The 57,671-nt window shown below is 35.9% G+C and carries 44 protein-coding genes and 1 riboswitch (1 of these 45 only partly in view); of the genes, 28 read left to right on the forward strand and 16 right to left on the reverse strand.

Annotated features, from left to right (window positions below; translation table 11 throughout):
• Positions 1 to 9: 9 nt before the first annotated feature.
• The 6 genes from sov to AC07N0_RS15005 form a co-directional block, all read right to left on the reverse strand.
• The gene (sov, locus tag AC07N0_RS14980; RefSeq protein WP_494589803.1) at positions 10 to 7,293 is read right to left on the reverse strand and encodes a T9SS outer membrane translocon Sov/SprA; all 7,284 of its coding nucleotides are present in this window, start codon (positions 7,291 to 7,293) and stop codon (positions 10 to 12) included.
• 246 nt (positions 7,294 to 7,539) lie between these two features.
• The gene (gene ruvA, locus AC07N0_RS14985; RefSeq protein WP_323249965.1) at positions 7,540 to 8,133 is read right to left on the reverse strand and encodes a Holliday junction branch migration protein RuvA; all 594 of its coding nucleotides are present in this window, start codon (positions 8,131 to 8,133) and stop codon (positions 7,540 to 7,542) included.
• 156 nt (positions 8,134 to 8,289) lie between these two features.
• Positions 8,290 to 9,837, reverse strand: coding sequence for a lytic transglycosylase domain-containing protein (locus AC07N0_RS14990; protein WP_494589804.1), 1,548 nt, complete (start codon positions 9,835 to 9,837; stop codon positions 8,290 to 8,292).
• Positions 9,838 to 10,124: 287 nt separating this feature from the next.
• Positions 10,125 to 11,543, reverse strand: a complete 1,419-nt coding sequence (gatA, locus tag AC07N0_RS14995; RefSeq protein ID WP_494589805.1) for an Asp-tRNA(Asn)/Glu-tRNA(Gln) amidotransferase subunit GatA — start codon at positions 11,541 to 11,543, stop codon at positions 10,125 to 10,127.
• 284 nt (positions 11,544 to 11,827) lie between these two features.
• A complete protein-coding gene (locus AC07N0_RS15000; RefSeq protein WP_492799061.1) occupies positions 11,828 to 12,031 on the reverse strand; it encodes a Sec-independent protein translocase subunit TatA/TatB in 204 nt (67 codons plus the stop codon).
• A 106-nt stretch (positions 12,032 to 12,137) separates the two neighbouring features.
• Positions 12,138 to 12,575, reverse strand: a complete 438-nt coding sequence (locus tag AC07N0_RS15005; protein ID WP_492799062.1) for a YkvA family protein — start codon at positions 12,573 to 12,575, stop codon at positions 12,138 to 12,140.
• A 192-nt stretch (positions 12,576 to 12,767) separates the two neighbouring features.
• Between AC07N0_RS15005 and mdh the strand changes: the two genes are divergently transcribed.
• On the forward strand, positions 12,768 to 13,706 hold the full coding sequence (mdh, locus tag AC07N0_RS15010; protein WP_492799063.1) for a malate dehydrogenase: 939 nt from the start codon (positions 12,768 to 12,770) through the stop codon (positions 13,704 to 13,706).
• 40 nt (positions 13,707 to 13,746) lie between these two features.
• On the opposite strand, the gene AC07N0_RS15015 is transcribed toward mdh, so the two are convergent.
• On the reverse strand, positions 13,747 to 14,172 hold the full coding sequence (locus tag AC07N0_RS15015) for a DUF8785 domain-containing protein (protein WP_492799064.1): 426 nt from the start codon (positions 14,170 to 14,172) through the stop codon (positions 13,747 to 13,749).
• 84 nt (positions 14,173 to 14,256) lie between these two features.
• Positions 14,257 to 15,498: an ABC transporter permease gene (locus AC07N0_RS15020; RefSeq protein ID WP_492799065.1), complete on the reverse strand. Its 1,242-nt coding sequence runs from the start codon at positions 15,496 to 15,498 to the stop codon at positions 14,257 to 14,259.
• 189 nt (positions 15,499 to 15,687) lie between these two features.
• Between AC07N0_RS15020 and AC07N0_RS15025 the strand changes: the two genes are divergently transcribed.
• A complete protein-coding gene (locus AC07N0_RS15025) occupies positions 15,688 to 18,639 on the forward strand; it encodes an FAD-binding and (Fe-S)-binding domain-containing protein (RefSeq protein ID WP_494589806.1) in 2,952 nt (983 codons plus the stop codon).
• 119 nt (positions 18,640 to 18,758) lie between these two features.
• Here AC07N0_RS15025 and AC07N0_RS15030 read toward each other — a convergent pair whose 3' ends face one another.
• Positions 18,759 to 20,279 carry a DUF1593 domain-containing protein gene (locus AC07N0_RS15030; protein ID WP_494589807.1) on the reverse strand — a complete coding sequence of 507 codons (1,521 nt, stop codon included), beginning with the start codon at positions 20,277 to 20,279 and terminating at the stop codon, positions 18,759 to 18,761.
• A gap of 161 nt (positions 20,280 to 20,440) precedes the next feature.
• Between AC07N0_RS15030 and AC07N0_RS15035 the strand changes: the two genes are divergently transcribed.
• The 17 genes from AC07N0_RS15035 (at position 20,441) to AC07N0_RS15115 (ending at position 39,933) form a co-directional block, all read left to right on the forward strand.
• Positions 20,441 to 21,208, forward strand: coding sequence for a DeoR/GlpR family DNA-binding transcription regulator (locus tag AC07N0_RS15035; RefSeq protein WP_492799068.1), 768 nt, complete (start codon positions 20,441 to 20,443; stop codon positions 21,206 to 21,208).
• A 98-nt stretch (positions 21,209 to 21,306) separates the two neighbouring features.
• On the forward strand, positions 21,307 to 22,716 hold the full coding sequence (locus AC07N0_RS15040) for an L-fucose/L-arabinose isomerase family protein (RefSeq protein WP_494589808.1): 1,410 nt from the start codon (positions 21,307 to 21,309) through the stop codon (positions 22,714 to 22,716).
• A gap of 128 nt (positions 22,717 to 22,844) precedes the next feature.
• A complete protein-coding gene (locus AC07N0_RS15045; protein ID WP_494589809.1) occupies positions 22,845 to 23,681 on the forward strand; it encodes a transketolase in 837 nt (278 codons plus the stop codon).
• Positions 23,682 to 23,702: 21 nt separating this feature from the next.
• Positions 23,703 to 24,668, forward strand: a complete 966-nt coding sequence (locus tag AC07N0_RS15050; RefSeq protein WP_494589810.1) for a transketolase family protein — start codon at positions 23,703 to 23,705, stop codon at positions 24,666 to 24,668.
• 28 nt (positions 24,669 to 24,696) lie between these two features.
• A complete protein-coding gene (locus AC07N0_RS15055) occupies positions 24,697 to 26,319 on the forward strand; it encodes a DUF5060 domain-containing protein (protein WP_494589811.1) in 1,623 nt (540 codons plus the stop codon).
• Positions 26,316 to 27,245 carry a D-ribose ABC transporter substrate-binding protein gene (locus AC07N0_RS15060; RefSeq protein ID WP_494589812.1) on the forward strand — a complete coding sequence of 310 codons (930 nt, stop codon included), beginning with the start codon at positions 26,316 to 26,318 and terminating at the stop codon, positions 27,243 to 27,245. The genes AC07N0_RS15055 and AC07N0_RS15060 overlap by 4 nt, the downstream gene beginning before the upstream one ends.
• Before the next feature lie 65 nt (positions 27,246 to 27,310).
• Positions 27,311 to 27,934, forward strand: coding sequence for a DUF2291 domain-containing protein (locus AC07N0_RS15065; protein ID WP_494589813.1), 624 nt, complete (start codon positions 27,311 to 27,313; stop codon positions 27,932 to 27,934).
• Positions 27,935 to 27,940: 6 nt separating this feature from the next.
• Complete coding sequence (locus AC07N0_RS15070; protein ID WP_494589814.1) at positions 27,941 to 29,440, forward strand: sugar ABC transporter ATP-binding protein; 1,500 nt, start codon at positions 27,941 to 27,943, stop codon at positions 29,438 to 29,440.
• 68 nt (positions 29,441 to 29,508) lie between these two features.
• Entirely contained in the window at positions 29,509 to 30,483 is a 975-nt protein-coding gene (locus tag AC07N0_RS15075) for an ABC transporter permease (protein ID WP_494589815.1), read from the forward strand.
• Positions 30,484 to 30,488: 5 nt separating this feature from the next.
• Positions 30,489 to 31,967, forward strand: coding sequence for an FGGY family carbohydrate kinase (locus tag AC07N0_RS15080; RefSeq protein WP_494589816.1), 1,479 nt, complete (start codon positions 30,489 to 30,491; stop codon positions 31,965 to 31,967).
• Positions 31,968 to 32,239: 272 nt separating this feature from the next.
• A complete protein-coding gene (locus tag AC07N0_RS15085) occupies positions 32,240 to 34,165 on the forward strand; it encodes a glycoside hydrolase family 127 protein (RefSeq protein ID WP_494589817.1) in 1,926 nt (641 codons plus the stop codon).
• 292 nt (positions 34,166 to 34,457) lie between these two features.
• Positions 34,458 to 34,688 (forward strand): hypothetical protein, encoded by a 231-nt coding sequence (locus tag AC07N0_RS15090; protein WP_492799081.1) that lies wholly within the window; start codon positions 34,458 to 34,460, stop codon positions 34,686 to 34,688.
• A gap of 27 nt (positions 34,689 to 34,715) precedes the next feature.
• Positions 34,716 to 34,925 (forward strand): hypothetical protein, encoded by a 210-nt coding sequence (locus AC07N0_RS15095; protein ID WP_492799082.1) that lies wholly within the window; start codon positions 34,716 to 34,718, stop codon positions 34,923 to 34,925.
• A 109-nt stretch (positions 34,926 to 35,034) separates the two neighbouring features.
• Positions 35,035 to 35,538, forward strand: a complete 504-nt coding sequence (locus AC07N0_RS15100) for a ferritin-like domain-containing protein (protein ID WP_492799083.1) — start codon at positions 35,035 to 35,037, stop codon at positions 35,536 to 35,538.
• A gap of 103 nt (positions 35,539 to 35,641) precedes the next feature.
• Entirely contained in the window at positions 35,642 to 36,358 is a 717-nt protein-coding gene (locus AC07N0_RS15105; RefSeq protein WP_494589818.1) for a YiaD family glycine zipper/OmpA-like lipoprotein, read from the forward strand.
• A gap of 443 nt (positions 36,359 to 36,801) precedes the next feature.
• Positions 36,802 to 37,668, forward strand: coding sequence for a sensor histidine kinase (locus tag AC07N0_RS15110; RefSeq protein WP_494589819.1), 867 nt, complete (start codon positions 36,802 to 36,804; stop codon positions 37,666 to 37,668).
• A gap of 297 nt (positions 37,669 to 37,965) precedes the next feature.
• The gene (locus AC07N0_RS15115; RefSeq protein WP_494589820.1) at positions 37,966 to 39,933 is read left to right on the forward strand and encodes a tetratricopeptide repeat-containing sensor histidine kinase; all 1,968 of its coding nucleotides are present in this window, start codon (positions 37,966 to 37,968) and stop codon (positions 39,931 to 39,933) included.
• 63 nt (positions 39,934 to 39,996) lie between these two features.
• Here the strand turns inward: AC07N0_RS15115 and AC07N0_RS15120 are convergent, their stop codons facing one another.
• On the reverse strand, positions 39,997 to 41,172 hold the full coding sequence (locus AC07N0_RS15120) for a class I SAM-dependent rRNA methyltransferase (RefSeq protein WP_494589821.1): 1,176 nt from the start codon (positions 41,170 to 41,172) through the stop codon (positions 39,997 to 39,999).
• A 60-nt stretch (positions 41,173 to 41,232) separates the two neighbouring features.
• Positions 41,233 to 42,258, reverse strand: coding sequence for a zinc dependent phospholipase C family protein (locus tag AC07N0_RS15125; RefSeq protein ID WP_494589822.1), 1,026 nt, complete (start codon positions 42,256 to 42,258; stop codon positions 41,233 to 41,235).
• Positions 42,259 to 42,401: 143 nt separating this feature from the next.
• Between AC07N0_RS15125 and rpsT the strand changes: the two genes are divergently transcribed.
• Both rpsT and radC read left to right on the forward strand, forming a co-directional pair.
• On the forward strand, positions 42,402 to 42,656 hold the full coding sequence (gene rpsT, locus AC07N0_RS15130) for a 30S ribosomal protein S20 (RefSeq protein ID WP_309919933.1): 255 nt from the start codon (positions 42,402 to 42,404) through the stop codon (positions 42,654 to 42,656).
• A 201-nt stretch (positions 42,657 to 42,857) separates the two neighbouring features.
• Entirely contained in the window at positions 42,858 to 43,559 is a 702-nt protein-coding gene (radC, locus tag AC07N0_RS15135; protein ID WP_494589823.1) for a RadC family protein, read from the forward strand.
• Between the two features lie 6 nt (positions 43,560 to 43,565).
• Here the strand turns inward: radC and AC07N0_RS15140 are convergent, their stop codons facing one another.
• Entirely contained in the window at positions 43,566 to 45,122 is a 1,557-nt protein-coding gene (locus tag AC07N0_RS15140) for a DUF5723 family protein (RefSeq protein WP_494589824.1), read from the reverse strand.
• A gap of 356 nt (positions 45,123 to 45,478) precedes the next feature.
• Here AC07N0_RS15140 and pfkA point away from each other — a divergent pair, with 356 nt between their 5' ends.
• Together pfkA and bla are read left to right on the forward strand one after the other, a co-directional pair.
• On the forward strand, positions 45,479 to 46,453 hold the full coding sequence (gene pfkA, locus AC07N0_RS15145) for a 6-phosphofructokinase (protein ID WP_492799091.1): 975 nt from the start codon (positions 45,479 to 45,481) through the stop codon (positions 46,451 to 46,453).
• Positions 46,454 to 46,635: 182 nt separating this feature from the next.
• Positions 46,636 to 47,391 (forward strand): subclass B1 metallo-beta-lactamase, encoded by a 756-nt coding sequence (bla, locus tag AC07N0_RS15150; protein WP_494589825.1) that lies wholly within the window; start codon positions 46,636 to 46,638, stop codon positions 47,389 to 47,391.
• On the opposite strand, the gene AC07N0_RS15155 is transcribed toward bla, so the two are convergent.
• Positions 47,388 to 48,170, reverse strand: coding sequence for a YdcF family protein (locus AC07N0_RS15155; RefSeq protein WP_494589826.1), 783 nt, complete (start codon positions 48,168 to 48,170; stop codon positions 47,388 to 47,390). The two genes, bla and AC07N0_RS15155, sit on opposite strands and share 4 nt — an antisense overlap.
• Before the next feature lie 209 nt (positions 48,171 to 48,379).
• On the opposite strand from AC07N0_RS15155, the gene AC07N0_RS15160 reads away from it, so the two are divergent.
• A complete protein-coding gene (locus AC07N0_RS15160; RefSeq protein ID WP_494589827.1) occupies positions 48,380 to 49,831 on the forward strand; it encodes a DUF4369 domain-containing protein in 1,452 nt (483 codons plus the stop codon).
• A gap of 317 nt (positions 49,832 to 50,148) precedes the next feature.
• Here AC07N0_RS15160 and AC07N0_RS15165 read toward each other — a convergent pair whose 3' ends face one another.
• The 3 genes from AC07N0_RS15165 to AC07N0_RS15175 all read right to left on the reverse strand — a co-directional run bounded on the left by AC07N0_RS15165 (position 50,149) and on the right by AC07N0_RS15175 (position 53,389).
• The gene (locus AC07N0_RS15165) at positions 50,149 to 51,342 is read right to left on the reverse strand and encodes a hypothetical protein (protein WP_494589828.1); all 1,194 of its coding nucleotides are present in this window, start codon (positions 51,340 to 51,342) and stop codon (positions 50,149 to 50,151) included.
• Positions 51,343 to 51,457: 115 nt separating this feature from the next.
• Positions 51,458 to 52,309: a pirin family protein gene (locus tag AC07N0_RS15170; protein ID WP_494589829.1), complete on the reverse strand. Its 852-nt coding sequence runs from the start codon at positions 52,307 to 52,309 to the stop codon at positions 51,458 to 51,460.
• Between the two features lie 207 nt (positions 52,310 to 52,516).
• Positions 52,517 to 53,389, reverse strand: coding sequence for an AraC family transcriptional regulator (locus AC07N0_RS15175; RefSeq protein ID WP_492799097.1), 873 nt, complete (start codon positions 53,387 to 53,389; stop codon positions 52,517 to 52,519).
• A 296-nt stretch (positions 53,390 to 53,685) separates the two neighbouring features.
• Positions 53,686 to 53,783: riboswitch (TPP riboswitch) on the forward strand.
• 246 nt (positions 53,784 to 54,029) lie between these two features.
• Between AC07N0_RS15175 and thiS the strand changes: the two genes are divergently transcribed.
• The 4 genes from thiS to AC07N0_RS15195 all read left to right on the forward strand — a co-directional run.
• Positions 54,030 to 54,233 (forward strand): sulfur carrier protein ThiS, encoded by a 204-nt coding sequence (gene thiS / locus AC07N0_RS15180; protein WP_494589830.1) that lies wholly within the window; start codon positions 54,030 to 54,032, stop codon positions 54,231 to 54,233.
• 36 nt (positions 54,234 to 54,269) lie between these two features.
• Entirely contained in the window at positions 54,270 to 56,126 is a 1,857-nt protein-coding gene (gene thiC, locus AC07N0_RS15185) for a phosphomethylpyrimidine synthase ThiC (protein ID WP_494589831.1), read from the forward strand.
• Between the two features lie 226 nt (positions 56,127 to 56,352).
• Entirely contained in the window at positions 56,353 to 56,943 is a 591-nt protein-coding gene (locus tag AC07N0_RS15190) for a thiamine phosphate synthase (protein WP_494589832.1), read from the forward strand.
• On the forward strand, positions 56,944 to 57,671 hold the 5' portion of the coding sequence (locus AC07N0_RS15195) for a hydroxymethylpyrimidine/phosphomethylpyrimidine kinase (RefSeq protein WP_494589833.1). 28 nt of this gene lie beyond the right edge of the window; only the first 728 of its 756 coding nucleotides appear in the window; it begins with the start codon at positions 56,944 to 56,946; its stop codon lies off the right edge, out of view. It abuts the gene before it with no gap.

Genomic DNA, 57,671 nt, shown 5'->3' on the forward strand with positions numbered 1-57,671 from the left:
ATTGATGATTTATTCTGATAAACTAAATCTTACTTGGAAACCTGCCGCTATCGTTGAACGATAATACGAGTTTGAAACAAAAGGATTATTAAACATTTTATCAAAATAAACATTCACACTAAGCCTTTTATTGACATTATAACTTGCTTGTGGACGGAATTGAAAATTCATAAATCCTTGAGTTACTACTGTTTCAGCATCCAATTTTCTTTGTATCGTTCTTGTATCACGAATAGTTAAGTTGGCACTAAACTTTAAATCATTAGGCAAGCGAACTCTTCTGCCTTGCACCCTGAAAGGAATAAGCATATTGGCTTTTGTAAAGCCCATTCCAACCGTTAAATCTTTGTTCGTTAATTCATTTACTTGTGAATTAGCAAGGTTCAAGCCTACATTTCTATCTTGATTATACTCAATTTTTAAGGAAATCTTACTTTTTGTAATGGCATTAAAGCCTACAAATGGCGCAAATCTTTCTTCAAATTTTATCGTACTCATTACAAATACAGGAATCAACGTACCATCTTGATTTACTTTTGATGAAAGTGGATACATTAAATTATTCAAGTTCAACTGGAATGGGTCTGTATATTCTAATGATGACACAAAATTACCTACGCTATAAGTGGAGGTATAGGCATGTGTAATAGAAATATTAGAAAACATTCTTTTGAACCAACCAATATTGGCTAAACCATTGTAGTCAACTCGCCAATTTGGAAGAGGCAAATTCACAAAAGGAGAAAAGCTCACCTTGTTTGGTGAAACACCGCTATATGCTGCAAAAAATGCTGGAATCAATACATCTTGCGAATTGATATTGTATTCTCCTGTGCCTAGTTTTTGTCCATTGAGGCGATCCAAGATAGTCTGACGATAACTTCTAAATCGGTTAAAAATGACAGAATTATTATCAGGTGAATTACTATCAAAGGTGGTCAGGAACGATAAAAACGACATACTGTAATTTCCTGAACGCACTGGACTTTGACTTTGAAATTCTCCACCAGCAGTGGCAGGTCTAAAGAACTCTTGATAATTATCTGACCTACTCCATTTCCCTTCAACCTGTATTTTGAAATCTCTGAAAGGTTCTAGGGCACTTCTGTAAGTGAAATTCTGTGTCCTCGTTTGTAAAAAAGGCACATTTTGAACAGTACTTTTTGTAAGCCAACCATTTTCGGCAGCTCTAAAACGAATATCACCATCTTGGCTACCAGTAATAAAGCCTATTCCCGGAGCTGAACTCTGATTGTTCATTCCTAATAAACCCGGATTTGGCATAAAACCAGCAAGCGTAGTAGATTCATCAATGTTGTAATTGATGTTAATACCACGGATAGTCATCAATAAACGTGTAATGCTTTTCAATACATTTGCCTGTGGCTTGATGATATCTTCATCGTCACCAGGGCTTCGGGCAATATTTTTACGTTCTACCCTTGGCTGATTCGCTATTCTTAATGCTCTAATTCTGTTATACAGTGCCACCAAGTCTATCTTACCAGTAATACCTCGGTTTCTGGTGTTTTTAATAATATTACCAAAAGGTACATCCAGAGAATCTTTAATATTATACGAATTGGCAGCATAAGTATAACCAAAGCGATGGTTATAGTCGGCAGTCATCCAATCAGTTAATGGCGATTTATTCAAAGGTAATCTCCAAACAGTATTGAGTTGTTGGTCATAATTTTTGGTTCTACCAAATCGTCTTAAATTTGCCGCTACTGAATCTCTATCTTTCTGCGTCTCCAAGCCACCATACGGCTCGTCAATGATAGCATTGGCTGTAGCATTGTAATTGACAGTAACGTTTTTAGTTAAATTCCAACCCAAGTTATAATAGCGGTTGAATAACCAATATTTCTCAAAAAGTGGTGCAACTCCATCTGTCGTCAGTGTCGGTATGCCGCTACTTCCTGTCTGTGTTATTTCGGCATTCCGCAATTGTGTTTTGATAAAACTTCTATCCATATCTGCTCTGATTGTAACAGAGTTTGGTAAAGGAGAGAGGTTGAAATCTTTTACCCAACGCAATAGAGGATGATTACTTTTCATTCCCTTAAATGGCTCAATCGACTTCGGATTACCCGTAAAAGTGTAAGTAACACCACCACGATGTGATGTTTGTCTATATTCATCAATCGTCGTATTACTTCTTTTTAATTCTGCAAAAGCATAGGTAAATGTAAGGTTCTCAACATCCCAAGCATGCGACTTGGCAGTCGGATTCGTTTTTATCTTTCTAATGTTGGTAAGGTTTAATCCTTTTCGCTCAGAATTATCCTGTACCATCCTACGATACCGCTCTCGTTCTACTGGGTCAGTGATACTAGCAAGCGTACTGTCCAGTAAAATATCTGGGTCTAATGGATTAAAGGTTGGGCTGATATTTCTTTTATCGTAACTTACATATAATGGAATTTTTAAACCCCATTTTTCAGGTAAAAGCTTGTCAACATTAATGTTTGCGGCAATACCATATTCAATAGTAGTTTCTCTGGCACGTTCAGAAATTTTAGATTGTACGCCACCAAAGCCATAATTTTTGAACGAACCGCTCATCGTTACATTGGCAAAATCTGCCAATTTCAATCCTAACTTCCCAATAGCTGCTTGTCCCGAGGTTTGGTCAAAACCAGAAGCCCTTAATTCATCTACCCAGATACAAAAAGTTTTAGCCTGTTCATCTGCCGATTTCGGGTTTCTCACACCAATCATCGTAGTCAGGATGGCACTTTGGTCAGGTCTACCCACAACGGTTACAAAATAAGTATGACCATTATTCCCCAATACTTCTTTACGGTACGGAGTATTCAAACTAATACCAAGTCTATCTCTTTCTATTTTTACACTTTTGATAATAGCAAAAGGAATATCAATTTCATTTTCTTCTCGCCATACTTCTTCAGACGTAACCGAAGTAGCATAATGTGTTTGTTTTAATCCTTTCGTTTCAACTTCATAATAATTGTCTGTCAAGTCTGTACCAATTCTGATGAAAGCAGATACATTATTTTCAACATCATTATTTGGGCTGTCCATGTGGACAAACATCTTCAAATTTTTGTAATTGATAAAATCAAATAAAGTATTTTTGAAACCTGCTCTTGAATCACCGTCTCTCAAACCATCAACACACATGCTCAATGACTGTTCGTTTAATTGAGCATTACTAATCGTAGTAATGTCTCTGTCACGAACAAACCCTGGAGGAACTACATACGGAACCGTATTCGTGCCTTTGTTGGCAGGGCCGTTTTCTTCAATGTTGACGGTCGTAATTCTAAAGTTAGCATCATAAGGCTCTGGAACATCCTGTAAACCTCTAGGCGTAAGTTCACCTGTATATTTACGGTATTGAAAACCAGAAAGCTGGAAGGCCGCAAAACGAAAAACCACTGGCTGTTCCCAGCCTGTCAGGAAAGTACGGATAAATCTCATTGATTTAAAACCATTCACATTTCCTACTTTACTCGTATAGTCTTTGATAGGGATTCTGAATAGAAACCAATCAACGCCATTTTCAGTAATTTTGTCAACGATATAATTCTGTCCTACTACCATTTTCTCTTGTTTAATATCAAGTTCGTATTGGTAATAAGCTTGGTTATCGTTTACTGTATTATCATTGTTCAAATCCTCACGATCAGGCTGTTGATTACTTGACTCTGTATAGCCAGAATTTGTATTAGCTGTTGCCGCTGTAGTAGGAGAGTTGTTCTCTAATCCCATATAATTCTTATAGCGAACAATGAGACTTGACGTGTTATTGTATTTTTCATTTAAATAATGCACAAAGTCATCACCTGCAGGGTCATTCTCAAATTCTAATAAGGCAGTTTGGTCAGTTACTTTTCCACGAACGTCATTCAAATAAGTACTAAAAAAACGTTGTTCATCAAATTCATCTGTTGAAGCAGAAGCCTTGTTCGGAAGACCGTCTAACCCAATATCTTGTAAACTTCTATCGCTATTATTGGAGAAAGCATTGGTTACAAACTGTTGTTTAGGTGCTAAACCCCAAATGGTTCTTTCAACATTTGATGAAGTACCCGTCACAATCTTTTCACCTGCTGGAATGCCATTTTCAAAGTTTGAGAATCCATCTGGAATAAAATCTTCTGAAATATCCCCTAAGTTGAAAATTAATTTTCCTCCTGTTTGATTACGTCTTTGGCTATTCTGACGGTCAGTATCTGCATCACCCGTAGCCCTTACTACGCCCGTTTCGCCTTCTACTAATGGATTCATCATCCAAAATTCAAGGGTTTCAATATTGGCATTATCAAAGTCTGTGTCTGATGTAATTGCACGAGTAATCGCTCCAAAATTTTGTGTTGGATTGTTTAATAAACCTCTGTCGTTCAGATTAGTTGAGAAGTTATAAACCCCTCTTTCAGCAGGGAAATAAGAAACATCTAATACGCTTAATGGAATACCTGTGATGTTGTTCGCTAACTGACGATTTGGGAATAAACTTGTAATAGATACAGCTCTTTCATAGGCATATTTATTAGATTCCTCTGAGTTTACCCCCGGTACATTGATATTTGAACCATTGTTTCCATATAAACTAAAGTCGGCAATATAAGTTGAAATTTTGGCTCTTCTAAAGCCACTCTCTAAGCTGTTGGGCGAGCCTTGAGGAAACATCAGAGGGGTAGCACCTGGTTTCCAAGCCGTTGCTTGGTTACTTAGGCTAAATACATTTCTAGCTACCTCAAAATCATCAATAAAAGCATTGCCTTGAACATCTTTGTTAACAGACGGAATAAGTTGTGCAAATTCACCTTGGAAGTCAATACCAGATGTTTCTTTGGTCGAAATTAAAGGCAAGGCATCAATCAGTTTCGTTAAGAATTTTGAAGGACGTTGAATTGCTGCATCAAAACCAAAAATGGTATTATTAACTGGTTCGTTCCCGATTTGTACCCTTGTTAAGAAGTTAGGAGGACTCTCTTTCATGTGCTGAACAGTAGCTCCCAAGTGGAAGTTTTGTCCAACGGTATAATCTAAGTGTGCACCTAGCAATGTTCTAATTTGATTATTAAACAAATCAGGTTTTTCATAGCAGATTTTGATTTCTCGCCCTGAATTCGAAACGCCTACATTTAATATCCTTACTCTACCAGATTGTGGTTCAACAATATAGTCTGTGCCAGCCGCTAACGGTACGCCACCCGCTGATACTTGTACCGATTTGGCATCTACACCAATGGGTAAAGAGACATCCCCTCCACCAGCAGATTGATAACTTCCTTTTAAGAAAAACTTATCCTTACTGGTCAATTGTGCTGCATCGGTTTGAGTGCTTCTATATAAACGATCAAAAACGTATTTATCGACCAACTGAACCTCATCTACATCAAATTGTTTTTGTAAAGTTGACCCGAAAGGTTCCAATACTGGAAATATTACTTTAGCATTTTTACTGTCAATGGTTACCCCTTCTACAAAGTCAAAATTTCCATCCACTTGCGCATCACCATTTTGGTTTAGCTTATCTAGTCCCAAAACCCTGATTAATGGAATATCCTTTAGTTTTCTACCTTCTTGTAAATTCGGATTATCAACGCCTGTTTGGTCATCTTTATAAACCACTCTTAGTTGAAACGCCTGTTTTGCCAATTGCTGAGTATTCAATGAATAAATGTTTTTCATCATCAAATCCCACATCGGATGCTCCAGATTGTTACGCACAGTAGATGATTTTAACATTTTTAAAATCAATACTTTATCGTCTGCTTGGTCTTGGTAATCCTCAGTAAGTTCTCCCACTTGGTGTCTTTGACCATTCAACGTATATTCGTATGAAACTGCCAATACTTCGTCATTACGAAGAGGCGTAATCAATGAGATATAACCAAGCTCTGGACTAAACTTGAATTCTCTGTCCGATAAACGTTTCGCTCCACGAAGTAAGTCAAAATCAGGGCCTTTGGTCAATCCAAATTCACTTTGTAACCGAAAAGTTGCTTGGTCTGCCTTTCTTACTTCCGCATCTGCTCTGGCTGCTGCATAAAGTCCATTGTTGGCATTGTCTACAGGCGTTTGTGTACTTCCATTAAAAGGCTGAATATGTTTACTTGTTTTATTATAAGGAGTAGCTTCTCCCAAATCTGAAAATGCTACTAAATTTCGGAGTGTTTCAGGGCTTTGAGTTCTGTTGGTTACGTATACTTCTACCCGTGTAATAGTAACCCCCGACGTAATAATTGGGAGGTTTTTAAGTGAACGTTCATAATTATTCCTAAAGAAAGTAGATAAGAAAAAGTGCCTGTTTTCATCATAAGCACTCGCTTTGATTTCAAAGTTTTTTCCTTGACTTCCTCCTCTTAGGGTGATACAATCTTGTTTTGAACGCTGTTGCGCTAATACGGTAGTAACATCCAAATTACCAAAACGCATTAACGTTTTTAATCCGAATAGGTTTTGAACCCCTGGAATGAGTTGACTATTTAATTGCCACGATGTATTACCTACTTCAATGTTTTGTAAAATGTCTTCTTCATTTGTTCTCCAATTTAACTTTAGTTGATTTTGAAAATTGAAACTTGCCTTTGTATCAAAATTGGTATTAATATTTAATTTATCACCTATCTTTCCCTGAAAGTTTACTTGTGCTTGTTCTGTAAAATTTAAGTTGCCAATGTATCGTTGCTGGACAGGTATAGCTGGATTATCGATAAATTGACCAATGTAACCTATATCTAATAAAACATTTCCGTTTGGCTTGAAATCCACTTGGGCTCCTCCAAAAATACGGTCGATAGCAGGAGGGAGTTCTATTTTTGGTAATAAGCCTCGGCCTTTGGTGTCATCCTTCCCATCTTGCGAAGCGGCATACTTTCGCCAGTAGTCTCGCATAAATCTATCCTCTTGTAATCTAGAATAATCCTTTATGCTAATCTGCTCGGCAGGGCGATATTGGGTATTATCAGGAAGACTTTTTAGCTTTTCATACACAGAAATTTTACCTGATGAATCTAGCCTAAATTCAGTATTTAAATCTTTGGAGTCTTTCGGAATAAAGGGTGAGCTTGCTGTTTTTCCTGTAAAGCGATTTGCGTAACGGTCTTTTAATTTGAAACGAGGGCGCCTCCCAGATTTTTTTAGGGTATCAGCTAGGTAAGAAGAAAGAATGCCTTTTGGATTTTTTTTGGTCAGATAATAGGCGGTACCATGCATTGGTGAAACCCATGCAAGAGAAGCAAAAACTGACAAAATTAACCCTCCAGAAAGTAAGTAAAACTTTTTTCGTTGCACAGTTAGTAGCTTGATGTTCAAAAAATAAGGTATTTTAATTGACGTGGCATTTTTAAGAATAATTCGTGAAAAACAGGTTAGTAAAGCCAGGTTTTTACGAAATGAACTTAAAATAGTATTAATTTTTTAATAGGTAAGTTTAGCAAGTATTTTTATGGTAAAGAAATAAAAGCATCTTGCTGAACTTCAAACGAGAAATAGCCCCTCAATATTTCTTAATGTGATTAATTTTTGAAGTATTGAGTGTTTGTAGCGAATCTTTAATGACTATCGTAAAGCCATTTTGATTAATTGCTCTACCGTAATATCTGTTCCTTCTTTTTTCAAGATGACATCGATACTCTTTTCAGCAACATTTTTAGGAATCCCTAAGGTAACCAAAGCAGCCAAAGCTTCGTTCCTTACTTTGTTGTTTTGTGTTGGGAAAATAGAAGGCGAAGCAGTTCCTAACATTTGCTCTTTTCTGAGTTTATCCTTTAATTCGATAATGGCTCTTTGAGCTGTTTTTGCACCAATTCCTTTAATACTTTGAATGGTCTTAACGTCTTCGTTGATTAACGCATGGCGAATTTCTGCTGACGACATCGAAGAAAGCATGACCAAAGCAGTATTTGGGCCAATACCTGATACACTTAGTAAATCAAGGAAAAGTATTTTTTCTTCAGGGTCTTTAAAGCCATATAGAATGTGGGCATCTTCTCGGATATTTAAATAGGTGAATAGTTTACAACGCTCTGTGCCATCTTGTAAGGCACCATAGGTTTGAAGCGAAATTTTAATTTCATAGCCAACTCCGTTTACATCAATTATAACGTAAGCAGGGTCTTTGTATGTTAATTTACCGTCAATGTAGGCGATCATCTAATATATTGAATTATTGTAAAAAGCCAAAGCAAGCAATTTTGCTATACTTCAATCAATTCATAAATGAAGGAATTGATAACTTCAAAAATACGCAAAAGTCCGCATAACTCAAATGTCATGCGGACTTTTAAATATCTTGGTATTTTTAAATTACTAAGAAACTCTTAGTTTCATGCCTGCTTTTACAACATTACTTTTGATTCCATTCAATTTTTTCAATTTATCAATTGAAATTCCTCCGTAACGTTGTGATATATTCCAAAGGGTGTCGCCGTCTTGTACATTATGAAAACGCACTTTGCCTTTGTTTACACTCTCTTTCTCTTTTGTACTTGTACGAGCATACTTTACCGTACTCGAAACCGCAGACTCTTTGAAGATAGTCAATTTCTGCCCTGGCTGAATCGTTGAGTTGTCAAGATGGTTCCAGTGCTTAAGGTCATAGACATCTACGTTAAAATGATCTGCTATTTGGGTTAGATTATCTTTTTTCTTAACAGTATAAGTAACTTTCTTTGGCTTTTTATTAATTACCACATCTTCCATGTCATCCTCTACGATTTCCTGTCTGGTAAATACCGTTCTGTTTTCAGTAGGAATAGATGCCAAAGTTTGTTGGAAAGCACTGGTAGTATCTTCGGTTTTAGTGGTACTAGCCAATACCACCCCAGGGTTTTGCATTGCTTTCTCAATAAGTGATGAAGGCATTTTCGTAGCAGAATCAAGAATTGATTTACGGTTTTCTCTGAAAAATGCCATTTCTTCTTTAGGCAATCGTAGCTGGAAATTACGGGTGCGAGCAGGCAAAATATGCGTCAAAATCTGAGGGTTCATTTTTTGAATTTGCTCTAAAGAAATGTTACTAAGTGTTGCTAATTTATCTAAATCGATATATGAATTAACAAGGATAGTATCATGAGGAGTAGCCGTTTCAATATTTTCAGCATAAATGTCATGCGAATCTGCATGGTGCATCATATAAAGAATACCAATGTATTGGGGAACATACGCCCTAGTTTCACGCGGTAAGCAATTGTAAATAGCCCAAAATGTTTGTCCACCACCACATTTACGAATAGCTCTACGCACATTGCCTGGGCCAGTATTGTAGGCAGCTAATACCAAATGCCAATCGCCAAAGATATTATAAAGCTGACGCATATACTTACAAGCAGCCTCAGTAGCTTTTTCTGGGTCAAAACGCTCGTCAACATACTCATCCATTTTTAAACCAAAGTCCAATCGAGCTGTTTTAGGCATAAATTGCCAAAGACCACCAGCACCTGCTCTGGAAATAACCTTAGGGTTTAAGCCTGATTCAATCAATGAAAGATATTTTAACTCATCTGGAAGACCATACTTTTTCAAGTATTTCTCATAAAGAGGAAAAAATACCCCATTTCTTTCAAGCATGGTTTTTGTGAATGAAGGTTTGCGGTAGGCAAAGTATTCGACAAATTGGTGGGTTACAGAATTATATGTAAGAGGAATTTCTTTTTCTAAAGCTTTTAGCCTAGGTTCAACCATTTTAGGGTCGATAAGCCACGTAGGCTCTGGGGCTGTAATTTGTTGGATTGTTACCGTAGCGGTATCAGTTGTAACAGTTTGCTGGTCTGGACCTGCTGTTATTTGGGCATTTGTAAATGTGCTTACTGAAAGTAAACAACCGATACATAATGTTCTAAAAGTGGCGAGTGTCATACAGTAAGGATTGGTCTATCTTTAATTAAGGGTTAACACAAAAAAATACAATTACAAAGCTAAATGTTTTAAACTAAAAAAACGAATGATTTATTGTGTTTATGAAAGAAGGTGTTGACATATTATAAGAATTGAGCAATGTTCTTTGTTCTGAGAAAAACATTCTTATCACTACAAAGCTACTTAGAGGACTCAATTTTAGCAAAAAAAAATGTACCGCCTATCCTTATTTGTAAAGGTTTGTAAGCGATACTTTTTTTGTGATAATATTAAAAAGAATAAATATCTTATGCTATTTCCTTGGCAAAAGCTAATAATTCAGCTTCTTCAAAAGCCCCAGCCATAATCTGAAACCCTATTGGCATTCCCTCGTTATCTACTCCGTTAGGAATAGAAATAGCAGGTAAACCAACCACATTTGCTTGTACTGTAAACAAATCACCCAAATACATTTGGATAGGGTCGGCTGTTTTTTCTCCTAATTTATAGGCCGTTGTTGGCGTAGTAGGGCAAATTAAAAAGTCATATTCAGTCAATAAAGTATCTGTATATTCTTTAATTAATCTTCTTATTTTTTGTGCTTTCGTGTAATATGCATCATAATAACTTGCACTCAATACAAAAGTACCCAGCATAATTCTTTTACGAACCTCTTTACCAAAACCTTCAAATCTTGATTTTTTGTAAAGTGATATTAAGTCTACTGCTTCTGGACTTCTATGTCCGTAACGAACGCCGTCAAATCTTGATAGGTTTGAGCTAGCTTCTGCAGTCGTTAATGTGTAATAAGTTGGTAAAAAATATTTAATCAACGGGAATTCTACGGCCTCCACCTGATATCCCTTTGCTTTTAAATAATCTAATTTGGCTAACGTCGCTGCTTTTACTTCTGGCTGTAAGCCCTCGCTTTCTACTGCTTCTTTCAAATAGCCAACTTTATACGTTTTTTTCTCAGTTTGAAAGGTAGAATAAGGTACAACATCTTCGTTTGAAACTGTACTATCTTGTTCATCTTTCCCCGCTATTACTTCTAATAAGATGGCAGCATCTTGCACTGATTTTGTAATCGGACCAATACAATCGAATGAAGAAGCATAGGCAATTAATCCCCAACGAGAAACCCTTGTATAAGTAGGTTTTAAACCTACTAAACCACAAAATCCTGCGGGCATTCTAACCGAGCCACCCGTATCTGTTCCTAACGAAGCCAAACACATATCTGCTTGCACAGCGACAGCCGATCCCCCTGATGAACCACCTGCTACTCGGTTTTCACCAACTGCATTTAAACATGGACCAAAAGCAGAGTTTTCGTTAGTAGAACCCATCCCAAACTCATCACAATTCTGTCTTCCTATGATAATGGCATCTTCATCTATCACTCTTTGAACAGCAGTAGCTGTAAACTGGGATTCAAATCCATCTAAAATCTTACTGCCTGCTTGTGACGTATGGTCTTTATAGCAAAGTAAATCTTTGATACCCAAAACCATTCCTGCTAATTTCTTGGCTGTTCCTGCTTTAATTTTGGCATCAATTTGGTCTGCTTTTTCCAAGGCTTCTTGGTCAAAAACAGATAAAAAAGCATTTAATGTGTTGTTCTTCTCCTCAATATTTTTCAAATAGAACTCTACTAACTGTCTACAGGTAATACTACCTGCGTAAAGGTCTGCTTGGATATCTTTTAAGGTTGAATATACTTTCATGAATGGTTTAATTTAGTGTAATTACAATAGCGTGGTTAAGAGTTGTGAATGTTGAGTAATGAATTATTTACTACCGTGTTTGTGGTTAAAAAGCTGTTTTTCAGTGATTTAATCGGAATGATAACGTCAGTTGTTTATACTTTACTACTTGTTTGAAACCCTTGTTACTTGCTATTGAACTTAATTAGATAGTTTTATGATTGAAACCTATCTATTAACAAAACAAAAGCATAGCTGAGATAATAAAATCACCTCAACTATGCTTTTGCTAAAATCCTTTAATACTATTTTGTATCGTCTTCTAAGCCTTTTGTAATTTGGTCAGTTACGTCCTTTTGTGCTTCTTTGAATTCTTTGATGCCTTTTCCCAAGCCTTTCATTAATTCTGGTAATTTTTTACCGCCGAAAAATAACAACACTGCTAAACCCACCAAAATTAATTCTGGACCGCCCATGTTGAAAATTAGATAAATTGAAGTAAGTTCCATGTCCTTAGTTATTAAATATTTGCGTAAAGATAAGCAATGATTTTAGATTTTAGTTTTTACCATTTAGTTTTTCTTTCTCTACAAAAGCATACAGAGCCTTGCAAACCTATTTTTGTGGTAATAATTCTCCTTTTTCCCATGCAATAAAATTATCTACATCTTCTTTCAAAGAGTTAAATAACCACATCACTAAAGCCAAATCATCAGATAACCCTATAAAAGGTAGGAAGTCTGGGATTAAGTCGAACGGAGAGATAAAATAAATTAAGCTAGCAATAATTTTTAGGATACTAGCCCACGGGATGATTCTGTATTGGCCCGTAGCATAAGCTTTTACCATTCTACTTAACGTTGTGATGCGCTCTGCAAGTACTTGTCCTACGCCTTTATTTTCTTTACTAGCAATATCTCTGGCTTTGATGAGTGCTTCTCTTAATAATTCTAGGACAGCCAAACCAGTCCCAGCGTATTTCCCAGCCTTTTTCGTAGCAGCTCTAAAGAATGTCGATTTCAAAACTCTGCCTACTAAGTCTTCATTATTCATATTTTATGATATTAAATTTTGATGATTCGATGAATGAACATATCTATATAACGTAGCAAATATACAATTTACCAAACTTTTACTAAGAATTCTACAAAAAATACTTAATAAACCGTTAGTGAATAAGCAAATGGGTTACATTTGCGTTAGATTATAAACGTATTTACTAAAACAATTAATTTACAATCGATTATGTCAAAAATAACTGTCGTAGGTGCAGGAGCGGTGGGAGCAACCACTGCTGATAACATTGCCCGTAAAGAATTAGCATCGGAAGTAGTATTGCTTGACATTAAGGAAGGCTTTGCTGAAGGTAAAGCCCTAGATATGTTTCAAACTGCTGCAATCTTAGGGTGGGATACTAAACTAACGGGTGTTACTAACGATTATTCTAAAACGGCTAATTCTGATGTCGTTGTGATTACTTCGGGACTTCCACGCAAGCCAGGGATGACTCGTGAAGAACTAATAGGAGTAAATGCAGGTATTGTAAAATCAGTAGTTGATAATATCCTTAAGTATTCTCCTGAGGCTATTTTTGTGATTGTATCTAATCCGATGGATACGATGACTTACTTGGCATTAAAAGCTTCGGGCTTACCTAAAAACCGTATTATCGGTATGGGTGGAGCGCTAGATTCTGCACGTTTTAAATGCTATTTATCTTTGGCGATGAATGTATCACCAAACGATTTACATGGTTCAGTAATTGGCGGACATGGTGATACTACAATGATTCCACTTACGCGTTTAGCTACTTGGAACGGAACACCTGTTGCTGATTATTTAGACGAAGCTACGTTGAACAAAGTGGCTGCTGATACGATGGTTGGTGGTGCTACACTAACAGGCTTATTAGGCACTTCGGCTTGGTATGCACCAGGTGCTGCAAGTTTATCAGTGGTTGAATCAATCATTCGTGATGAAAAACGTGTAATTCCTTGTTCTGTTTTCTTAGAAGGAGAGTATGGACAATCAGATATTTGTCTAGGCGTTCCTGTAGTATTAGGAAAAACAGGATGGGAGAAAATCCTTGATTATAAATTAAATGATGCAGAACAAGCTTTGTTTGCTAAATCAGCAGATGCTGTTCGTAATATGAATAACGTATTATCTACGTTAGATTTGTAGTTTACTAAGAATAGTGAATAGCTTTAAAGCTATTCACTATTTATTTCAAGGGTGCTTCATCTACTTTGTCAACAAAATATTCTGTATCACCCATCCACGAAAACTTCATATACCGTTGTTCATAATGTACACGGATTCTTCTGCCAGTCAGCATCGCATCTTCTAATTTTTTAATAATTGTTGGGTCGTCAGCATCTACTGTAAATGCCCATAGTCTATTGACCATATTGCCCATTTGCCCTTGAGCTCCTTCATTGAGTTCTCCTTCGTAAGTCTTGAAAACGACTCCTTTCTTAGAAAACTTTGAAATAACTCCTGCTCTTTCACCTTCAGAATAAGCAACTCTCGTCAATAAAAAACTAAACATTAGTACAACCACAGCAAGCGTTAATACGCCAATGAATAGTCTTCTAAAGAAAACCATCGTTGCCTGTTTTGCTGAATTCATTCGTTCATTGAATGCCATAATAAAACGTGTTTAGATGTATAAAAAAAAGAATTGAATACACACAAAGATATTCAATTCTTTCATTTTTAATATATGTTATTATTATTTTGAACGAATAGCAATCACAGGGTCTAGTCGGGCAGCTACCCAAGCAGGCACAATACCTGATAATATACCAATAAAGGTAGATGTTAATAAACCAAACATGATATTGCCAAAAGTAAGCACGAGTTTTAGCGAACCAAAATTGATGTTAGACATCAGCCAAACAAAAAATATACCCACTGCACCACCAATCAAACTTAAAAATACAGCTTCAAATAGAAACTGAAATAGGATAAAGTAATTTTTAGCACCCAATGATTTTTGAATACCAATAATATTAGTACGTTCTTTGACAGATACAAACATGATATTAGCAATACCAAAGCCCCCCACTAATAAAGAGAAAAGAGCGATAATTCCCCCACCAACATTCATACTGGCAAATATTGATTCAAAGAATTTTACGGCACCGTCTAGTCGATTGATAGAAAAATTATTGTCTTGCGTGGGTTTTAGTCCTCTTCTGCTTCGCATAAGACCTGTTACTTCGCCTTCCAAGGTTTCTTGACCTTTATCCCAATCATAAGCCTTTACTGCAATATCAGGTTCGGGTTGGTCTTGTTGGAAAAGACTGGCATACGTAGTATAAGGAATAAACGCTCGTTCATCTGGCGACCCTCCCAAACTAATTAAATCTTCTCCTTTTTTCTTCATAATGGCGATAACTTTGAATTTAATGCCATTAATTTTAATCGTTTCACCAATCACATCACCGCGGTCGGGGAAAAGAGCTTCTTTTACTTTCGCTCCTAAAATCACTACAAAGGCAGAATTGTCGGTTTCATTATTTAAGAAATACCTTCCCGTTTCAACAGGTACATCCGAGATTTTATTATAATCTTGACTAACCCCTGCTAAATTAGTTTCCATGCTATTGTTAGCATTTTTCAAGGTAGTTCTTCTGCCATCCATAATAGAGACAGCCTGAGAATTTTCGAGGTTATCAGATAAATATTTAAACTCGTTGTATTTCATACTCGGGCGATTGATGTATTTCCACCAAGGATAGTTGTTACTCATTACCCAAGGCCATTTGCCCACGTAAACCACACCTTTACCGAATGAATCGATTTGTTCGCGAATACCCATGTTCATAGAATCAACAAAGGTAAAAACGGCAACAATCGAAAAAATACCAATCGTTACACCCAAGAGTGATAAAACGGTTCGTAATAAATTAGATCGTAGGGCTTGCCATGCGAAACGTAAGCTTTCAAGTAGTTGTCTGAGGAATTTCATACAATGAGATTAATATTTAACAAGATAAATTTAAAACTACAAATTTTGACAAACAACTATGAAATGACAAATGGAGTTTATTAATAGGTTGAATGGTAAAATGTGGGTAAGACTGGAAAAAAGTTTTCATCAATACCTTTAATAGTTTTTGAATGCCTTAATTTTACATCCAAATTACCAATAAAAGATATGTCTTCTAAAATTACCATTTCAGATTTTAAGTATTTTCAAGAAAGCTTTTCTGGCGAACTTTATTTTGATAACTCATCGCTACACAATGCTCAAAAAATACTATATTCTACAGACGCTTCAGTGTATCAGGAAAAACCCTTAGCAGTGGCCATTCCTAAAAATGTAGCAGATATTAAAGCGTTAATTAAGCTTGCCAACGAGTTCAATGTTACATTGATACCTCGTTCGGCGGGTACTTCTTTGGCTGGGCAAGTAGTAGGAAAAGGTATTGTTGTAGATATTTCAAAATATTTTACCAATGTATTGGAAATCAATCAAGAAGAACGTTGGGTGAGAGTACAGCCTGGGGTAATCAGAGATGACTTAAACGTAATTTTAAAGCCTTATGGATTACTTTTTGGTCCAGAAACATCTACCTCTAATAGAGCAATGATTGGAGGAATGATTGGTAACAACTCATGCGGTTTACACTCTATCGTCTGGGGAACAACCCGTGACCACCTAATTTCAGCCAAAGTATTATTAAGCAATGGTTCAGAAGTAGCATTTGGAGAGTTGACCAAAGCTGAATTTTTTCAGAAAGTACAGACCAATACTTTAGAAGGTAAATTGTATGGAGAAATATTCCGTACCCTGAATAACCCATTTAATCAGGAAGCGATAGAAAAAGCGTATCCAAAGAAAACCTTGAAACGCAGAAATACGGGCTATGCGTTGGATATGTTGATGGAAAGCGAAATGTTTTTAGAAGGTAATAAGCAATCTTTTAATTTCTGCAAATTATTGGCGGGTTCAGAAGGAACCCTCGCTTTTGTCACAGAAGCCAAGCTGAATTTACTGCCTTTGCCTCCACAAGAAACGGCTTTGGTTTGTATCCATTGTAGTTCTATTCAAGACTCTTTACAGGCAAATTTAGTTGCGCTACAACACCAACCAATGGCTTCAGAATTGGTTGATAAATATATTTTAGATTTCACCAAAGGGCATCATTTGTATGAAAAGAACCGCTTTTTTATTGAAGGCGACCCTGCGGCTATTTTGATGGTGGAGTTTATGGAAGAAAGCGACGACGCTTTGAACCTAAAAACGTCTGCCCTTATTGAAGACTTAATAAAAGCAAATGTAGGTTATGCCTATCCCATTGTAAAAGGAGTTAATACCATTCCTGCTTGGGACGTTAGAAAAGCGGGGTTAGGATTAATCAGAAACCTAAAAGGCGATATTCAACCTGTTAATTTAATTGAAGATTGTGCCGTTGCGCCAGAAGACTTACCAGCATATATTGGCGATTTGCAAGACCTTTTGAAAAAACATCAAATCAATGCATCTTATTATGCTCATGCAGGTGCGGGAGAATTGCACGTTGAGCCAATGATTAATTTAAAAACTGAGGAAGGCAAAATATTATTCAGAACAGTGTTGAAAGAAACGGCTGAGTTGGTAAAAAAATACAACGGTTCATTAAGTGGCGAGCATGGCGATGGACGATTGAGAGGGGAGTTCATTGAAAGCGTGTTGGGCAAAGAAGTATATACGTTATTAAAGGAAGTAAAAACACTTTTTGACCCTAAAAGTATTTTCAATGCTAACAAAATTGTGAATACCCCTCCGATGAACGAATTCTTGCGGTATGAAGCAGGAAAGCAGAACCCAACGATTGAAACCTATTTTGATTTCTCTAACCAAGAAGGAATCCTTCGTTTAGCAGAAAAATGTTCGGGTTCGGGAGACTGTAGGAAGACTGAAGTAACAGGTGGAACGATGTGTCCTAGTTATATGGCTACTCGTATGGAAAAAGATACCACGCGTGCCAGAGCCAATATTTTGCGTCAGTTTTTAACGAATTCAGAAAAGGAAAATCGTTTCGACCACCAAGAGGTGAAAGAAATAATGGATTTGTGCTTATCATGTAAAGGCTGTAAATCTGAATGTCCATCCAAAGTAGATGTCGGTAAGATGAAGGCTGAATTTCTACAACATTATTATGATGAACATGGGGTGCCTTTTCGTACAAAAATGATTGGGAATTTCACTAAGTCGCAAGCGATGGCTTCAATTTTTCCATCATTGTATAATTTTATTATTCAAACCCCATTCACCGCTAATATTACCAAAAAAGTGTTAGGTTTTGCTCAAGAGAGGTCTATTCCTACCTTAGGGAAAACAACTTTGAGGGCTTGGGATAAAAAAAGAAAACCACAGAATATTTCAGGCGCCACTAAAAAAGTCTATCTGTTTTGCGACGAATTTACAAATTACAATGATGTTGAAATTGGCAAAAAAGCCATATCATTACTGACAAAATTGGGTTATGAAGTAATTCTTCCCGAGCATCTGGAAAGTGGCAGAACCTATCTATCAAAAGGATTAGTGAAAGAAGCTAAACAAATAGCCATTCAAAATGTAAAAACACTTTCGAGTATTATTGATGAAAACACACCCATATTAGGCATTGAGCCATCAGCTATTCTTACATTACGGGATGAATACCTTGAATTAGTGCCTGCTGAATTGTTGGCAGATGCAGAAAGAATAGCCAAAAATGCCTTTTTAATTGATGAATTCCTCGCACATGAAATTGATAAAAAAGTACTGAGTAAATCGCTGTTTACGAATGAAAAAAGACTTATTAAATTACATGGGCATTGTCACCAAAAGGCATTGTCATCTTTAGTAGCTACTAAAAAGATGTTATCACTGCCTGAAAACTATGAAGTACAATTAATTCCCTCGGGATGTTGTGGGATGGCAGGTTCATTTGGGTATGAGGAGGAACATTATGAGGTTTCGATGAAAGTAGGAGAGTTGGTGCTTTTCCCAACCATCAGAAAACAAGCGGATGATGTTATCATTGCTGCACCTGGCACAAGCTGTCGTCATCAGATAAAAGATGGAACAGGTAGAATTGCTCAACATCCTGTAGAAATTTTGTGGGAGGCGTTGGTTTAAGCATTGATTATTTTGATATAATAAATATCAGTCAGAAAATAGAGAACCCCTTATTTTCTAACTGATATTTGTTTGTGAATATCACTAATATCTTTTCTTTTACTTTCGAAACCTTTCTTTTACGTTATTATTAATATAACTCTTTGATAGCGAATCAAGGTTGGCGTTCCTTTGTCTTTACCTTCTACAATTATATGAATGGTATCTCCACTTTTAGGCTCTGTTGGAATGGTAATACTCGCAGCATTAGGCATTGTTTGTTCAATACTTGCTTTTTCAGGAGACGTTCCTGCTTCTTGATATTGCCAAAATTTAAAATCTACGGCATTGCCGTCTGGGTCAATAGCTGATGCTTCTAACGTGATTTTTGTGCCAGCTTTTACTTTTCGGATATTATTCCCTTTTACAATAATTTTTGGAGCATGATTGGCTTCCTTAAATGATTTAATACACCAATCGGCTCTGGCAGCGAAATCTAATTGCAAGGCTTCAATCCAACGTGTTTGCGGAAAAGAGGCATCATGTTTTTGGGTGAAAGGGTTAAAGTCTGTTACCTGTTTGCCATCTTCCCAACGCAGAGGATTTGTTTTTGATTGAACCATTCTACCACCCCAACCTCCATATTCTGGATGGTCTTTGCTCATTAATCCTACGTCAAGCAATTGGAAATAAGCAGGAGAGTCCCCTTCCGATATAAAATCATATTGAGTCATTTTATATTTCTGAGCATCTGTCATGTTTCCATGGGTATGTTCTTCGTCTCCCACTTGCTTCTGTCCATCACCCCACGCATAATATTTTGCTAGTAAAGGACCATGATGTTGAATGATGTTTTTTCCCATAAATTCACCTCTTAAAAATGGCTGTAATTCATTAGGCACTACTCTTGGCCAAGGGTAGGCAAAACACCAGAACTGGTCTGAATTATAGAAAACCTTGATATCAGGCCAATTTGGAGCTACATATTTTTGATAAGTAGCGTCTTGGTCGAGCACGGCATAAATAATGGCTTTATCTGATACTTTTTTATAAATGCTAGCCCACTGACTAGTATTTTTGTAGGTGTCTTCAATAGATTTTAAGGCACGCGCTACGGTATTGGTTCCTCCCCAAATTTGTAAATAAACGGGCTGAGGATTATTATCTAATAATATTTTTTTAATCCATTCCGACCCCTCGGTATCTTTATCCATTTCACCTTCAAAATCAATATTGCCTACCTTTATTAATTTCCTTAAAGCATTGGCACTAGGATAATTCTTATCGTGTTTCAATAAATTAGGATGAACCTTTTCATATTCGTCTAGTAATTCTTGTATCCAAGTAGTGCCTGGCCAACGTAGGGCTATACGTTTACCATATCTTTTTGCAGTATTTTCCATCTCAGATGTAAACATTGTGTCTTTGCCATCTCCTTTATAATGCCATTGCGAGCTACTGTAAACCAGTCCTTCGATGTTGAATTCATTAGCATATAATAACATTCTGATGAAGGAATCAACATCATCTATTTCTCCGTCTGTTGTAATGATGGTACGGCTTTTTGTGTTTATATTGCTTTTTTGTGACCAAGTATCTGAAGAATGCTCTAAAATAAAAGCGAGACTCATTAAAAAGAAAAGAATTACTTTTGTTTTCATTTATTTTATAGTTTTCTTGTAATTGTATGAATAATAGAAGATTTTATTGTTATTAATTTATTGTACGAAGGTAAAAGTAAAATAAATATTTACGAATATTTTTTATATTTTTCTTTTGTTTTTGTTTTATTTCATTTAGTTTTGTTTCAACAATCAAGAATATGTTACCGAATCAGCGTAGAGAAAAGATTTTAGACCTCTTGAAAGAAGATGGTTTAGCTAAAGTAACTGATCTTGCCAGATTGTTTAAAGTCACAGAAGTGACCATTCGTCAGGATTTAGAGAAATTAGAAAAAGATGATTTAGTCATCAGAGAACACGGTGGAGCTTATTTGAAAAATATTGAAGACCATGTTCGTGAATTTACTGTTGCACATAACGACCTAAATGTTCAGCAGAAAGAAAAAATAGCCTTGAAATGCCTAGAGTTTATTTCAAGCGGTGATACCATAATTTTAGATTCAGGTTCTACAGTAACCGAAATAGCCAAAAAACTGAAAGGCTTTCGGAACCTTACGGTCATTACAAACGCCCTGAACATTGCAATGATGCTAGGTACTGAGCCAGGAATAGAAGTAATTATGACTGGTGGAGAGTTTAAGCCACCCACTTTGTCGTTAACGGGACAAAAAGCGGCCGACTTTTTTAAAGGTATCAATGTACAAAAGTTGTTTTTAGCCACAGCAGGAATATCCCTAAAAGCTGGTTTGACTTACCCAAGCATTAGTGATATTGTGGTGAAAAAAGCGATGATAGATGCCGCAGAGACTACCTACTTGGTGGCAGATTCTACCAAATTTGGAAAAAGTGCTTTTGCCAGTTTGGGAGCGCTATCACTAATTGATTATATCATTACCGATAATGAGATTAATCAGGATGATAAATTACATTTTGAAAAGAACGAAATAGAAATAATAATTGCCGATTAGCTGAACGAAAACAATATGATGCACTGAATTCTCGTGAATTCTTGATGGGATACGTATGTATTATCGAGTAGGCTAGTTGTAAAATGTAAGTCATCGCTATGGAAAAAAAAATCACATTGGGAATTATCATCGGAAACAGAGACTTCTTTCCTGATAGTTTAGTGGAAAAAGCTAGGGTAGAGGTAATAGAACTTTGTAACACACTCGGGATAAATCCTATTGTTTTAGACAGCAATACGACCAAATTAGGAGGAGTAGAAACTTTTCAAGAAGCCCAAAAATGTGCTAATCTTTTTAAACAACACGCCGAAGACATCATCGGGGTGTGGGTAGTACTACCAAACTTTGGGGATGAAAAAGGAGTAGCAGATAGTTTGAAATTGGCAAATCTTAATGTACCCGTATTAATACAAGCCTATCCAGATGATTTAGACAAGTTGGACGTTGCTCGCAGAAGGGATGCTTGGTGTGGTAAGATTTCAGTATGTAATAACTTATACCAATACGGAATTAAATATACCCTGACCACCAAACACGTAGTTCGCCCTAATGATGAAGGATTTATAACAGACCTCAAAGCTTTTTTATCAGTATGTAAAGTGGTAAGAGGTTTAAAGAATGTACGTATAGGGGCTATCGGTGCCAGACCAGGAGCTTTTAATACGGTAAGATATAGTGAGAAAATTTTACAAAGAAATGGTATTTCTGTAGTTACTTGCGACCTCTCAGAAATACTAGGTAACGCCAATAAATTAACTAAAGACGATGCCATTGTTAAAGACCGTCTGGATAAAATATTAGCTTATACGCCTATCGGTAAAACCCCTAATGAAGCCATGATTCAGATTGCTAAATTGGATGCAGTCTTGAATAATTTTATGCTAGAACATTCATTAGATGCCACTGCCATTCAATGTTGGACGTCGCTACAGAAAAATTATGGCTGTAACGTATGTACCAGTATGAGTATCATGAGCGAAAATATGTTGCCAAGTGCTTGTGAGGTAGATGTAACAGGAACGTTAAGTATGTATGCTATGCAATTGGCATCAGGCTCGCCGAGTGCTTTGGTAGACTGGAACAACAACTATGCTGATGATGATGAAAAGTGTGTTTTATTCCACTGTGGCAACTGGGCAAAGTCTTTCTTGCCTGATATTCAGATTAGTAATGCACCTATTTTGGGTACGTCGGTAGGAGTAGAAAATACTTATGGAGCCTTAGACGGTCGAACGCCTGCCATGCCGTTGACCTACGGAAGAATCAGTACAGATGACCCTAAAGGTATCATCAAAGCATATATAGGCGAAGGAGAATTAACAGACGATGCCCTCAAAACATTTGGTAATAGAGCCGTAGCACAAATCAATGATTTACAAGGGTTGATGCAATATGTTTGTAGAAATGGCTTTGAACATCACGTAGTAATGAATGCCTCAAAAACTGCTGGGATTCTGAAAGAATCTCTCGGTAATTATATGGGCTGGGAGGTTTACGAACACCGTTGAGGAGGGAATAATTGTGAATGAGTGAATTGTGAATTAGTGAATTGTGAGTGAGCGATTAATAAAAAAATTGTTTTACTCACAACTCACTCACTCACAACTCACTCACTCACTCAATCACACTATATCTTATGACAACCAAGGAATTACAACTAAAATCGGTTGAATATCGTAAAAAAATTCTTCAGTATATTTATCAAGCCAAGGCAGGTCATACTGGGGGTTCTCTTTCTTGTATAGATATTCTGAATGTATTATATAATGATGTACTAAACGTAAGCCCTGAAAATTTTAAATCAGGATTACGTGACAGGTATATCCAAAGCAAAGGTCATTGTGTGGAAGCCTTATACGTAGTATTAGCAGATAAAGGATTTTTCCCAGAATCAGCCCTTGAAACACTTTGCCAATATAAATCGTACTACATTGGTCACCCTACTAAAAAAGTAAATGGTGTTGAGCAAAATACTGGTGCTTTGGGTCATGGACTTTCAATGAGTTGTGGGAATGCCTTAGCGGCTAAGTTGGATAATGCTGATTATAAGGTATTTACCTTGTTAGGAGACGGCGAATTGCCAGAAGGAAGTAATTGGGAGGCTGCATTGTCAGCAGCACATTATAAGCTAGATAATTTATGTGCAATTGTAGATTTGAACGGTTTGCAGATTACGGCACCAACCAAAGAAGTGTGTAATACTGAACCGTTGGATAAAAAATTTGAAAGCTTCGGTTGGGCGGTACGCATTATTGATGGAAACGATATAGAAGCCTTACAAGAAGCTTTTAATGCCTTGCCTTTTGAAACAGGAAAGCCTAGTGTAATTATCGCTCAGACGGTGAAAGGCAAGGGGGTAAGTTTCATGGAAAATAATTTGAAATGGCATCATGGTGTACCATCGCCTGAACAATATCAGCAAGCTATCGAAGAATTGACGACTGTTCAAGAAAGTCTTTTAGAAGTAGCTTAAAACCTTAAATCGCTTAAGAACTTGGGAGCAACGATTGATAATATCGCCACGACAGACAAAGCCAACTTGGATATTTTTTCAGAAGTACTCCAGACGTTGGCTGAAACCGACAAGAATTTATTAGTTGTTACTAGTGATTCGAGAGGCTCAGGGAAATTAGTTCCTTTCGGACAAAAATATCCTCAGCAAATTGTAGAGGTAGGCATTGCTGAACAACATTTGGTAGGTATGGCAGCAGGGTTGGCCTCGTCGGGTAAAAAAGTTTTTGCGGTTTCACCCGCTTGTTTCCTCACAGCCAGAGCTTTAGAACAAATCAAAAACGATGTTGCTTATTCTAATAACCCTGTTAAATTAATCGGAATTAGTGCAGGCGTAAGTTATGGCGCTTTGGGAAGTACACACCACAGTTTACACGACTACGCTGTGATGCGAGCTATCAATAATCTTACGATTGTAGCACCAGCAGATAATTTTGAAACAGCTGAAGCTATCAGACAGGCTGCATCAATAGATACGCCTTTTTATATTCGTTTTGGTAAAAAAGTAATGCCTCTTTTAAGTGAAACCAATACTGAATTTGAGTTTGGAAAAGGAAGAGTTATCAAGGAGGGAAAGGATATCGTACTGATTGCCACAGGCGAAACCGTATATCCTGCCTTGCAAGCAGCACAGGCATTGGCTAAAGAAAATATAGATGTTGCCGTAATCAGTATGCATACGATTAAACCACTCGACACAGCACTGATTGCCAAATATGCTTCGCAATGTAAGGCAATAATAACAGTGGAGGAACACAGCATTTATGGTGGTTTGGGAGAAGCATGTGCTTCATTTCTACTCCAAAATCAATTTAATAAACCTTTCAAAATCATTGGCTTACCAGATGAATATACTGTAAGTGGTTCTCAGAATGAGATTTTCAAGCACTATGGCATTTCGGAAGCTGGCATCATAAACGAGGCTTTGAAATTGTTAGGAAATAAATAAAAAAATACCCTCTTATTCTATTTAAACAATGAAAATGCTTATTAAACATCTTTTTGTTTACACTTTTTTGTTCATTATTCAGCATGCTGTTAATGCGCAGTCAACGGTTGAACAGTGGGGAAGATTTGAATTGACTTTAAAGCATAAACCGAACGGAAATGCTTTCACTGACGTAAATCTCAAAGTAACATTTACTTCTAAAGATACTGCATATACAGTCGCAGGTTTTTATGATGGCAATGATACTTTCATTGTGCGTTTTATGCCATCCAGAACGGGTGAGTGGAAGTATGTTACCCAAAGTAATGTAGCAACACTAAACAACAAAAAAGGACAGTTTGAATGTATCAAGGCTACGGGCAATAATCATGGGATAGTACAAGTGAGTGATGTTTATCATTTTAAATATGCCGATGGCAAGCGATATTATCCACTAGGAACTACGTCTTACGCTTGGACACACATGCCAAATGAAGTGCAGGAAATGACGCTTAATACCTTGAAAAATACAGGGTTTAATAAAATTAGGATGGGTGTTTTTCCTAAAAACTATGATTTAGTCAAAGAAGAACCAACGCTTTTTCCGTTTGTTCTTAAAGAAATAAAAAAAGATGCAAAAGGAAAGGAAGTAAAGGTATGGGATTATTCAAACTTTAATCCCGCATTCTTTCAGCATTTGGAAAAAAGAATTGATAATCTGGGTGATTTAGGCATACAGGCAGATTTAATTATTTTTCACCCTTATGATAAAGGTAGATGGGGGTTTGATGAAATGCCCATGGAGGCGAATCTACATTATATTCAATATTTAACTGCCCGTTTATCATCTTTCCGAAATATATGGTGGTCATTAGCGAATGAATATGACTATGTAAAAAGCAAAACTGATGCAGATTGGCTTACGCTTACTAAAGCCGTTGTAAAAAATGACCCGTATCGACATTTATGTTCCATTCATGGTAGCACAGCCAAATATTTTGACTATTGGCGACCAGAATTTACCCATGTTTCTGTACAAGACGAAGCTCCTGTCATGAATTGGGGAGCTGCTTCTATCGCTAGAAATATTTATAACAAGCCCGTTATTTATGACGAAGTGGGCTACGAAGGAAATCTGAAACATCGTTGGGGGCGTTATAGCGGAGAAGAAATGACTCACCTGATTTGGATGGGAATCATCGGAGGAACTTACGTTACGCATGGCGAATCATATATGTTCAAAGACCTGCGAGATACCATTTTCTGGGCAAAAGGGGGTGAATTGAAAGGCACAAGCTGGAAACGAATCGGTTTTCTGAGAAAAGTTTTAGAGGAATCAAACGGAATCCTTGAACCCGCAGATATGAGCAGAGATGCCAAAACCGCTACTACTGGCAAAGGTGTTTATATTGTTTATTTAGGGAATGAAATAAACAATAAATGGCTATTTAATATACCCCACAAGAATGCCAATTTTGAAAGACCAGTAAAGGGGAATCGTTATAAAGTAGAGATTATCGATACTTGGGACATGAGTATCAAAGTAGTTCCAACAACTTTTGAGCTTTCAGAAGTGAATGATTATCGTTTCTATGACAAAGACTTGAAACAAGTAAGAATTCCCTTAAAGCCATATTTAGCCTTACGGATTACAGAAATTCCTAAACTATGAAAAATTATATATTCTTATTATTGTTGTTTCTAGTGGGCTGTCAGCAAAAGAATCCCTTGCAAGGACCTAAGAAAATGGCGATTGTGGTTTCGACACTGAATAATCCTTGGTTTGTATTTTTGGCTGAAAATGCCGCTGCAAAAGCCAAAGAATTGGGCTACGAAACAAAAATATTTGATTCTCAGAACAATACAGCCTTAGAATCAGACCATTTTGAAAATGCCATTGTATCAGGTTATCAAGCAATTTTATTTAATCCCACTGATGCCGATGGAAGTGTAGTGAATGTTCAAAAAGCAAAAGATGCGGGTATTCCAGTATTTTGCATGGATAGAGAAGTGAATTCTCCAGATGCGGCCACCTCACAAATTTTATCAGATAGTTTTTCGGGAAGTGTAGCCATTGGTAAATTTTTCGTTCAACAATTGCATAAAAAAGGAAATTATGTAGAACTACTCGGTTTAGTAGGTGATAACAATACGTGGGCTCGTTCAAAGGGTTTTCATAGTTTAGTTGATAATTATCCAGGCCTTAAAATGGTCGCTCAGCAAAGTGCCGATTTCGACCGTAATAAAGCGATGGAAGTAATGGAGTCTATCTTGCAAGCTCAACCCAATATTGATGCGGTATTTTGTGGAAACGATGCGATGGCCATGGGAGCATATCAGGCATTAGCAGGTGCAGGTAAGGCCAATAAAGTAAAAGTGTTTGGTTTTGATGGGGCTGACGATGTCGTTGCAGCGATTAAAGACGGGAAAGTAGCAGCCACAGGCATGCAATTTCCGAAAGTGATGGCACAAATGGCCGCCGTTTACGCAGATGAATATTTAAAGGGGAAAAGAGATTTTCCAGCTAAAATTCCAGTGGCAGTAGAATTAGTGACCAAAGAGAATATCAATCATTATACTGCTTTTGGTAAAAAGTAATTGAATTTTCAGAATAGTGAATATTATCAGCTATTCAGCCTCAGTAATCATTTAACCTTATCACTATGCGAATCGTCAAAATTGTTGTCGCTATCATTGCATTACTTTTTATTGGTTACCATTCTATCGAAATCAAAAAACTAGATGAGGTAAAAAGAGCCTCCGCTGAAAAATTTGATGCCTTAGGTTTTGCCCGTAATTTTTTACAAAAAACACTTCCACCAAGTTTTATTAAAGCACCCGATGTAGTTACACTGTTAGAAGCACTAAAAACAGCACCTAAAGAAGCATTTCAAAAGATGTCGAATGCAGTAGCCATTGGAAATATCAGGTATTTTTTGGTGAAGGGACAAGGACACATCACTAAGATTCAAGATGATGAAGTACAGGTATTATTAACCAACAATAATCAACCTGTCAGCATAACGCTTGCTACAGAATTTATTTATGGAAATGCCATTCGTGATGCAGCGGGCGTATTTGATATTAAGCCGTTTACTAATACTACAGACATCAATAATATTTCATCTGAGATTAATAAAATCATTAGAACAGAGCGCGTACCTGCTTTTAGAAAGCAAATCAAGGTAGGAGATACTATTCAGTTTGTAGGAGCTTTAGAAATGAATCAAGAATATATTAATCTTCAGCATCTTGAGATTTTGCCCATAGAATTTAACAAAATATAAAGTTCAATGACATTATCGGCCAAAAATATAACAAAAAGGTTCTCGGGTGTTACTGCACTTGATACTGTTTGTATTGATTTACAAGCAGGAAAAGTAAATGCCATTATCGGTGAAAACGGAGCGGGGAAGTCAACATTGATGAAGATTTTGAGCGGTGTTTATACCGATTATGAAGGGACGATTTACCTACACAATAAACCTGTAAAGTTTACAAGTACTAAAGAAGCCGAAAATGCTGGTATTGCTATCATTCATCAGGAATTAAATATGATTCCTTACCTGAGTGTCGTTGAGAATATTTTTTTGGGCAGAGAAGTAATCAATGCTTTCGGACTGTTGGACAAAGCTTTTATGCTTAAAAAAACACAAGCCTTGTTGCAAAAGCTATGCCTAAATATTGACCCCAATACACCCGTAAGAAACCTTAAAGTTGGCCAACAACAGCTTATTGAAATTGCTAAAGCACTGCTGGTAGATGCCAAAGTAATTATCATGGACGAGCCCACGTCGGCCATTACTGGAGCCGAAGTAGATGTTTTGTTTAAAATAATTGATTCTTTAAAAGCAGAAGGTAAAGCCATTGCTTATATCTCACATAAACTGGACGAACTCTTTAAAATAGCTGATACCTACACCGTTTTGCGTGATGGAAAAAGCATTGAGTCGGGCGAAATGAGCGCTGTAACTCGCGATAATATCGTTTCAAAAATGGTAGGACGCGAATTGGTGATGATTCCTAAGAAAAAGCAAGATAACAATAGAACAGAATTATTGAGGGTAAATCATCTAGGAATAAAACATGAGTCATTTAAGAAAAATGATTTATTGAATGATATTTCCTTTGTATTGCATAAAGGCGAAATCTTAGGCATTTTCGGGTTGATGGGAGCGGGCAGAACAGAACTATTTGAAGCCATTTTTGGCTTAGCTCCTCGCAAAGTATCTGGCGAAGTATTAATGGAAGGTCAGCGACTTCATATTCATTCCCCTGCCGATGCCGTAAAAGCAGGTTTGGCACTGGTAAGCGAAGACCGAAAGAAAGATGGTATTGTGCCAGAGTTGAGCGTTAAACAAAATATTTGTATTACCACGTTGCCTGATTTACTCAGCAACGGAGTACTGGATAATAAAAAAGAGAATAATCTGGCGGATAAATATATCCAAGAATTAAGGATAAAAACCTCCTCATCTGATCAGCTCATTAAAAACCTAAGCGGAGGAAATCAGCAAAAGGCTATCCTCGCCAAATGGTTAGCTACCAAACCGAAAGTATTGTTGCTGGATGAACCAACGCGCGGTATAGACGTAAATGCCAAAGCAGAAATTTATAAGCTTATCAATCAACTAGCAGAATCGGGTTTGGGTATTATCATGATTTCATCTGAATTGCCAGAGATTTTTGCCGTAAGCGACAGAGTAATTGTATTAAGCGATGGAAAGGTAACGGGCGACTATGCAATCAATGATGCATCAGAAGAGATTTTATTAAAAGCAGCCATTGCCTAAGTGATAATTGTGAGTGATGAATTGTGAACCTAAAACTGTCATTGCTTAATATACAAAAAGCCATAAACATGAATTTAATTATTCAAAAAGAAAAATTGTACAAATTGCAATCGCTAATTGCCCTATTTGTGCTATGCATCATTATTAGTATACTATCAGATAAATTCCTGACCGTTGCCAATGGATGGAATGTATTAAGACAAATTTCTGTAAATATCTGTATTTCTGTCGGGATGACTTTGGTCGTACTAACAGCAGGAATAGACTTGTCAGTTGGGTCAATCTTGGCATTATGTGGTGCTATTACAGCGGGTTTATTAAAAAATGGCATAGAAATTCCTTCTCAGAATATATTAATAAGTTTTACATTATTAGGAGCTATCATCGTAGGCTTGTTTTTTGGGGGAGTCTTAGGCTTTTTTAACGGATGGGTTATTACCAAATTCAAAGTCCCTCCATTTGTAGCTACCTTAGCCATGCTTACGATGGCCCGTGGGCTTACTATGTTGTGGACGAAGGGATTTCCTATTAGTAATTTAGGAGCAAAGTTCGATTATATTGGTACAGGGTGGTTTTTAGGTGTACCTGTACCTGTTTGGATAAGTATTTTTGTGATTATTGTAGCCTTGATTCTTACGACAAAAACCCCCTTAGGACGCTATATTTACGCTATTGGGGGAAACGAAAATGCTGCCAGATTATCAGGTATTAAAATTTATAAAATTAAATTGATTGTTTACACCCTTGCAGGAGGATTAGCGGCTTTGGGAGGATTAATGGTAACAGCTCGATTAGACTCTGCTCAACCTAATGCAGGAACAGGATATGAATTAGATGCCATTGCGGCAGTAGTAATCGGTGGTACTTCTTTATCAGGGGGGCGAGGCTCTATTTTAGGGACAGTACTTGGGGCAATCATCATTGGGGTGCTTAATAACGGACTAGTACTACTCAATGTATCGCCTTTCTGGCAACAAGTTGTAAAAGGAATGGTGATATTATTAGCAGTAATCATCGACCGTGCTAATGCTAAAAACGACTAACCGCTATGCAATATATACTCGCTATCGACCAAGGTACTAGTAGTACCAAAGCATTGATTTTTGATGAGAAGACTAACGTAGTAGCTAGGGCTTCTGAAGTCCTACAAACCCAATATTTAGCAGATGGTTTTGTAGAGCAAGACCCAGAAGGAATTTTTGAGAATGCCATGACTGCCGTAAAAAACTGTTTAGCTCAGTTTGTGGCAAATGGCGGAGACTTAAAAGATATAAAAACTTGTGGGATTAGTAATCAGCGAGAAACCTTTGTGTTGTGGGATGAAAATGGCAAACCATTGCATAATGCAGTAGTTTGGCAATGCAAACGTTCTGTACAAGTATGTGATAGATTGAACCAAGCAGGGTTAGCTAATACTATTAAAGAAAAAACAGGTTTATTAATCGACCCCTATTTTTCGGGAACTAAGCTTATTTGGTTATACGAAAATAATCCTGCAATAAAGCAAGCGATAGACGAAGGCAAAGCTTTTTTCGGAACGATAGATACGTGGTTATTATATAAACTTACAGATGGTAAAATTTATGCCACCGACTATACTAATGCTTCGAGAACATTATTTTTTAATCTCCATAGCCTTATATGGGATAAGGAGTTATTATCAAATTTCAACCTTTCAACAATCAATCTGCCCGTAGTTAAAGCATCTTCTTCAAATTTCGGTACAAGTACTTTTGGTGGAATTTTTGAGGAACCCATCAACATTTCTGGTATGATTGGCGATAGTCATGCAGCCGCTTTTGGAGAAGGATGTTTTGAAGCAGGAACTGCTAAAGCTACTTTAGGGACTGGCTGTTCTATCTTGATGAACATTGGCGATAAACCACAGTCTTCACAACATGGCATGATTACGACCATCTGTTGGAGTACGGAAGGAAGAATAGACTATGCCCTTGAAGGAGCCATTGTAAGTTGTGGTGCAACCGTAGAATGGGTTAAAAATGAATTAGGCTTATTTGCAGAAAGTAAACAGACCCAAGCAATGGCTACGGCTGTTGATGATAATGGAGGTGTTTATATTATACCCGCTTTTAGTGGTTTAGGAGCACCCTATTGGGACATGAAACGTAAGGCATCTATTCATGGATTAACATTTGGTACTAATAAAAATCATCTCGTTCGGGCGACATTGGAATCTATTCCATTTCAGATAAAAGATGTTGTATTAGCCATGGAGGAGGATTCTCACATGCATTTACAAGAATTGATGGTAAATGGTGGAATGACTTCTAATGGTTTTGTATTAAGTACAATAGCTGATTTGCTTGGTATTCCCGTAGTCAACAAAGGAATGCACGATGTATCTGCTTTAGGAGCAGCTTTGATGGCTGGTTTAGGAGTACAAATTTTTGAATCAGTAGATTCTTTAAAAGCCTTATTTCAAAAGCCACAGTCAGTGCTGCCTCAAGAACAAAATCAAATAAAAATTCATAAAGCCTTTAAGGCTTGGAAAGATATTATTCAATAAAACGCTTCATTACTCTTCAATTACATACTCTATTTCTCTTAAATAAAAGATGAAAATAGGGTATGTAATATACTCTTTCCTCTCTTTCTTCAAAGCTGAAATCGTTAAATTATCTTTAAGTAATTAATTATGTATTAATGATTAATCGATTAAGCTGTCGATGATACAATTAACAAAAAGAAGATTCTTATATACTCTTTTTATCATTTGATTTTATAGTTGGAAGCAATGGTAAAATATTAATTTATAGCGTTTTAAACTGAAAATATACAATGAAGAAACAACTCTTATTAGTAGTAAGCCTTTTAATAGTAGTAAATAGTACACAAGCACAATCACATTATCCCGGTCAGCATACTGATAAATTTGCTTTGCAGGACAAACTAAAACCCGCAGTATATAGCTTTGACCTATCGGATGTCAGACTATTAGATGGACGATTCAAAGAAAATATGCTACGGGAACAACGTTGGCTTTTGTCGATAGACGTCAAGAGACTATTACATAGTTTTCGCAATAATGCAGGTATTTATGATGCTAATGAAGGTGGATATTTTGAAGTGAAAAAATATGGAGGTTGGGAATCACTGGATTGTGATTTACGAGGACATTCGACAGGACATTTGCTTTCTGGACTTTCATTGATGTATGCACAGACAGGCGATGAACGCTTTAAAGCCAAAGCAGACAGTATTGTCGCTGGATTGGCAGTTGTGCAAAAAGTATTAAATCAAGACGGTTATTTAAGTGCTTTTCCACAAGAATTAATTAATAGAAATATTGCAGGTCAAAAAGTGTGGGCTCCTTGGTACACTTTGCATAAGATACTTTCTGGACTAATTGATCAATATCTATATTGCAATAATCCGCAAGCATTAGAAGTTACCCAGAAAATGGGGGGTTGGGCTTATCAAAAACTCCAGCCTGTAACTCAAGCACAACGTGCGCTGATGCTTCGCAATGAGTTTGGAGGAATTAATGAATCTTTTTATAATTTATACGCCATTACTGGAAAAACTGAGTACAAATGGCTAGCTACATTTTTCTATCATAATGAAATGTTAGACCCATTGAAAGAAGGGAAAGATATTTTAGAAAAGAAACACGCCAATACTTATATTCCTAAGTTGTTAGGAATGACGCGTGAATATGAGTTAGAAGGACAAGGACAGGGAGATTCGATTGCCACTTTCTTTTGGAATACTGTTATCAATCATCATTCATTTGCAACGGGAAGTAATAGCGATAAAGAAAAATTCTTTAAAGCAGACGCCCTTTCAGAACACTTGACGGGCTATACAGGCGAAACGTGCAATGTTTATAACATGCTTAAACTAACTCGCCATTTGTTTTCCCATACTGCCGATGTAAAATATGCCGATTATTACGAAAAAGCTCTTTTTAATCATATCCTTGGTCAACAAGACCCACAGACAGGCATGGTCGCCTATTTTTTACCCATGTTGGCAGGGGCACACAAAGTGTATAGTACCCCAGAAAACTCTTTTTGGTGTTGTGTAGGCAGTGGATTCGAAAACCATGCGAAGTATGGAGAAGCCATTTATTACCATAGTGCCGATGCCCTTTATGTGAATTTATTCATTGCTTCAACCCTTAACTGGAAAGAAAAAGGCTTTAGCATTAAACAAGAAACCGTTTTCCCTGAGGCTGGTAAAACTGTCTTTACGATTGAGTCGGCTCCAAATCAGTTACTTACTTTAAATGTTCGTTATCCGTCATGGGCAACTGGTGTTAGTGTTTTGGTGAATGGTAAGCCTTTGAAAATTAAGCAATCTGCGGGGAGCTACGTTTCAATTGGTAGAATATGGAAAGCCAATGATCGTGTAGAAATTACATTTCCCATGACTTTGACTACACAAGTCATCAATGATAATGCTAATAAAGTAGCTATATTATACGGACCAATTGTATTGGCTGGCGAAATGGGAACGGCGGAAATGGAAGCACCTGCTCCTTATTCTAATCCATCACTGTATAACGACTATTATACATTCAATTATAAAGTACCCGCTGGCTTAGTACAAGCATTGAACTTAGACAAAAGCAATCTAAACAATACAATAAAACCTCTCACTGGCAAACCGTTGACCTTCAAAACCTTAAATGAAGGCATTACGCTTCGCCCTTTATACGATATTCACCGCGAGCGATATGTTGTCTATTGGGATGTAAAGTAGGAAGTATCATTTCACTAGCTACATAATATTAAAACAATTATGAAACCTGTAAAAGAAATATAAGCATATTAGAATAAGCATAATTAACTAATGCTAAAGCACTAAAAGTAAGTACTATTTTGTACTTGTTTTTAATGTTTTAGCATTTTTTTGTGATACTTGCTACCTCTTTTACTATTTTTTACCCACATTTTGTAGAGTTATTTGCTCAAATGTCCTCCTGAATGTTAGTTTTCTACTACTGGTACAAATGTTTTAACTTCTTTGATGTAACCTATAAAACAATAAGAACATGGAAAAAGCTGATAAAGTAGATAAAGAAATGCGTTCTGATATTAAAGCACAAAAAAGAACGAAAGCAGGCAATATGTTTATCTATACTGTTTTAATTGGGATTGTGTTAATCTTAATTTCTATAGCAGGGGGATATTGGTCCACCTCTGATAACGACGGCCAGCACAATATGGGTAAAGTTACCCCTAAAGACACATTGATTTTAAATAAATCAGACACTGTTAAATAATAAAAATCTATAAATAAAAGTAAGATCATGGCAACTACAAAAATTGAAACTACGAAAAAGAAAGTTAAAAAAGAGGCTGCAGAACATAAGGCTGAAACTTTAGAAAAAAAAGGAGCTGTAGCAAAAGCAGAAGCTAAAGAAACAATTGACGATATAAAATTAGGAGCTTTGAATCTAGCTGAAAAAGCAGCTGATAAGTTTGAAGAAGTAAAAGCTAAAGTAAAAAAAGCACTTTAATTGACTGAGATTTTTCAAATTATTCATTAAACCTACTATAAAAAGAATCAGAAGTGTTAACTATGACTGATTCTTACCATTAATGATGCAAAATCAATATGAGATTCTCTTGAAAGATCTGAATGAACTAATAGAGATTAACTATAATCGTATCGAAAATTATAGGAAAGCAGAGCAGAACATGGATGGAGGGGATTTGAAAAATCTCTTTCACGGAATGTTAAATGAAAGTGAACACTTTGCGGAAGCATTGGCTGAACATGTAGTGAAATTTGGAGGAGAACCTGCTACGTCAAGTACATTAATAGGTAAAGCTCATCAAATTTGGGTAGATTTTAAAGCTTCGATTGTATCGAATAATCGAGAAACTATTTTAAATTCTTGTGAATCGGGCGATAAAGCTACGCTAGAGACTTATGAAACCGTATTGGCTTCAGATAAAGTACAAGCCTCGCCTGATTTGTCACAATTATTGAAATCACAAATTTCTTCAATTACAGAGTCATTAAAAATTATTCAGTCATTGAAGAAATCACAACATCATGCAAAAGCAGAGCAGGAAGTATTAGACAATCAACAAGAAGTATTAGATAAACCAATGCCAGTATCATAATTTTTGATTTGTTGACGGAAAATGCCATGACATTGTTATGGCATTTTTGTTAAAATGCCAAACAAAAATATTGTACTGTTCATTATACCAAATCAATAAAATTATGAGAACGATAAATATGTATACCAGAAGTATTAGCAAAATAGTTTTGTTATTACTTGTTTTAGCGCCAAGCTTTTATTCATGTAATTCTTTCAAAAAGCTTAATAATGCTCAGCGAGGTGCCATTATTGGTGCTGGTACTGGTGCAGCAATGGGTGCCGCTATCGGACGAAAATCTAATCCTGCTGTTTATGCCATTGTCGGTTCAGCCGTCGGAGGAATTGCAGGTACGTTTGTCGGGAAATACATGGATAAGCAAGCTGAAAAGTTAAAGAAAGATTTAGATGTAGTAGCGGATGTGGAAAGAGTTGGAGAGGGTATCAAGATTACGATGAAGTCAGGAGTATTGTTTGATTTTAATTCATCCAAAATTAATCCTAGTGTAAATGATAATCTAATTAAGTTTGCTGAAACTTTGAAGCAGTATCCTGATACAGAAATTTTAGTAGCAGGTCATACTGACAACGTAGGTACAGAGGCTTATAACATGAAATTATCTCAGCAAAGAGCAGATGCCGTAGCAGCCATCTTGAAAGCTAATAACGTATCAAGAAGTCGTTTGACGGTGTTAGGTTATGGCGAGAAAGACCCTGTGGCAGATAACACGGTAGAGTCGGGCAGAGAGCAAAATAGAAGAGTAGAATTTGCTATCGTAGCTGACGACAAATTGAAAAAAGATGCTACTAAGGCTACTGGTAATGAAGTTAGTAAAAAATAGAATTTCCTCTTTGGATATATAGCCCAAATCAAGATATGTTAAGTGTTTAAAATAGAATTGCCTTTCACCCTCATTTTTGTAGATTGATGGGCAATTCTGTTTTATACTTCAGCAAGTTGCTAGTTTATTACAAAACACTTGTAATATAGTTCCCCGCCAAAACAATTCAACGAAATATTTTACCTTCAAGTTGTTAATCAATAAAGAGTAAATAGTTGAATACAAACTACTTCCAAATTCTGCAATTCAACATAATAAAATTCTTACCTATTGCTCAATGAGCAACATCACTACACAAATACCTACTTGTAAAATTCTGTAACATTGGCATTGGCCATAAAAATTAAAGACGATTACAGTATCGTCTTCCCAACACACGAGTACGAGGCATCAGCCTAGAGGGGGAATATCAGCAAATAAACTTATTGAAAAACCCAAATCTTATGAAAAATAAAGAATTAAAGAACCACGAAGTAACACTAGCAGCTGGAGGAGCTTTGTTTTTAGTATTGATGCCAATTCTTTTATATAAAAACTATCATCAAAAAAAGAAGTTGATTAAACAGCTTGAAGAACAAAACAGAGATATTCTTCAAGAGAATGAGTATTTAGAAGAATTAATATTAGTGCGTAATCGTATCTTTTCAATCATTAGCCATGACCTACGTGGACCTGTAAACTCAATAAAGGGAATTGTAGATTTTATGATTGAAGAAGAAATGAGTGAGGAAGAAAAGAGCTTTTACATTGAGAAAATCTCTCAAAGCCTACACGCTACTTCACATTTAGCCGATAGCTTGTTGTATTGGGCAAAAAGCCAAATGAACGGTGCGCAAGTAAACCCTTTGTTATTTGATATACAGGATATTATTCAGCAAAATGTTTCATTGATTTCAACAAGGGCTACCGAAAAGCAAATAAAAATAGTTACTAAACGACGTAAAGAACCTCAGTTAGTTTTCGCAGATTCAACAATGATTGATACTGTTATCAGAAATATCGTTGAGAATGCCGTGAAGTTTTTAAATGCAGGAAATAGCATTACTATTACTACAAAACAAGAAGAAAATAAAGTGATAATATCTATTCAAGATGATGGACAAGGAATCCCTTTGGAGGCTCAATCTAAGATATTTAATAAAGATACTACTTATACAAGTTATGGTACGGCTAACGAGAAAGGAAGTGGGTTAGGGCTGCTGTTATGCAAAGAACTTGTTGAGAAAAATAATGGGACAATATGGTTTGAAAGTGTGCCCGAGCAAGGAACTACTTTCAGCTTTACTATTCCATTGAATGATGAACGATAAAGCCAGCTTATTTTTACATATAAATATTATAAATCAGTATCAAAAAAAATAAAATTGCCCTTCAACCTGACTTTTCTGGATTGATGGGCAATTTTCTTTTTTCGACTCTATTACCTGTTTTGGCTCATATTTTGTTTGAATAAAATAGCTTAATTTGGCAACAAAACAAGCTAGCATTGAAGAGTATCTCTAAGAATTTTGACCAATAATATGCTTGATTTACCAACCACTAATTATTGTTAAAGAAACATTTTAAGTCTTTTTATCACTTGAAATGATATTGGCATTATAATATATATGAAGAAATGGGCATTTTGTGTGCTAGAGATTTATAGCAAATACACAAGTATAAAGAATTTAGTTACTATTATTGGATTTATAATTTATGCATCTTCACTTTCCTTTGCTCAATCAGACAGGCTGAAACTTTTAAATGATAGATTGAGTGCCGCTAAACACGATAGTGACAGAGTAAACACTTATTACGCCCTCTCAAGATATTACTGGAATAAAAATTCAGATAGCTCACTTTTTATGGCACAAAAGTCACTGGATTTAGCCAAGAAAATCCATTTTGACAAAGGTATTGCTTTAGCCTATCTTACTAAAGGGGTATCATTGGTTTCAAAGGGAAGACTACCAGAAGCACTAGAATGCCATTTTCGATGTCTACGCATTAGTGAAAAGTTAGGATTGACAGGGCTTTCGGGAAATGAATATAATAACATAGGTATTGTTTATTCGGATATGGAAGACTATGACAATGCCTTGTTTTATTACAAAAGGGCTTATGCGATAGCCCTTAAACAAAATGACCCGACAAAATACGCTACATTTAGCTTGTTAGTAAATATGGGCGAAATCTTTAAATATAAAGGAAAGCCTGATTCAACCATAGTCTATAACAAAAAAGCTTTGCCCATCGCTCAAGGAGTAAATGACACCCTCGGTACTACTATTACGCTCTATAATATAGGTGAGAATTATATAGCCCTCAAAAACTACATATTAGCTGAACAATATCTCAATAAAGCATTGGCATTAGCAATAAAAATCAAGGATGATGAAGATATTGCCTATTGTCATAATGCGTTTGCGCTTATTTATTATTACACGGGTAATTATAAATTAAGTTTACATTTTGCCAATATGGCTTTAAAAGAGAATAAGAAACTAGGTATTGATGAAATATCAACTCAGATATATAATACTTTGTATCTGAATCATCAAAAATTGGGGAATTATAAAGAAGCGCTAGTTTTTAGAAATATTGGAATAGCTTTAAAAGATAGTCTAAGTGGTGTCGAAAAAACTAGAGCCATTACCAGAGTGCAGTCGAGCTATGAGCTTGAAAAGAAACAACAGCAAATAGATTTACTGAATAAAACTGCTCGTATCAAGCAAGAAGAATTAAAAAACCTTGAATTAAAGCGAAATCTGATAGCTGGAGGAGCCTTGCTTTTATTAATGATAGCCATACTTTTATTTAAAAACCATTATGAAAAGAAGAAATTTATCAAACAATTGGAGGAACAAAACAAAGATATTATTGTTAAAAATGAACATTTAGAAGAGTTGATACTGGTGAGAAACCGAATTTTTTCAATTATTAGTCATGATCTCCGTGGGCCTGTTAACTCAGTTAAAGGAATGATAGACTATATGATTGATGAGAAAATGGTTGGAGAAGAGGAGGGGTTTTATATTGGACAAATCTCTCAAAGTCTTCATGCTACATCCAAGCTATTAGATAATCTTTTATATTGGGCTAAAAGCCAAATGGATGGTATGCAAGTAAATCCGATATTGTTTGACATACAGCAAATAATCCAGCAGAATGTTTTATTAATAGAAACAAGGGCTACAGAGAAGAAAATAAAAATAGTTGCCGAAAAGCGACAAGACCCTCAATTGGTTTTTGCAGATTCAACAATGATAGATATTGTTATTAGGAATATTGTCGAGAATGCTGTGAAGTTTTTGAAAGCATGCAATAGTGTTGTTATTACAACAGAAGAAAAGGAAAATATGATTATTGTATCGATTAAAGATGATGGACAAGGAATTCCATTGGAGGCTCAATCAAAAATATTCAATAAATATACTTCATATTCAAGTTTTGGTACAGCCAAAGAGAAAGGAAGCGGTCTTGGGCTCTTGTTATGCAAAGAACTGATTGAGAAAAATAATGGAACAATATGGTTTGAAAGTGTGCCCGAACAAGGCACCACTTTCTACTTTACACTACCATTAAGTGAAAAGTAAAATTAGCTTTCTTAAGAGCATCATTTATCGCTCTTAAGAAAGCTAATGTATAAACACCACTCTTTATTCTACATAAAGAACCAACCCTTTTAAATAACTCCCTTCTGGGTGAAAGAAATTAACAGGATGGTCAGCAGGCTGTGTAAGGTGATGTAATACTTTGGCTTGTCGCCCAGCTTCTAAAGCAGCAGAAACGACAGTATTATAAAATAGCTCTCTGTCAACTACCTGCGAACAAGAAAATGTAAATAAAATACCACCCTTTGCTAATCTTTTGAAACCTTCAGTATTCAATCTCTTATACCCTTGAATAGCATTATGACGTGTAGCTACGTTTTTAGCATAAGCAGGAGGGTCAAGTACTATTAAATCATAAGACTGGTCGTTAGCTTTCAAATACTTCATTACATCTTCAGCATAAGCCTGATGATTTAATCCTTGAAAATTGTTTGCTTCGATATTTTGAGTAACCAAGTCGATTGCTTTCTGAGAAACATCTACTGAATGTACTAATTCAGCTTCTGCTCCCAAAGCATACATCGAAAACCCACCGGAATAACAGAATGAATTCAATACTTTTTTGCCTTTTGAATATTTCGCTAACAAGGCTCTGTTATCTCTTTGGTCAAGGAAAAAACCTGTTTTTTGTCCAGTCTCCCAGTTAATCATAAACTTAAAGCCATTTTCAAGCACAGGATGTGGTACTGTACAAGCACCAAATAAATACCCATTCTGAACAGTTGAGGCAAACTGATTTGGAAGTGTTTCGTGCGATTTATTATAAATGGCGATTAATTTATCACCATATACTTTTTGTAAGGCTACCGCAATTTTCTCTTTTTCAAGGTACATCCCGATGCTATGGGCTTGAAAAACGGCAACGCCATTGTAGAAATCAATGATTAACCCTGGGCAACCATCCCCTTCGCCATGGATTAAGCGGTAACAATTAGTAGTTTCAAAATCAATTAATTGACGCACCTGATAAGCCTTTTGGATTTTATCAAACCAGAAGTTTTCATCAGAGTTAGTTTCTTGAAAAGAAAATATTTTTACAGCGATACTTCCCTCATGATAATGCCCAGTAGCCAAATAGTTTTTGTGCGAATCAAACACATCAACGGCTTCCCCATCTGTAGGACTACCAATAATTTTTGCAATTGCACCCGAAAAAATCCAAGGGTGAAAACGTTTCACAGGGTTTTCCTTACCTGCTTTTAAAATAATTTGTGATTTCATACCACAAAATTACAGATGAAAATCGTTTTAATACTTATTCCCCCTTCATTTTCAAAGGAATCAATTTTCATCTCTTACTTTAAAAAGTTTTTGAAGCCATGTTTGTTGTTCTTTTTCATCGGCTTGTTTTTCTTTAGCAGATGGTACAAACTGTGTGTTGCTTAAATCTGGCTGACCAGCATCTATCCAAGCAGTGTACCAAAAATCACCAGTCATTTTGATAGACCTCCTCATTTGCCTTTCTACTTGTCCACTCAACGCTTCATGGTATTTTCTTGAATAGTCTTTCGCATACTTCTTGACATTTTGCCCGTTGTGCTCTTCGATGTTGTATTTTTTACTTGTATTAGTGGAGGCGTTTAAGTGTTTTTCAAAAGCAAAAACGGAATCTAAACAAGCATTTGCATTGCTGACAGCTTCCCAAGTTCTTTTACTGATAGATTTTTCATAAGTAGCCGAGCCTACTAAAAAATCGTAGTTACTAGCAAATAATTCTGGTAATCGAGATTCCCAAAAACCATGAATACCGATTTGATTAGTTTTTTGTCCGTTATAATTAGACGAAGTATGAAGTGGCACATTGGCATCAGCGATATAATGACCAATTTCAGCAGAGACTTTGAGAATCTTTTGAGCATTTTTTTCTTCAAATGCCTTCGTCAGTTGAAACTTCATGAACTGAATATGCCACGGGACAATACCATGTTTGAATAAACTATCTTCTGAAAACTTTTCAACAGCGTCATTCCAGTAATGTGGGAGTTTGTAAATGGCACTATCGCCATAACTATCTAAATCAATGTAGTGTTTTGGCGCTTCATCCTGCACAGCATACCTTCGACGGTCGGGAGCGACCGAATGTTCTACAATATAATATAAGTTTGTTTTGTAGAAAGAAATCATCTCGGGTGGTAAAGTAAAGATAGCTAACTGATTAATGCGTTGATGCGCAAAAAATCCCCATTTTATAGCTTTATGAGCATTCAGGTAAGGTTTTGGGTTAACATAGCCTCCACTTTTAAAAGCAAATGAAGCTGAAATGCTGAAAAATAAACATAAAAATAGGAGTAAAAACATTTTTCTCATGGCGATATACTTTAGGTATAAAAAGCTAATTCTAGCTAATTTGAAAGTTTTTGTAAATATGCACTTGTATTATCTTAAAAAAGATGTACCTTTGCACCTCAATAATAGAAAATCAGAAAACCAATATTATTCGGGAAATAAACATGGCAAATCACAAATCATCTTTAAAAAGAATCAGAGCAAACGAAGCAAAAAGATTACGTAATCGTTATCAGCACAAAACTACACGTACAATGGTGAAGAAATTGCGCTTGACACACGATAAAGTAGTTGCTACTGATCTTTATCAAAAAGTTTCTTCTGCTCTTGACAAATTAGCTAAGAAGAACATTATTCACAAGAACAAAGCTTCTAACTTGAAATCTAAGTTAGCAAAGTTAGTGAATAAAATAGCTTAATATAGCTTTGAAATATTCATAAAAAAATGACCTTTCTGAAAAGATAGGTCTTTTTTTATGCCTAAAATTTTGCAATAAAATATTTTAGTTTTAAATTAATCTTTATAAAACATCGTTTCTACTGAAATACGATAATAGTTGGTTTTGCCAAAAAAATAATAAAATACATACACTATATTAACGCTATAAAACTTAACACCTATGAAGTCCTACGAGAATACCCATCTCAATATCAAATCTTGGGCAGAAGAAGATAGACCTCGTGAAAAACTACTTATCAAAGGCAAAGCTGCCTTATCAGACGCAGAATTGCTAGGAATTTTAATTGCTACAGGCATTCAGAACATGACAGCCATTGATATTGCCAAAGTAATACTCCAGAGTGTAAACAATGATTTAAATCAACTAGCGAGGCTCTCTGTAAAAGATTTAGCTAAGTTTAAAGGCATTGGCGAAGCAAAAGCCATTACAATAGTAAGTGCCTTAGAACTAGGGAGGAGAAAGAAAAATACAGAGAAAACAGAACGCCCAAGGATTAAGTGTTCGGCTGATGCTTATGAAGTATTAAAACCCTACCTGACAGATTTACAGCATGAAGAATTTTGGGTTATCTTACTCAACCGTGCGAATGATGTACTAAAATGTGAAAGAGTAAGCATTGGTGGTGTATCTGGCACAGTTGCAGACCCTAAAATGATTTTTAAAGTAGCCTTAGAACATTTAGCGAGTGGCATTATTCTATCACACAATCATCCTTCGGGTAATTTAAGTCCTAGTCAGGTAGATAAAGACCTTACACAGAAATTAAGAGCAGGAGGACAGCATCTAGACATACCAGTATTAGACCACCTGATTTTTACTGATAAGAAATACTTTAGCTTTGCCGACGAAGGGATGTTATAAGGACTCCTACTTTTTCCAGAACATTATTGTTTCTATTAAACTTTTACGATTACCTTTTTCGTAAAAACAGGCATTGAGAACAGTAGGAGGTTTTCTGAAAATAGGAATACTAGCACCAAAGTATAAATCTAGCCCACGAGGTGTGCCGATATTTAGCATACTTCCAAGGTTGTCAGTACCCACAAAAAGAGGACCTACACGAGCAGACAAGCCAAATGAAAAGGTGCTGTAATTATCTAACAATGCAAAGGGTATAGCTACCTCCGCCCATTTAGTTTCCCACCTAGGGGTTACAGCTAATAACGACGGAGATTTTGTACCAATAGAATTATCGCTTCTTAAAGCGTGCGTCCAAACGCTATTGATATAAATATTGTTTTTGTAGTGATAATCAAAATTTATACTGAAAGCTGTGGGCAAACTAGTGTGAAATAATGACTGTGCTTGCTCTTCGTTGAGGTTTAAAGAAGCATTAATACGGTCAATGCCATCGTCAAGACCTTGTACTTTTTTATAATCTTTTGAATTAAAAACTTTATTAGTAGTATTTATATCCCAGTTTCTTACATAATTAGGATTGGAATATTTAAGTCCGCCAATATCCAATAATGAAACGCCTACTCGAAATTGGTACTTGTTTTTACTAGGGTCTAATTTCAACACACCTTTTTCACGATAGGTGAATTTACGTAAATCAGGACGAAACTCATACACAATACCAATATCTAAGCCCCAACCACTACCAGCAGATTGATTTCCCAAAATCCATCCGGGACTGATTTTTGCATTTTCAAAAGCTTCATTTTTGGTATAACCATATTGAGCCATAAGACTATTAATCCTTAATAAACGCTCGGTACGGTTGGTTGGGTCGGATATAATGTCATAATTAGCTTTGTCTATCATCATGTGGGCAGAATACAAGCCCACTAATCGTTTAACCGTGAGACCAACTTTGATAAAGTCTTCGTCTTCGCTCAGTAATACTTGTCCAAAGCTAAGCCCAAATTCAACAAAGCTATTGGCGTTGAAAGTAGTACCGTTTAGATTAACCAATTGATTTTGGATATCTTCGTTTTTAATATTTGTACGGATTAATTCAGAAAATTGGCTTTCCATGCCTGTAAAATTAATGCCTGTTCGTACGCGTGTCAGAACAGCAACAGATTGTCTGTTATTCAAGTTGATTAAAGCAGATGGCCCTCTGAAATCATCAATGGTATGCAGGTGTTTAAGTCCACTATTTTGATTAGGTGCTAAATATTCGTCCTTAAAAAGAATGTTGTTATTAGTAGGATTTCTGTATTCAGTTGGAACAGTATTACTGAAGAGTTGCAGGATAGAATAGGGAGCTTCCCAATTGGTGAAGTTATTCGTTAAAAATAAATCATTACTTGCTAAGTTAATATATACTTTATACCTAGAGTCAACTACATTGGCAGGGTTAGTATAAACTGAATTAGTACCAGCATAATTACTTCCAGAAATACCTAACCACTGTTGTGCCACCACTCCGAAAGAAGAAAATAAACATATTAAAAAAGAAAGTTTTAATCTAAGCATTTTAGTGGTTTTGTCTACTTGGCTATTACTACAAAAACAGTAGCGGTAATAAATTAATGGTTAAATAATTTTGCAAATATACCGCTAATACAAATTACTTATTAGCTACACAGATTTTAGTGCAAAAATATTTTGATTTGACGTTAAAAGACAAACAGTTCAATTTAATATTAGAATATTTACATAATTTACTATTTATGTTTTATTAAACTGTAATTTTTTGAAAAAATCTTAGAAACATCACTTTTAAACGATAAATTTGTGAGGTTTTGCTTACGGAAATAATGATATTTGTTATTTCTGTAAACTAAATAACTACTATTAACCAACTTTACTAAAATACAATCTTTACCAACATGAAAAGAATTGCAGTATTTACTTCAGGAGGTGATGCACCAGGTATGAACGCTTCGATTAGAGCAGTCGTTAGGGGAGGGCTACATCATGGAGTCGAAATTTTCGGAATAATTCGTGGATATAACGGAATGATTAAGGGAGATATTATTCCACTTAATTCTCAATCTGTAAGTAATATTATTCAGCGTGGTGGAACGATTTTGAAATCTGCGAGAAGTAAAGATTTTATGACTCCCGAAGGAAGAAAAAAAGCGTACGAACAGTTGAAATCACACGGTATTGAAGGGCTAGTCGCTATTGGCGGAAATGGTACTTTCACTGGGGCTGAAATTTTTTATAATGAATTCCAAATTCCAACAGTTGGCGTACCAGGAACAATTGATAATGACCTTTTCGGAACAGATTTTACAGTAGGATATGATACAGCAGTAAATACTGCTTTAGATGCAATTGATAAAATCAGAGATACTGCTGATTCACATGATAGAGTATTCTTTATTGAAGTAATGGGACGTGACTCTGGCTATATAGCTATTCAGTCTGGTATTTCAGGGGGGGCAGAATCAATCTTGATTCCAGAAGAAAGACAAACTGTTGAAGATGTAGTTGAAACATTGAAAGCAGGCTTTAATAAGAAAAAAACATCTTCAATCGTCATTGTAGCAGAAGGTGATGAAGAAGGCAATGCTGCTGTTATTGCAGACCGCATCAAGAAAACAATTGATATTCCTGTTGATATTCGTGTAACCAACTTAGGACACATCCAAAGAGGAGGAAGCCCAAGTGCTGCTGATAGAATATTGGCTAGCCGTTTAGGGTTGGGTGCCTTAGAAGGACTTTTAGCAGGTCATAAAAATGAAATGGCAGGTATCGTAAACGATCAATTGGTTTACACACCTTTCCATGACACCATCACCATGAAGAAAGTTATCAATACAGATTTATTAAGACTTGCTGGGATTTTGAGTAAGTAGTGTTGACTTAGCATTAAAAAGGGTTTTGGCATTTTTGTCAAAACCCTTTTTGTTTTTCAATTAACAACCTAATCCTATAAACCAAATAAAATTTGTTAATGTATTTAACCTCTTATAAATTTGGCTAATGAATAATCATAGTTTTTTTATTTGTTGCAATCCTGAAAATACAAAACAGAAAAATGAGATCTTTTATCAAAACCCTATTAATCATCATAATCTCTATCACAAACTTTAAAGGGATTGCTCAAAAAAGAGAAGCTTTTAAGCCTAAAGAGATTTATAAAACCAAGGATTTAATTATTACCCAAATTGCTAAAAATTCTTTTGAACATACATCCTTTAAACAAACGAATGATTTTGGCTATGTTCCTTGTAATGGGCTTATCGTTAGAAATAATAATGAAGTAATTGTTTTCGATACGCCAACTAACGACAAAAGTGCAGAAGAGTTAATCAAATGGATAAAAGGAACGCTTCATTGTAAAATAAATGCCATTATCCCAACGCATTTTCATGATGACTGTCTAGGTGGTTTAAAAGCATTTGATGATAATGATATTCCTTCGTATGCGTATTTCAAAACAATTGAATTGGCCAAAGAAAATAATTATGTTCTTCCCAAAAATAGCTTTAAGGATTCTCTTATTTTAAAAGTTGGCAAGGAGCATATTGTTGCCAAGTTTTTCGGAGAAGGACATACAAAAGATAATGTAGTAGGTTATTATCCGAACGAAAATATTTTGTTTGGAGGATGTTTAATTAAAGAATTAGAGGCGGGGAAAGGCTATTTAGGCGATGCAAATGTTGCCGAGTGGTCAAATACCGTTGAAAAAGTTAAAAAACAATATCCTAATGTAAAAACTGTTGTTCCTGGACATGGAGAATATGGCAACAAAAAATTACTTGATTATACCATTAAATTATTCAAACCTTAGCAATAGCCCAATACCCTATAAACACAATATCCCAGAATCTCATGGATGAGGTGATAGCCCTCATAATAGGCACCTTCGCTGGGTATAATCAGACTACTAAAAGTAAAAACCCTTGCTTTTGATTTGAAGGCTGTACTAAAAGGAGTGACCGTCAATCCTGCTTTTTCAAAACAGCCCAACGAACGTCTCATGTGAAAAGCTGAGGTAAATAATAGATATTTCTTGCCTAACTCAGGCTTTTTACGAAGTATTTCAGCCGTGAAAGTAGCATTTTCACGGGTATTTCTAGCTTTGGTTTCTAAGATAAGGTCTGTTTTCTTTACACCTAACTCTACTAATAATTGTGCGGTTTTCAGATTTTCATCCGAAAAATCAGTTCTGATAATTGTCAAATCAGTATTGCCACCTGTGATAAGTATTTTTTTGATTTTACCTTGTTTATACAAACGGAGAGGTTGGATAAATCTATCAGCCGTTTTATCGACAAAAATCTGCTGAGTAGTTCCCTCTTTATTGCTAATCATTCCACCCGTTAGAATAATACCAACATCATAAGGCTCAACAATAGTTTCAGGAGAAGTAGCAGGAGTCTCCCAAAGCATAAAACCTTCGTTGACGATAAAATCATTGCCAAATACAAAAATCATGACTAACGTACTGATTAATAATTGTTTTTTACGTTGAGGGTTCTTGGTGAACATTGCCCAAACTAATACAAAGATGGTTATAGAAAGAGGCATTAGTACGTAAAAAAGTACTTTAGAAAGAAAGTAAAACATATTGGAAGAAAGGTATGTCTGTTTAAGAATAAAAATCGTTAATAAACTTTAGTAAACTAAGGTGAAATAGGGCTAATAATGAAATTAACTAAGAATCGTTTACAAAACTACTAAATACTTTTTCTTAATGCTTTACTAGCGTAACTTTGAGAAAAAATAACATTCTTCAGGCTCTTACAATTTAAAACATAGCAACAACAGTTAAACTAATGAAAAGAATATTTCAAATTTTACTCCTACTAAGTATTACTGGTTTTTCTAATCAGCTTTTAGCCCAGACAAGTGAAAGTTTTTCTATCAAAGGAAAAATAAAAGGGATTAAAGATACCACCGTTTTTTTAGCACATTATTTTGGTTATAATCAACAAGTAATAAAAGATACTGCGAAGGTTGATTCAGAAGGTAATTTCCTTTTTAAAGGAGACAAAAAATTGCCTGAAGGACTATATTTGGTTTCCTTACCCAAGGGTAAGTATTTCGATATCATCATTGGTAACCAAGAGTTTGCATTCGAAACAGATACAGTTAACCTAATCCGTAAAATGAAAATAACGGGTTCTAAAGAAAATGAAGCCTTTTTTAAGTTTCAACAAGAAATGTCAGACCGATTTGATGAGATGAAAGCCTTGGAAGCTGAAAGTAAAAAAGGAAAAACGCCAGCAGTAGAGGCTAAAATTAAGAAAGTGCAAACTGCTACGACCCAGTTTCAAAAAGACTGGTTAAAAGCCAACGAAAATTTATTTGCTGGGAAATTAATTAAATCATCACAAGAGCCAGAAATCCCAACATATCCGAAACCTCTTCAAACTAAAGCAGATACCGCTGCGATGTATCAGTATCAATTTCAACATTATAAAGCTCATTTTTGGGATAATGTTGATTTAGCAGATGATAGAATGATGCGTACACCATTTTTACAAAAGAAATTGGAACGCTATTTTGATGATTTGACTGTTCAAGTATCTGACTCTATCGCTAAAGAAGCTGATTTTGTATTGGCAAGAGCTACTTCTAGAGATGTAAGAAGATATACAATTTATAAAATCTCTAGTCAGTATGAAAACCCAAAAATCTTAGGGACTGATGGCGCATTTGTACACATGGCAGAGAAATATTATATCGGCGAACCATCCTTATGGGACACTTCTACTGTAAGAAGAATGAAAGAAAGAGTGGCTATATTAAAACCACTTTTAATAGGCAAAAAATTACCAGATATGTACCTTACAGATACGTTGGGCAGAGAAATTGAGATTCCACGAATAGCGGCTGATTATACTGTTTTGTTTATTTATGACCCTGAATGTAGCCATTGTCGTGAGTCTGCTCCGAAATTGAAAAAAGCCTATCAAACTTTAAAAACTAAAAATGTAAAAGTAGTAGCGGCTTCAATCGACAGAACACCTTCGAAATGGAAAGGCTTTATTAAAGAATTTAAGCTAGAAGAAGTAATTAATGGCATCGATATTCATAAAAATGCTCAAACAGGAAAGGAAGAATATTATACTGATTTTAAAAATAATTTTGATGTATACGCTACGCCAGTAATTTATGTATTGGATAAAGACAAAAAGATTATTGCCAAACGTTTACCAGTAGAACAAGTAGAAGATTTTATTGATTTTACCAGAAAACAAAAGGCATCTAAAAATATCAGATAAACAAACATGAGTCATCCCGAATTTTGAAATCACAAGAAAGCGGTCAAAATTAGTTTTTTGACCGCTTTCTTGATTTATGAATACAGATTATAGTTCCGTTAGGAACACTATATCGGCGGCCGTCGTTGCGGTAGAAGAAGCATCGTATTAACTCCTCCAAGCCCCATCGGGGCGAAATATTTCGCCCCGATGGCGCTTGGAGGAGAATTTTGTTTTACATTTTACCGCAAATGCGGCTACTGATATATCGCCTCTATGAGGCTATTTTGTTAAACTCCCTATTTTAAGAAAAATTCGGGATGACTCATGTTTATTACTTACACCAAAATTTCATGATGTCGTTCTTTTTCCCAATCTTTTAAATAATCAATTAATTCACTGAATTCCAAACTTACTCCATTACTAATATAGGCTTCATAATTGCCTACTGCTAATGCAATGGTTTGTTCTGGTAATAAATCAAGCATTAATCCAAGGCAAGCTCCTGCATTAAAATTATCTCTACCACCAGTGGAGATACGCTTTTGAAAAAAACTTTTACCTCTCACTTCGTAAACATGATTTTTATAAACCATCAATGCTTCTTCAGGTGTATGAACAAAAATCTGTTGTATATGATAAGTACTAATAATATTCTTTAAAATATCAGGTAATTCTGCGTCAGGATTATCTTTTTTCAAACCATAAATATATTTGGCTTCGCTTTCGTTAATGCCTAAACTTACTTTGCCATATTGCGCATAACTTCCAATTACATCAAGAATTTCAAGGATTTCTTCTTTTGTTCTTTTGCTAATATCTGAAAGGTCAAAGAAGAAATTTTTATGACGCATACCAAAGGCTTCTTCTTCTTCTTGAATTTTGTTTCTGGAAAAGTACTTTGGTGATTGTCTAGTGGCCTCTGGTGACAAATTCACAACGATGTCCTCTAGAAATCCTTTCCAAATATCAGTACAATATTTGATATTCGCCCAGTTCACAAAAGCTAATAATGAGCTTTCGTAAATCCACCTGCTTAGGTTCTCTACACCTGCCACTGCTGCCACATACGACCACGTGAGTTGTTCATAAGTACTTTCTTCTGAAAAAATTAATTTACCATCATTAAATTCCAAGATAGTAGTTTTGGCAGGGGAAGCGATAGAAACTAATTCACAATTGGGATGCATTTCTTCAAATACATTGTTAATATCTGGATAGCCCATTGTAGCAATACAAATATTCTTGGCGCCCAATGCCCCTAATGAATTGGCAAGAATAGGAGCATTACCATTCATTCTCATTTCTAATTGCCTAAGATTTACTTTGGTATCTTTCCCCGAAAGAGAAGCCAATTGCGCTGCTACATCACTAATTGTTTCAAAATAATGGGTTTGATTATCTTCTTTGTTATTCACAATTTTTTGAATTGAATCAATGTAAGCATCGAAGCCTACGATGGCTTTCAATGGTTTTCCAATAGATCGATGTTTTTCTAGGGCTTTAATCAAGCTTGGTAATGTTCTTTTCAAGGTAAAATATTGGGGCGTTTATGAAGTTTAACAAAGATTTTAATAAAAGGTATTAAAGTAAAATTATATAATTTTAAGAAATAATTGTTTAATAAAGGAGTATTTATTCTGTTTTCTATTGCCAAGTACCAAACTTCCCTTGTTGGTAATCTGTATAGGCTTGATAGATTTCCTCTTCGGTATTCATGACAAATGGACCTTGGGCAACCATCGGTTCATTAAAAGGAACGGCATGACCAAGTAATAATACTGAATCGGTATCAGCTACGATTTGAACACCTGTCTCATCATTCATAAATTCTACCAATTGCCTAGCTTTGATTGCCTGTCCATTTACAGTAATCGCACCTTTTATTAAGTAAAAGAATATGTTTCTTTCTTTAGCAATGTCGATAGTTAAGTCAGCAGATGTTTTGAAAGTAATAGTGCTTAAAAAAACATCTGTTTTTGATTCAAAAGCACCTTTATTTTCTCCCCATTTACCCGAAATTAATTTTACGGTTACTTTGTCATCATCCAACCGTATTGTCGGAATTTCGTCTTCTTGTAAGCCTAAATAGAAGGGGCTAGTCATTTTTAATTTAGCGGGTAAGTTTAACCATAACTGCAAAATTTCTAAATCGCCACCTTGTTTCTTGAATGCATCTGAGGATACTTCTGCATGAATTAATCCACTACCAGCCGTCATCCATTGTACGCCTCCGCTATTGATGATACTTTCATGACCACTTGAATCTTTGTGCATTATATCCCCAGCGAGGATAAATGTTACTGTCTCCATCCCTCTGTGTGGATGTGGACCAAACGGTAAACCTCTGTTATTGGCAGGATACTGTTGAAACCCATGATGATTCAAGAAAATAAATGGGTCTACTTGTGCTAAAGTGCTAGTAGGCAAAGGCGAGTAAGTAATTAAATCGGCAATAGGACGATATGCTGCTTGATGAATTTTTTTAATGCTTCTCATGGAAAATCTTTTTTGGTATTGGGGAAATTAATGCTTGGAAAATAGCTTCACTTTTCAATTAACGTGATATTAATTAAAAGAGTTATGCTTTTTTTAATAAAATTAAGACAGGAAGGGAATGATAAGAAGAGAAGCGTTAAAACTTGTCAATAGATTTTAGTTTCTCAGCTCCCTTGTTGGCATTTTAATACAAAGGAACTGAGGGTGTTAGACGAATGTCCTAGTCCCAGAATAGTTTTCTCTGAACTCTTTGGGTGTACATCCATGTTTTTTCTTGAAGATTCTATTAAAATAAGAAAGATTATTATAGCCACATTTAAAGGAAACCTCCGCAATAGACTGTCGGGTATCGATAAGCAAGCGTGAAGCGTGTCCTAACCGAATATCATTTAAGCTATCAATAAAGGTTTTACCAGTTCGTTTTTTAATGAATCTGCTAAAGCTTACAACCGTCATGTTGACAATCTTAGCAATATCTTCCAATGAAATTTCTTTGTCATAATTATTTCTCATATAAACAAAGGCTTTTTCAATTCTACGACTGTCATAGGTAGCATTTTCATTGGCAAAAGTCAGGGTCGTTAGCGTTTTCATGTTTCTGGAAACTGACAAGTCGTGTAGGATAGACATCAATTCCATCACTGAACAAAAACCATTGGTTTGAGCAAGACCTATCAGACGAGGTTTAATTGCTTGTATCGTTTCCTGAGAAAAAGAAATGCCTCTTGCCGAACGTTCCAACATAGAACGTATAAAGCTCATTTGATTCCTTTTTAAGAATTTTTCATCAAATAAATCTCGGTGAAATTGAATGGTAATTTCATTAATATTTTCAGAAATAGATTCATGCGAAAACCAGCCATGGGGCACGTTGGAACCCACCAAAACTAATTCATAACTTGAAATTATTTCGATATTATCGCCAACTACTCTTTTTGCACCATCTGCATTTTCGATAAAGTTTAGCTCAAATTCTTCATGGTAATGTAAAGGGAAGTCAAACTTACTTTTTGTTCTGGCAAAAACCATAAAACAGTCATTAGAAGTAAGCGGGGTGATTTCACGATAAATTTTAGACATTTGGATAATATGGGTTGAAAAAATCAATAGCTTTTGCAATTAAAGTATTATAAGCATAGAGGATGGTTATCCTGTAAATTTGCAATTTTTTGCGGAAAATGCAACAAATTTTGCGGAAATGTATAATAATTAGGGGTTTTCCCTTTGTTTTTAGGAAAATATGAGGGTTATGCAAAACCTAGAAAGTGGAATTTGTATTATAAAAATTGTCCTTCTTAAATAAGTCATGCTTTAGATAGATTTGAAAAAAAACAAAATAAAATTTTACAAATTCAATTTTTATACTTTACATTTGTCTCAAACTTTAGGGGTGCCTTAAATATAACGGGCTGAGATTATACCCTCAAAACCTGAACGGCGTAATTGCTGCGTAGGAAAAAGTAAGGCAGAATTTCTTTTCAGATTCGGTGTACAGATTCAAGCATCGTTTTCAAAATTTCACTGCTTTTCTTGGTTAGCTTAAAAAACGATAGATTGATTTTTTCATTCTGATTTTTTGATGGGTTATAGTTTTTTGTGGATGATTAGGTGTACAACTAACGCTATAAAGATTTACTCCCGAAGCTCACTCATACACGCTTTAATTTCTCCTTGGTTTTCGCTAAAGTCCATTTGTTTTTATTTTAAATAAATACATGGAATGACTGTCTTTATTAACGACCAAATCTTTGAATTTCCTGAAAACCCTCCTTTAATCGAGGTGCTCAATCAGCAAGGCATTGTCGAAATGCGGGGCTTGGCTATTGCTATTAACGAAGAAGTAATTCCTCGTGATAAATGGGGAAGCATCAAACTTAAAAGTAATGACCAATTGATGCTGATTCGGGCTACTCAAGGCGGTTGAAAATTTGGCGTTGTATTTCAAAAGCTTATGAAAAACATGAAGAAAATAGAAAAAACTCCTCATGCTGAAACAATCAGCAGAGCGCCCTTTCCAGCTTCCAAAAAAGTATATGTACAAGGGGAAATTCATGATATTAAAGTCGCAATGCGTGAAATTAGCTTGTCTGATACCCTCGTAAATGGCAAAGTAATTTCTGCCAATGCACCCGTAACGGTATATGATACTAGTGGGCCATTTACAGACCCTAACGTTGACATTGATGTAAGAAAAGGCTTGCCAAGACTGAGACAATCATGGATTTTAGAGCGTGGAGATGTAGAGGAACTCCCTTCCATTACCTCAAACTATGGATTAGAACGTTTAGCCAATCCTGCCCTTGATGCGCTGCGATTTGAATACCTTAAAAAGCCATTGAGAGCAAAAGCTGGACAAAACGTATCGCAATTGCATTATGCCAAAAAAGGCATTATCACGCCAGAAATGGAATATATTGCCATTCGTGAGAATCAGAAAATACAGGAACTTAACACGATTGGGCATCAGCACGAAGGACATAGTTTTGGAGCAAATACTCAAAAAGGATTGATTACTCCTGAGTTTGTGCGTTCAGAAGTAGCCATGGGTAGGGCTGTGATTCCTAATAACATCAACCACCCAGAAAGCGAGCCAATGATTCTTGGGCGTAATTTCTTAGTGAAAATAAATGCCAATATTGGTAATTCTGCTGTATCATCGAATATCGAAGAAGAGGTAGAAAAAACCGTTTGGGCTTGTCGCTGGGGTGCTGATACCATCATGGATTTATCTACAGGTAAAAACATTCATGAAACCCGTGAGTGGATTATTAGAAACTCACCTGTTCCAATTGGTACTGTACCCATTTACCAAGCCCTTGAAAAGGTAGGGGGAAAGGCAGAAGATTTGACTTGGGAAATTTTTAAGGATACCCTCATAGAACAAGCTGAACAAGGCGTTGACTATTTTACGATTCATGCTGGCGTATTGTTGAGGTATGTTCCGATGACGGCGAAAAGAGTAACAGGCATTGTATCGCGTGGAGGAAGTATCATGGCAAAATGGTGTTTAGCACATCACAAAGAAAACTTTCTTTATACGCATTTTGAAGAGATTTGTGAAATCATGAAGGCTTATGATGTAGCGTTTTCTTTAGGTGATGGTCTTCGTCCGGGTAGTATTGCTGATGCTAACGATGCCGCACAATTTGCAGAATTGGAGACACTAGGAGAATTAACCAAAATTGCTTGGAAACACGATGTCCAAACGATTATTGAAGGCCCCGGTCACGTGCCGATGCACTTGATTAAAGAAAATATGGACAAGCAATTGAAAGAATGTCATGAAGCACCTTTCTATACGCTTGGGCCATTAACCACAGATATTGCACCTGCTTACGACCATATTACTTCTGGTATCGGAGCGGCTATGATTGGCTGGTTTGGTTGTGCTATGTTGTGTTATGTAACACCCAAAGAGCATTTGGGCTTACCCAATAAAGAAGATGTAAAAGTAGGGGTGATTACGTATAAGATTGCTGCCCATGCTGCCGACCTTGCCAAAGGGCATTATGGGGCACAAATAAGAGACAATGCTTTGAGCAAAGCACGCTTTGAATTCCGCTGGGAAGACCAATTCAATTTATCACTTGACCCCGATACTGCTCGTGAGTATCATGATGAAACACTACCAGCAGAAGGAGCTAAAATTGCACATTTCTGTTCGATGTGTGGCCCTAACTTCTGTTCAATGAAAATTACCCAAGAAGTACGTGATTATGCTGATAATATGGGCGTTGAAGAACAAGAGGCTTTGGCGAAAGGGATGCAAGAAAGAGCGAAAATCTTTGTAGAGCAAGGGTCGGAGGTCTATATATAATTGTGAATGAGTGATTTAGTGAATGTGTGAATTGTGAGTTCGGGCAATTTGATGAGTGATTTTAATTAATTGGAATGGAAGGCATTGTGAATTGGTGTTTTTTCAAAGATAAAAAGATTAAATTGAGATGGAATAATTATTTAGCTTAGTAAAAGTAAATATTCCTGCTGAATCAAACTTGAAAATCACTCATTCACCATTCACTAATTCGCTAACTAAAATCGCTATGCAAAAAGTAATTCTTTCCAACCCCACTGATTTTGACGGTGAAATATCCATTATCGAACAATTGTTGATGGATGAGTCATTGATTTTTCACCTTAGAAAACCAGAAAAGTCTTTGAAGGAATATGAAGATTTTTTGAGACGCATTCAACCGAAATTTTATCGTAAGATTGTATTGCATTCGCATTATGAGTTGATTAATAAATATAATGTGAAGGGAGTACATTTTACAGAAACATTCAGACAAAGCATAGATGATGCAACTTTGTTCAATTCAGTAAAAATGTTACGCAAGCATAGACTATCTGTAAGCTGTTCATTGCATACATTGAATGCCATTGAAAATTTGAGTTTCAAGGCTGATTACGTTTTTTTAAGTCCGATTCTCAAAAGTATTTCTAAGACTGATTATGTAGGCGTTTTTACCATGGACGAATTACAGTTTTACTTTCATGTTCGGAAAAGTAATACGCCTGTATATGCATTGGGAGGTATTAGAGAAGAAAATAGGGAGTTTTTAGAAAGGATTGGATTTCAGGGATATGTATTGATGGGGTCGGTGTGGGAGAAATATTTTCAAGCAGAATATTAAATGAATAATAGACCTTTTGTGCTGAGTATCGCAGGACTTGATCCAAGTGCTGGGGCAGGTATTTTGGCTGATATTAAAACATTTGAACAACATCAAGTGTATGGATTAGGCGTTTGCACAGCTATTACTTTTCAAAACGAAAATTATTTTGAAGGCGTTAGTTGGCTCGATAATCAGCAAATTGTTCATCAAGGAAAATTACTTTTTGATAAATATCCTATCGATTTTGTTAAGATTGGCTTAGTACAAAGTTTGAAAGATTTAGATGAAATTATTGATACTTTGTTATTGTGTAATCCAGCCATAAAAATTGTTTGGGATCCTATCTTGAAAGCCAGTGCAGGGTTTGATTTTCATGAAGATATCAATCAAATACTATTAGAAAAAATTCTTAAAAAGATTTATCTCATCACTCCCAACTTGCCAGAGCTTCAGTTATTGATAGTAGGAGAGTCATCAGTGGAGCAAAAAGCCTTTGGACTGAGCAAGTTTTGTAATGTTTATTTAAAAGGAGGGCACTCAGACAATGAAATCTGTAAGGATATCCTGTTTACAGGAACCAATACATTTTCTTTTATTGCTGAAAGGATTCCTAATGGAGAAAAACATGGTTCTGGCTGTGTGCTTTCTTCGGCAATTACTGCTAATATTTCAAAAGCATTAAGCCTTGAAGAAGCATGCGAAAATGCCAAACATTATATGAATCAATTTTTAAAGAGTAACCCAAG

The sequence above is a fragment of the Arcicella sp. GW821-FHT09D11 genome (assembly GCF_059416265.1).

What these genes read in the sequence shown, in the direction of transcription:
- AC07N0_RS15120 (WP_494589821.1), bottom strand. Translation starts at nt 41,172, where the DNA reads ATGAAATCACAAATTATTTTAAAAGCAGGTAAGGAAAACCCTGTGAAA.
- AC07N0_RS15085 (WP_494589817.1), top strand. Translation starts at nt 32,240, where the DNA reads ATGAAGAAACAACTCTTATTAGTAGTAAGCCTTTTAATAGTAGTAAAT.
- thiS (WP_494589830.1), top strand. Translation starts at nt 54,030, where the DNA reads ATGACTGTCTTTATTAACGACCAAATCTTTGAATTTCCTGAAAACCCT.
- AC07N0_RS15060 (WP_494589812.1), top strand. Translation starts at nt 26,316, where the DNA reads ATGAAAAATTATATATTCTTATTATTGTTGTTTCTAGTGGGCTGTCAG.
- AC07N0_RS15110 (WP_494589819.1), top strand. Translation starts at nt 36,802, where the DNA reads ATGAAAAATAAAGAATTAAAGAACCACGAAGTAACACTAGCAGCTGGA.
- AC07N0_RS15095 (WP_492799082.1), top strand. Translation starts at nt 34,716, where the DNA reads ATGGCAACTACAAAAATTGAAACTACGAAAAAGAAAGTTAAAAAAGAG.
- AC07N0_RS15190 (WP_494589832.1), top strand. Translation starts at nt 56,353, where the DNA reads ATGCAAAAAGTAATTCTTTCCAACCCCACTGATTTTGACGGTGAAATA.
- AC07N0_RS14990 (WP_494589804.1), bottom strand. Translation starts at nt 9,837, where the DNA reads ATGACACTCGCCACTTTTAGAACATTATGTATCGGTTGTTTACTTTCA.
- AC07N0_RS15175 (WP_492799097.1), bottom strand. Translation starts at nt 53,389, where the DNA reads ATGTCTAAAATTTATCGTGAAATCACCCCGCTTACTTCTAATGACTGT.
- AC07N0_RS15045 (WP_494589809.1), top strand. Translation starts at nt 22,845, where the DNA reads ATGACAACCAAGGAATTACAACTAAAATCGGTTGAATATCGTAAAAAA.
- AC07N0_RS15105 (WP_494589818.1), top strand. Translation starts at nt 35,642, where the DNA reads ATGAGAACGATAAATATGTATACCAGAAGTATTAGCAAAATAGTTTTG.
- mdh (WP_492799063.1), top strand. Translation starts at nt 12,768, where the DNA reads ATGTCAAAAATAACTGTCGTAGGTGCAGGAGCGGTGGGAGCAACCACT.
- AC07N0_RS15065 (WP_494589813.1), top strand. Translation starts at nt 27,311, where the DNA reads ATGCGAATCGTCAAAATTGTTGTCGCTATCATTGCATTACTTTTTATT.
- AC07N0_RS15160 (WP_494589827.1), top strand. Translation starts at nt 48,380, where the DNA reads ATGAAAAGAATATTTCAAATTTTACTCCTACTAAGTATTACTGGTTTT.
- AC07N0_RS15080 (WP_494589816.1), top strand. Translation starts at nt 30,489, where the DNA reads ATGCAATATATACTCGCTATCGACCAAGGTACTAGTAGTACCAAAGCA.
- radC (WP_494589823.1), top strand. Translation starts at nt 42,858, where the DNA reads ATGAAGTCCTACGAGAATACCCATCTCAATATCAAATCTTGGGCAGAA.
- AC07N0_RS15025 (WP_494589806.1), top strand. Translation starts at nt 15,688, where the DNA reads ATGTCTTCTAAAATTACCATTTCAGATTTTAAGTATTTTCAAGAAAGC.
- ruvA (WP_323249965.1), bottom strand. Translation starts at nt 8,133, where the DNA reads ATGATCGCCTACATTGACGGTAAATTAACATACAAAGACCCTGCTTAC.
- AC07N0_RS15090 (WP_492799081.1), top strand. Translation starts at nt 34,458, where the DNA reads ATGGAAAAAGCTGATAAAGTAGATAAAGAAATGCGTTCTGATATTAAA.
- AC07N0_RS15040 (WP_494589808.1), top strand. Translation starts at nt 21,307, where the DNA reads ATGGAAAAAAAAATCACATTGGGAATTATCATCGGAAACAGAGACTTC.
- AC07N0_RS15155 (WP_494589826.1), bottom strand. Translation starts at nt 48,170, where the DNA reads ATGTTTTACTTTCTTTCTAAAGTACTTTTTTACGTACTAATGCCTCTT.
- AC07N0_RS15070 (WP_494589814.1), top strand. Translation starts at nt 27,941, where the DNA reads ATGACATTATCGGCCAAAAATATAACAAAAAGGTTCTCGGGTGTTACT.
- AC07N0_RS15075 (WP_494589815.1), top strand. Translation starts at nt 29,509, where the DNA reads ATGAATTTAATTATTCAAAAAGAAAAATTGTACAAATTGCAATCGCTA.
- AC07N0_RS15015 (WP_492799064.1), bottom strand. Translation starts at nt 14,172, where the DNA reads ATGGCATTCAATGAACGAATGAATTCAGCAAAACAGGCAACGATGGTT.
- AC07N0_RS15020 (WP_492799065.1), bottom strand. Translation starts at nt 15,498, where the DNA reads ATGAAATTCCTCAGACAACTACTTGAAAGCTTACGTTTCGCATGGCAA.
- pfkA (WP_492799091.1), top strand. Translation starts at nt 45,479, where the DNA reads ATGAAAAGAATTGCAGTATTTACTTCAGGAGGTGATGCACCAGGTATG.
- rpsT (WP_309919933.1), top strand. Translation starts at nt 42,402, where the DNA reads ATGGCAAATCACAAATCATCTTTAAAAAGAATCAGAGCAAACGAAGCA.
- AC07N0_RS15140 (WP_494589824.1), bottom strand. Translation starts at nt 45,122, where the DNA reads ATGCTTAGATTAAAACTTTCTTTTTTAATATGTTTATTTTCTTCTTTC.
- AC07N0_RS15125 (WP_494589822.1), bottom strand. Translation starts at nt 42,258, where the DNA reads ATGAGAAAAATGTTTTTACTCCTATTTTTATGTTTATTTTTCAGCATT.
- AC07N0_RS15030 (WP_494589807.1), bottom strand. Translation starts at nt 20,279, where the DNA reads ATGAAAACAAAAGTAATTCTTTTCTTTTTAATGAGTCTCGCTTTTATT.
- AC07N0_RS15055 (WP_494589811.1), top strand. Translation starts at nt 24,697, where the DNA reads ATGAAAATGCTTATTAAACATCTTTTTGTTTACACTTTTTTGTTCATT.
- AC07N0_RS15115 (WP_494589820.1), top strand. Translation starts at nt 37,966, where the DNA reads ATGAAGAAATGGGCATTTTGTGTGCTAGAGATTTATAGCAAATACACA.
- AC07N0_RS15005 (WP_492799062.1), bottom strand. Translation starts at nt 12,575, where the DNA reads ATGAATAATGAAGACTTAGTAGGCAGAGTTTTGAAATCGACATTCTTT.
- AC07N0_RS15000 (WP_492799061.1), bottom strand. Translation starts at nt 12,031, where the DNA reads ATGGAACTTACTTCAATTTATCTAATTTTCAACATGGGCGGTCCAGAA.
- bla (WP_494589825.1), top strand. Translation starts at nt 46,636, where the DNA reads ATGAGATCTTTTATCAAAACCCTATTAATCATCATAATCTCTATCACA.
- thiC (WP_494589831.1), top strand. Translation starts at nt 54,270, where the DNA reads ATGAAGAAAATAGAAAAAACTCCTCATGCTGAAACAATCAGCAGAGCG.
- AC07N0_RS15035 (WP_492799068.1), top strand. Translation starts at nt 20,441, where the DNA reads ATGTTACCGAATCAGCGTAGAGAAAAGATTTTAGACCTCTTGAAAGAA.
- AC07N0_RS15170 (WP_494589829.1), bottom strand. Translation starts at nt 52,309, where the DNA reads ATGAGAAGCATTAAAAAAATTCATCAAGCAGCATATCGTCCTATTGCC.
- gatA (WP_494589805.1), bottom strand. Translation starts at nt 11,543, where the DNA reads ATGAAAGTATATTCAACCTTAAAAGATATCCAAGCAGACCTTTACGCA.